We start from the raw sequence: 55961 nt of genomic DNA, 5'->3' as shown, positions 1-55961 counted from the left end.
TCTTTCGATCAGCGCAGGCATTGGATTTATCGCGCTGTCCGGTGTCGCCGTGCTTAACGGGCTGGTGATTATCACCTTCATCGAAAAGCTGCGCTCCGAAGGTCACGCGATCATAGATGCTGTCAGAGAGGGCGCATTGACGAGGCTGCGGCCCGTCCTCATGACGGCGCTTGTTGCGTCGCTCGGCTTCGTGCCGATGGCGGTTGCCACCGGCGCCGGAGCAGAAGTTCAAAGGCCGCTGGCGACCGTCGTAATCGGCGGAATTATTTCATCGACACTTCTCACGCTTCTTGTCCTGCCGGCGCTCTACGTTCTTTTCCGGCGTGAGAACGGCGAGAGGGGCGAAGGACCTCAACCCACAACCAATGGAGTTACAACATGAAATACATTGCAATCATTGTGCTGTCCCTCATCTGGTCGGTGCCGTCTTTCGCGCAACATTCCCATGGAAGCCAAAAGGGACCGAATGGCGGGCAGATGGAGGATGTCGCAGGAGTTGAAGCAGAACTGGTTACATCCGGAAGCACAATCATGATCAACGTCTTTGACGAAAGCAAAAAGCCGGTTTCCACAAAGGGCTTCACGGGCGCCGCTCTTATTGCCATGGGAGCGGGGCGCGAGACGGTCACACTTGCGCCATCGGGAGAGAACGCATTGAAGGGCGAGGCAAAGGCCCCGATTGCCGCGGGCGCGACGATCACGCTGACCATCAAGACAGCCGACGGAAAATCAGGCCAGGCGAAATTCAAGAAATAGGATGATTAAACGAGGATAGCGGTTCATGGCGATAAGGTCAGGCTTTCGTCCCATCGGCCTAGAGAATCCGGCGCATCGCACCATATGCTCCGCTCTCCCAAGCGTCTTTCGTTTGTGCTTCCCATGGACCGTGGGAATGTTTTTCCTGACAGCCGCTGGTTCATGGTCTGCAGTTCAGGCGCAATCTTCCCAAGCCAAGATTGTCGGGCTGGGCGCAACGACGTGTCAGCGTTTCAGCATTGATATTAGATCCAACCCTATCCTTCGTCGCGACTATCTGGCTTGGGCACAAGGCTTCATGAGTGGAATTCTGTCGAGCAGACCCAGCGGTGTCGATGAACAACTCGACCTCAATCCGGTCACGTTCGATCTCGTAAACCAGTTGCATTTCCTCGAAGATCACTGCGCTCAGAACTCGGCGATCAATTTTTCCGACGCCGTCGCGGCGTTATATAAAAGGCTGCGCAAAGAAGGCAAAACATGATCAGCCACACAACCAAAAGCCCGCCCATGGCCGGCACCCCACGCAGTTTGCGCCTCGGTGTCGAGGGGATGGACTGTGCCTCTTGCGCCACGAAGATCGAAAACGCCCTGCAACGGATGCCCGGTGTTGGCGACGTAACGGTCTCAGTACGTCGGGGCACGGTGACAGTTAGTCATGACGGTAAAGCGGAAAACGAAAAGATTCAAAACCAGATCTCGGATTTGGGCTATCGAATCACGCGCGTGGAAGAGCTTGCAGCCAAGCCCGCTGGTGATGAGACGGATGATGGAACGCTCCCGGCTTCTTACGACCAACTCCATTCGCACGTTGATGGGGCCGGTTCGAGCAACCAGGCTTGGTGGCGAACCCGCAAGGGGATGCTCACCATTGCGTGCGGCTTGGCCTTGGCCTCGGCTTTTCTACTGGGCAAATTCTTTCCTGCTACAGAGCGTTGGGCATTCCTTTTCGCCATGATGGTCGGGCTCGTTCCAATCGCGAAGCGCGCGCTATCTGCAGCGCGGGCTGGCACGCCATTCTCGATCGAAATGTTGATGTCAGTCGCCGCCGTGGGTGCGGTGATCATTGGAGCAACCGAAGAGGCCGCGACTGTTGTCTTCCTGTTCCTGATTGGCGAACTCTTGGAAGGCGTGGCCGCAAGTCGCGCCCGTGCCAGCATCCAGGACTTGACCAAGCTTGTTCCGAAAACGGCCCGGCTGGAAGAAAATGGGTTGGTTCGCGAGGTGCAGGCGGACAGTCTTTCGGTCGGAGCGATCATCCAATCCGACCCGGCGATCGCATCCCGGCCGACGGCGTCATCCTTTCTGGAGAAAGCGGGATCGACGAAGCGCCGGTGACCGGCGAAAGCACACCGGTCCGAAAGGGACCTGGGGAAATCGTATTTGCCGGTACCGTCAACGGTGATGGCTTGCTGCGTGTGCGCGTCACGGCCGCAGCTTCCGACAATACGATCGCGCGTGTCGTCCGATTAGTCGAGGAAGCTCAAGAATCGAAGGCTCCGACAGAGCGCTTCATTGATCGCTTTTCCCGGTACTACACCCCCGGTGTGGTGGTTGTTGCGGCCTTGATCGCCGTCGTTCCGCCACTCCTGTTCGGCGGTGTCTGGAGTAACTGGATTTATAAGGGGCTTGCCATCCTCCTGATTGGCTGCCCATGCGCGCTGGTGATTTCGACGCCGGCCGCCATTGCCGCAAGCTTATCCGCAGGGGCAAGGCGGGGGCTCTTGATGAAGGGCGGCGCCGTACTCGAGCAGATCGGCAAGATCACCGTCGCGTGCTTTGACAAGACCGGGACATTGACCGCCGGTAAGCCCCAGGTCACGGACATCATCGGCTATGGACGCACCGAAACGGACGTATTGCGGTTTGCCGCCGCGCTCGAGTTGGGTTCGAGCCACCCCCTCGCCACAGCCATTCTAGCGAAAGCAACCGAGCGGGAGCTATCGTTGCCGCCGACGTCCGACGCCAACGCGATGGGCGGAGTAGGCGTTCGTGCTATGGTGGAGGGGGTTGAGGTGTTCGTCGGATCTCCGAAGGCCGCTGGTGAACGGGCTCCGATGACACCAGAGCAAAGGACGCAGATTTCTGCGCTCAATCATGAGGGAAAGACGGTTTCCATCGTTCTGGTCGGGCATGAAGTGGCTGGCGCAATCGCGATGCGCGACGAGGTCCGACCGGACGCAAGAGCAGGCCTGAAGGCACTGACCGAGATGGGCATCAAGACGGTCATGCTGACTGGAGATAATCGCAGAACGGCAAATGCAATCGGCGAGCGTCTTGGAATCGAGGTTCAGGCGGAATTGCTGCCTGAGGACAAGCAGAGGATCGTTGCTCAGTTTCAGAAAGCGGGCTGGTCAGTTGCGAAAATTGGAGACGGCATCAACGATGCCCCCGCGCTGGCCGCCGCAGATGTTGGCATCGCCATGGGCGGAGGCACCGACGTCGCGCTCGAGACCGCCGACGCCGCTGTGCTTCACGGTCGCGTCGCAGACGTCGCGGCGATGGTCGATCTGTCAAAGCGCACTATGATCAACATCAAGCAGAACATTGCTGTCGCACTTGGTTTGAAGGTCGTATTCCTCGTGACGACGGTCGTCGGTTTGACGGGTCTGTGGCCGGCCATTCTCGCGGATACTGGCGCTACGGTTCTGGTGACCATAAACGCCTTGCGCCTGTTGGCGCCGCCCAAACTTTAATGATGTGGAAGAACTGCAAGCAGTTTTGTTTCAACGGAAGGAAAGCAGATGGGTTTCGATCAGTATCACGAGCCGCCGGAAGAGCTTTCACAGGAAACTCGTACTTTCGCGCGGATGATCACATCTCTGATCGAGGAGGCGGAAGCCATCAGTTGGTACGAACAGAGAATCTCTGTCGAAAAGGACAAGAACGCCAAGGCGATTATGGCAAACGCGCAGAAGGAGGAGTTCAAACATTTCGGAATGAACCTCGAATTTCTTCTCCGAAAAAAGCCGGACTGGCGTGCGGAGCTACAAGGGATTCTGTTCACGAAGGGCGACATCGTCAAACTAGGCGAGAAGGCGGAGAAGAAAGTCGATTAGACAAACGCGGTGTCGGTCTTGGGGTATCATGAACGAAGGAAAGTTTTTAGAGCCGGCATAATCTCTTTCGGAGATGCGGCGATCTCCTGCACAGTCCGGAGTCTCAGTTCCACTGGAGCCTTGCTGGAAATTAGGGGCCCAGCAGGAGTTCCGAAGAAATTTACTCTTGTAATTGCCGCAGACGAGTTTCGGCGAGCTTGTCGAGTTATTTGGATGACGGAAAAGAGGCTCGGCGTGGTGTTCGAACCGATCTGACTTAGGGGGCCGATTCTGCTAGACTGTAGGAGGATGCAATGCTGCATTTATTCATCGTACTCATGGTGTGTCTGACCGTAACCGGAGCAAATGCGCGCGCGGCAGGAATGGCACAGGGCAAATTCTCCCCGCTCTCAGATGAACGCCTGCAACAGCTGCCGCCAGCGATTCACAAGGCGTTCAAAGCGGCGCAGCGTCGCTGCATGGACGACTCGATAAATGTTCGAACGGGATATCTGCGATACATTAAAGGCTCGAGGGGCGAAGAGTTCGTCGCAATCCACTTCGATCAGTTTGGTTGTTCCAATCGAGATGCTCTTTGTTCGCCGAAGGGTTGTCCTCATCGTGTCTTCCTTTCCAGAGGAGGCACGTTTCGCGAAGTTTGGCGAGGAGATGTACTCGAAATCGATATGTCGATCGACTCAGGTGTGCCGTCGATCGATGTCGATTGCAGCCGAGACGGGTCGTTTTGTCGCTATCAGATGCGTTGGAATGGTAAGCGGTTTCGCTGAGGTTTCTAGATGCAAACAGGCGCCAGCAATGGCGGAACATCTACTGCGCATCGCGCCTCTCAAACCGCTTAGCCGGCAGAGTAGGCGGACTTGGCGCAATTTTTTCGGGGCAGGCGCGCATGTGAAGCGAGTAACGTCCCCATCGACCAATGCGGATCGATGGTTTTCTTTTGCGCAATGATCCGGATCAGTTCGAAGAATTCCAGATGGTTATGACGGTAGTCACGTGACATGGGATGTTGAAACGAGAAGCGGGCCGGTAGCGAATATAAAGCCGCCAGCACTCCGAAGACCCGGGCAAGCCACGGCAGCAAGCCAGGTAAAGCGATTTGTATTTGTCCGACTGAAGGACTCGAATATCTTAGGTCTTCAGGTAGAAGCGGTGGGCGCAGAAAAAGTGCGCCCCATGACCATCAAGCTCCCAGACCAAGCGATCCGGGAGCGAAAGCCTCCTTGATCAAGTAAGATCAAAGATGCATGGCCCGCAACCGCAGCGCGTTGCCGACAACACTCACGGATGACAGAGCCATGGCCGCTGCGGCGATAATCGGTGAGAGCAACAATCCGAAGGTCGGATAAAGGATCCCCGCAGCGACCGGGATTCCTGCTGCGTTGTAAATGAAAGCGAAGAATAGATTTTGCCGGATATTGCGCATTGTCGCTTGAGAGAGGCGGCGAGCGCGGACAATTCCGCCCAGATCGCCTTTCAAGAGCGTCACGCCTGCACTTTCCATAGCGACGTCCGTGCCCGTGCCCATCGCAATTCCAACTTCTGCCGCAGCGAGGGCAGGGGCATCGTTTACTCCGTCGCCGGCCATTGCGACGATGCGTCCGGCCTTCTGCAGCTTGATTACAACCGCGCTCTTTTGATCTGGAAGCACCTCTGCCTCCACGTCGACAATGCCAAGCTGCTTTGCGACCGCGTTCGCCGTGGTCCGGTTGTCGCCAGTCAGCATAATGACCTGGATGCCTTCCGCTGCAAGCGCCTTCAATGCATTCGGCGTCGATTCCTTTACCGGATCGGCAATGGCAAAAATTCCCGCCAGCTTACCATCGACAGCAATATTTATGACGGTTGCTCCCTCTCCGCGCAGCCGTTCGGCTTCTGAGTCCAATGCCTGTGTTTCGGTACCGACTGAATTCAAATAGGCGGCGTTTCCAAGAAGCACGACTTTGCCTTCCACTTTGCCGGTGACGCCTTTGCCCGTCGGCGAGTTGAAATCCTCCACGTTGCTTAAACTGAGATTCCGCTCCTTGGCAGCACGTACGATGGCGTCCGCGAGAGGATGCTCGCTCGACCGTTCGACGCTGGCCGCCAGTTGCAGAATGTCAGACTCCTCAAATCCGGCGGCAGGGACGATCGAAATGACCTTCGGCTTACCTTCAGTCAGCGTTCCTGTTTTGTCGATTACCAGCGTGTCGACCTTCTCCATGCGCTCCAGCGCTTCGGCGTTCTTGATCAATACGCCCGCCTGGGCGCCGCGGCCAACGCCGACCATGATCGACATCGGCGTGGCAAGTCCCAGCGCACAAGGACACGCGATGATAAGGACGCTGACCGCCGCGACAAGGCCGAATGCAAGGCGCGGTTCGGGTCCAAAAAGCGCCCAGGCGCCGAAGGCGACAAGTGCCACGACAATGACCGCCGGCACGAACCAGCCGGCCACTTGGTCGGCAAGGCGCTGGATCGGCGCACGCGAACGCTGTGCTTGCGCGACCATCTGCACGATTTGGGAAAGCAGGGTGTCTCGCCCGACCTTCTCAGCCTGCATCACGAAGCTGCCGGATTGATTGAGCGTGCCCGCGATCACCTTGGCCCCGGGCTCTTTGGTGACGGGCATAGACTCCCCGGTAACGAGGGATTCGTCCAACGACGAACGTCCTTCTACAATGACACCATCCACCGGCACCTTCTCTCCCGGCCGAACGCGAAGTTTGTCACCCACGTTCAGGCTGTCGAGCGGAACCTCGTGGTCCGCACCGCTCTCGTCCACCTGGCGCGCAATCTTCGGCGCTAGATCGAGCAGCGCTTTGATGGCTCCGGACGTCGCCTCGCGGGCACGCAGTTCCAGGACCTGTCCGAGCAGGACGAGCACGGTAATGACGGCGGCGGCCTCGAAGTAAACGGCAACAGCTCCGTCATGACCGCGGAACGTCGGTGGAAAGATGCCGGGTGCGAGGGTTGCAACAACACTGTAGGCGTAGGCGACGCCAACGCCCATCGCAATCAGTGTGAACATGTTCAGATTGCGGGTGACGAGCGATTGCCAGCCGCGCACGAAGAACGGCCAACCTGCCCAAAGGACCACGGGCGTCGCAAAGGCAAGCTGGATCCAGTTTGATAACGTCTGGTCGATCCAGCGATGGCTGCCGACCAGATGGCCGCCCATTTCCAAGACGATGACCGGCAAAGCCAGCCCGAGCCCCACCCAAAAGCGTCGGTTCATATCTGCCAGTTCGGGATTGGGTGCAGCATCCAAGGTGACCAATTCCGGCTCGAGCCCCATCCCACAGATCGGGCAGCTCCCGGGTCCGATCTGGCGGATCTCCGGATGCATAGGGCAGGTATAGATCGTACCTTCCGGGACGTCGGATTGCTGAGGTCGCGTCTTGTCGAGATACTGCTCCGGCGAGGCCGCGAACTTCGTCCGGCAGCCTGCCGAACAAAAATGATAGGTCTGACCGTAGTGCTCGACCCGATGCTTACTGGTGGCTGGATCGACTGTCATCCCGCAAACGGGGTCCACCACGGTGGTCGTAGCAATGCCATTACCGTGATGGTGATGGTGATCCCCATGGTCATGTTTGGTGAGATCTCGGCTTTCGCCACAGCACCCGGTCTGTGCAGGTTCTTGCAAAGCCGTAGATGCCTTAGAGGAGCAGCAGCATCCCGAACCGCTTGAGCCGCCTTCCGTATTTGCATTTTTCGACGCGGTCATCTAAGTCTCCATCATCACTTGTAACCTATACCATGTAGGGGTATATGGGCCATATGCGAAAAGACATCAAGACATCTTGTCAAAAGCGTCTCAACCGGATTGAGGGGCAAGTACGTGGCTTGTCTAAAATGGTGGACGAAGAGCGCTATTGCATCGACATTATAACGCAGATTTCCGCGGTTCGTGCCGCACTGCGTCGGGTCGAAGAGGAAGTGCTCAAGGATCACGTCTCTCATTGCGTGGAACACGCGATCGTGAGCGGCGACAAGGGCGATCAACGCAAAAAGATTGCGGAACTGATGGCAGTCATTGGACGGGTGGACAGGTGAACGGATGCGCAATGGAACCGTTTTGTATGTCAGGTACGTTCAGGCTTGGCGAAGAGAGCGTTTCCGCGTAAGGTTCAAGCCATCACTAGTGTCATTTCGACCTTAAAGTAGATCGGCCAAAATGTTGACGCGCCTAACCAGACCGAAGCGATTGAGGGCAGGGTGGTTGATCGCCCTGGTCTATATGCTTTGTGTCCTGGCGCCGGGCGTTTCCTTTGCGTTCGCCGACGGCTCGCGCGCGGCGCCTTGCCTTACCGACGAGAATCACGGTCTGGGCATTGTTCATGTGCATGAATATGGCACTTCGCAGCACGTTCATAAGGACGGTCACGTACACGAACATCTGGACGGCAAGGCCCATTTCGACAAATTGAACAGCCCTGACAGTATGACATCAGTCGCTGACGAAACGTCGGATCCTGCAACTGATCATCACAAGGCCTCGGGTGGACAATGCTGCGGGATGGTCTGCCTGAGCGCGCTGCCGACCACAGTCATCGACATTGTCAAACCTTCAATGCCGACGTCTGTCTGCGAGTCCGAGAGCTACCGGAACGTCGTCGATAACGCTCCCCCTCGGCATTACCGCCCTCCCATTTCCTGAACTGACGGAATGACGTGGTGCCGCGCCCGTTAAGGGCACGCGTACCTGTGGTTCATCGGCAGTTCAGGAAAAAATCATGCTTGCGCAATTTGGGGCGAACTTCGCCGCCGTTCATTCGGTGGCGGGAAAAATATTCAGATTCAGATTTCGGATCCTTGCGGGGTTGGCCGTTGCGATCGTCACGCTGGGAGGGTGCATGCCGATCACGGCGCCGCTCGTCGGCGCTGATCCCGCCGACCCGGGCGCGAAGGTCGCCGGTGTCGGCTACCGATCGACGGTGGCTCCCTACACAAGTCTTCGTCCGACAGCTCCGTCTTCATGGCGCGAGCAGAACGACCGCGTCGCCCCTCAGCCGAAATCCGGTCAATAGGAGCGCGCTATGAACCGAGCGATCCATATCAACGCGAACCACACTTTCGAAGTTACGTATCGGCCGAAACCGACGCACGTCGCGATCCTCCTGTCCGCCTTGCTGCTTTCCGGATGCGCATCATTCTCCCCAGATGGCGGGATGACCGTCGTTGCCAATGTGGCCGGCGAGACAATCAAGAAGGACGTGGTGTCCATTCGCAGCACAGATGACGCAGAATGGGCGAAGGGCGCCGTCCAAAGTCTTCTTCGTCGAGGCCTGACGGTGGATACGGCCGTTCAGATCGCGCTCCTCAACAATCGGGGCTTGCAGGCGGCGTACAATGAACTGGCGTTGGCCGAGGCCGACCTCGTCCAAGAAAGCCTGCCACCCAATCCGACGTTCTCGATTAGTCGCATCGCAGGTGGCGGCGCGGTCGAGATCGAGCGTCAGGTCGCCGCCGATATTCTGGCGCTGGCCACGTTGCCGTTTCGGTCGGAGATTGCGCGGCAACACTTCAAGCAGGCACAGCTGAGAGCTGCAGAAGGCACCCTACGCCTCGCAGCCGACGTCAGGCGCACATATTACCGCGCCGTCGCCGCCAACGAATTGGTTACACTTCTGACGGATGCCAAATCGACTGCGGAATCCACGGCTCAGCTCGCTTTGAAGCTCGGGCAAACCGGCTCGCTGAACAAGCTCGATCAGGCCCGTGAACAGGTCTTTTATGCAGAAGTAACGGCCGATCTCGCCACCCTTCGTCAGGACGCCACCAGTTCGCGCGAGCGCTTGATCCGCCTCCTTGGATTGTGGGACGGCGATTTAGGGTTCCGGCTACCGCAGAGATTACCGATGCTGCCACGCCGGCCGCTATCGTTGCCGGGCATCGAGGTTGATGCGGTTGAACATCGTGTCGATCTTCAGATCGCTCGCATTGAACTGGTTGCTCTCGCGAAGTCCCTCAATCTCACCGAAGCCACCCGCTTCGTCACGCTTGTCGACGTTGCGGGGATCGACAAAAAAACTCGAGATTCCGGGAGCCCGCCGCTTCGAGAGCGTGGCTTTGACGTCCAGTTCCAGATTCCGATTTTCGATGGCGGCGAGGTCCGCGTCCGGCAGGCGATCGAGACCTACAATCTGGCGTTTAATCGGTTAACCGAAAAGGCGATCAACGTCCGTTCTGAAGCGCGCGATGCGTTTCGGGTCTACCGCTCCACCTACGACATCGCAGGTCACTATCAGCGTGAGGTCTTGCCACTTCGCCAGATCATCACCCAAGAAATGCAGCTGCGGTTCAGCAGCATGCAAATCGACGTGTTCGCATTGTTGGTGGAAGCGCGGCAGCGGATCGCTGCATTGCGTGCTGCGATCGAAGCCAAGCGCGACTTCTGGCTCGCGCAGTCCGAACTGAAGACCGCAGTAAATGGCGGCGGTCGCGCCGATAGCCAACCCGAAACCAGATCGTCGCCGACCGCGCAGGCGTCCGGCGGGGGAGGGCACTGAAATGGAGAAACCAATGTTGTCCCGACGAAACTTTCTCGGCACCGCCACGGCGCTTGCAAGCGCGACAGCGATCAGCGGCCGCGTCCAGGCAGCCAGCATCCCGGAAGCACCGATCATGGAGAAGGCGACGATGCAGCCGCCGCTGCGCCCGTCGAGCGGACCCGACTACAATCCGGTCGTTACGCTGAACGGCTGGACGCTGCCCTGGCGGATGAACGGCGACTGGAAGGAGTTCCATCTCGTTGCAGAGCCCGTCGAGCGCGAATTTGCAGAAGGCATGAAGGCTTATCTCTGGGGCTACAACGGTCAGTCCCCTGGCCCAACGATTGAAGCGGTGGAAGGCGACAAGCTCCGTATCTTCGTCACCAACAAACTGCCTGAACATACGACAGTGCATTGGCATGGGGTGCTCTTGCCTAGCGGCATGGATGGCGTCGGTGGTCTCAGCCAGCCGCATATCCCACCTGGAAAAACCTTTGTTTATGAATTCGAGATGAAACACAGCGGTACGTTCATGTACCACCCGCACTCCGACGAAATGGTGCAGATGGCGATGGGCATGATGGGCATGATCGTGGTGCATCCACGCGACGCAACCTTCCGTCCCGTCGACCGCGATTTCATTTTCATCATGAGCACGTATCTCATCGACCCGGGTACGTATCTGCCGAAGGTTACTGAGATGACGGATTTTAACATGTGGACATGGAACAGCCGCGTGTTTCCCGGAATCGACCCATTGGCCGTTCGTTTGGGTGATCGCGTGCGCGTCCGCATCGGCAACCTCACCATGACAAATCACCCGATTCATCTTCATGGCCACAAATTTGCAGTGAGTTGCACCGATGGGGGATGGGTCCCTGAAAGTGCGCAGTGGCCGGAAACGACGACCGACGTTCCTGTCGGAGCGATTCGCGCGTTCGATTTTCTTGCCGACAACCCTGGCGATTGGGCGTTTCACTGTCACAAGTCGCATCACACCATGAATGCGATGGGCCACGACGTGAAGAACCTGATCGGCGTCTCAAGGAAGGACCTCGCGAAGGCGGTCGGAAAACTCGCGCCAGACGCCATGGTGATGGGATCGACAGGAATGGCGATGGGTGACATGGAAATGCCGGCACCCGACAACACATTACCAATGATGACCGGCACCGGGCAGTTTGGCCCGATCGAAATGGGCGGCATGTTTACGGTGATGAAGATCCGCGATGGCCTCGCGCGAGACGATTACAGGGATCCCGGTCCCTACAAGCATCCTGACGGCACCGTCGCGCACCAGGTCGACGTTCCAAATACTCAGGCGCCTCGCTCAACGAGCCCAAAGGAATCAAGCAAACCAAGCGACATGAAAGGCATGAAGGGAATGAAAGGAATGTAGATGAGACCTGAAATTCAAATAGATGCGAAGAAAGTCAGCAAGACAGTAGAAGGAGTTTGGAGATGAAATATCTGCACAAAACCTGCATCGCAATTATCGGCGCGGTGCTCATCTCCCCGTCCGCTTGGGCCGGGGCGGGTTCTTCGGGCCATAGCCACGACGAAACATTCTCGGCAGGTGAGCCGGGTGATCCTAAAAAGGCCGCGCGGATTATTCAGGTCACTATGGGTGAGATGGACGGCAAGATGATGTTCATGCCGAGCAAGGTTGAGGTCAAAAAGGGGGAACAGATTAAGTTCATGCTGCGCAACAACGGCGAACTCGACCATGAATTCATCCTCGCGACGACGGCCGACAATCTGAAGCATGGCGAGGCCATGAAGAAGAACCCTGACATGGAGCACGATGACCCGAACGGGAAGCGACTTGCTCCCAAGAAGACCAACGAGATCGTCTGGAAATTCACCAAGCCTGGCGAGTTCGAATATGGATGCCTGATCCCCGGCCATCGCGAAGCTGGAATGGTCGGCACGATTGTCGTCAAGTAACGCAAGTCAAAACCGACTGAAAGGATGTGAACATGAAGACCTATAGAATCATAGCCGTTGCCCTCGCGCTGTCGCTTTCTTTGTCGTCCGCGAACTTGTCCGCCCAAGGGGCGATGGCCAACGGCGAGGTCAAAAAGATCGACGAAGCCGCTGGAAAGATAACACTGAAACACGGCCCTATCAAAAGTCTGGATATGGAAGAAGAGAGCATGACGATGGTTTTTCGCGTGAAGGAACCGGCGATGCTCAAGTCCGTCAAGGTCGGTGACAAAGTGCAGTTCGAAGCCGAACGGGCGACCGCCGGAATCACGATCACAAAAATGCAAAAAGGAAAGTGACGGCTCTTCGGCGCGGCGGTTCCTAGGCGTCGCGCCGAATTGGGTGAAAGCTCCGCAAGGAAGCGACCCTTGAGCTGATCCGACGTCGCGGCGGCAGTCCGACCATCGGATACGATCGCTGGATCGACTGCTCTCAATAAGGTGGAGTTACCGATGACAGGTGTGGGTGGGAGCGGCGGCACGAGAATAGCTACGGAAAAGGCCTTCGCGAAAAGACGGTTTCCGATCAGGCGCGCGAATAGTGGTGACATTCGCCAGACCGCGAAGTTGGCCAACATGGCGGGTGGAGATACGCTTTCGTTTATCTTGCGAGGCATCGATCCTTCGGTGAGAGCAGTTCGAACCTACCGCGAGATGGTTGCTGCGCCGACCGGAGTGTATTCGTATCGAAATTGTCTGGTCGCTGTTTCGCGTGGGGTAATTGTTGGTCTGGCGAACGCATTTCCTGCCCAGCTCATCGAAAGTGAGACCGCAGACGCAGCATTGACCGCGCGTGAAGAGTTGCTCCGGCCGCGCACGGAGCTCAACGATCCCACCAGCTTCCTCCTGAACAACATAGCGGTTGTGCGCAGCCACCACAGACTAGGCGTGGGGGCCGCGCTGCTGGCCGCGGTCGTCGATGAGGCCAAGCAGCGTTCGTTTCCGTCCGTGACTTTGCATGTTTGGGCCGATAACGCCGAAGCGATTTCGTTCTATCTCGCCGCTGGGTTCACGAAGGTCCGTCACGCGGAAATCCCCTCGCATCCCGACCTGCCGCACACAGGCGGAAGCCTTCTCATGATGCTGCCGGTCGTAAGTGAAAGGGACGAATCGGTTAGGCAGCGGCTTGCGACGGAATCTCAAGACTCGGCGGATGAACGAGCATCGACTTCAGCTTGAGGACATCGTGATGATTGCTCTCCCATACGACTATTTTCTGATCGCATGGTTCGTTATCGCGGTCGCTTCCACGGCCTACGTCGCTTTCGACCAGTTCAACGGGAATCCCGAGCCGACCGTGATGAAGTGGGGGTTCATTCTGGTGACCTTGTATATGGGTCCGTTCGGCCTCCTGCTCTATGTCCTTGCAGACAAGGAGCCACGCCCCGGGGAACATGAACAATTCACCTCGCCGCTGTGGAAACAGGGAGTTGGCAGCACCATTCATTGCGTTGCTGGTGACGCCACCGGCATTATTCTCGCAGCGACCATAACCGCATTGCTCGGTCTGCCGATGTGGATCGACCTGATCGTCGAGTATGTCGCGGGCTTCTCGTTCGGTCTCTTCATTTTTCAATCTTTGTTTATGAAGAAGATGATGGGCGGTACGTATTGGGAAAACGTGCGTAAAAGCTTCATGCCAGAGTTCATAAGTATGAACGCGATGATGGCGGGTATGGCGCCAACGATGAGTCTGTTGATGATGGGTCGCGACATGCGCGCCATGGACCCTCTCGAACTGGTCTTCTGGGGCGTTATGTCGTTAGGCGTGATGGTCGGATTCGTAACTGCCTATCCCTTCAACGTCTGGATGGTGAAGAAGAAGATCAAGCACGGCCTGATGACCGAGCGCTCCGATGGGGAAGCTGCCGAGAAGGGCTCGATGTCCGGAATGAAGTCCGAGATGGATGAAATGTCGGATGCGAAAATGAGCCACATGAAGGGACACGAAGACCAACGGCAGAAGCTAACGGCTGCCAGCGGCGAAAAGCCTCACGGGGGCCATCAAATGACGAGCGACGCGACGACGCCACAGTTGGCTGCGCTCGCTGGCGTGACGACTTTCCTTCTAATTTCCGGAATGGTGCTCCCAGGTTTCAAGGTCAATCTAGGTCTGAGCGTACGCGACGTCGGCGGCGCCATTATGCCGCCGGGCATGATCATGACGTTCGACACGCCAGGCGAAGCAATGAAAGACATGTCGGCGGTCAATCCCCGGCAAGTGGTCTATAAAGCGCCTGCGGACGCCCGAGGAGATAACGTTCTTGAACCGCGTATCGAGAACGGAGTGAAGATCTTCGATATTGAGGCTTCGATCATACGCTGGAATATTCTTCCGGATGTCTCCGTCGAGGCCTATGCCTACAATCGTCAGGTGCCGGGTCCACGACTTCAATTGACCGAAGGCGATCACATCCGGATCAACTTTCACAACAATTTACCTGAATCGACCACGGTCCATTGGCACGGTCTGATCGTTCCAAACGAAATGGATGGACCTGCTAAGATCACCCAGGATCCCGTGTTGCCAGGTGGCCAATACACTTATGAATTTTCTGTCGGCCAAAGTGGGACTTACTTCTATCACAGCCATGACCACCCGGATCGCCAGCAGGGCCTAGGCCTTTACGGAGCGCTGCTGATTGCGCCGAAGGACAGTGCTGCCGATGTAAAAGCTGACCTCGAATACACCATCCAGCTCCAAGAGTGGTTGAAGCGCGAGTGGTTGACGTACCCGGCTATGCTGATGGAGGGCGGCCTTCCTAATTATTTCACCATCAATGGGAAGTCGTATCCGGAGACAGACACCGTCTCCATGAAGGTGGGGCAAACCATCAAAATTCGCTTCATCGGCACCAACAATAACTTCGTTCATCCCATGCATGTTCATGGCGGGCCTTTCCAGGTGGTGGCACGCGATGGAGAGACGCTGGCAGAAAACCAGCGGTTTCTTGCCGATACGGTGAATGTCGGACCAGGACAACGCTATGACGTCGTCTGGACCGCTCGGAGACCCGGGAAATGGCTTGTTCACTGTCATATCCCGCATCACACCACCAACAACAACGTCGAACAGAAAGGAGCGGGCGGCCTGACGTTGGTACTCAATGTTCAGTAAGGGGCACAAACGCTATTCGAAGGAGAGCCCAATGACTCACTTGAACAAAGAAATGCAAAGCTGCATCGATGAATGTCTGCGCTGCTACCAAGTATGTCTAGGAACAGCCATGAACCATTGCCTGGAGACCGGGGGAAAACACGTCGAACCCCAGCACTTCAGGCTCATGATGGCCTGCGCCGAAATCTGCCGCACGGCCGCGCATTTCATGTTGCTGAATACGCCTCACCACAAGCACGTCTGCGGCGAGTGCGCCGAAATTTGCACCGAGTGTGCGAAGGACTGCGAACGCATCGGCGGCATGGACGATTGCGTCAAGGCCTGCAAGCAGTGCGCGGAAAGCTGCCGCGCCATGGCAGGCTAGATGAGCTGACAGTCGATCAGGCGCTAGATTGATGTCTAGCGTCTGCTCCGGCTATCGTTCGACACGAAGTGCTTTTCCCCGGTCGGGTTGCACAAAAGTAAACGTCCTCGCCTTTCTGAAACCGTCGCCAAGAGTTTTCATGACAATTCGTGCTTTCCTTCCTGCCAAAGGCCGTGATCTTCGCCTCGATCTTTTCCGCGGCCTTGCGAACTGGGCGATCTTTCTCGATCATGTCCCGAACAACGCGGTCGCGTGGCTCACAACCAGAAATTATGGGTTCACCGATGCAGCGGATATCTTCGTCTTCATTTCCGGCTATACGGCCGCGTTTGTCTACGCCAAGAGCATGCTCGTCCAAGGCTTCGTTGTAGGAACCGCTCGACTGTTAAAACGCGTTTGGCAACTATATATCGCGCACGTACTGCTGTTCGTGTTCTATATCGCTGCAATCGGCTGGGTTGTGGAGGCCTACAATCATTCTCATCTTGTGGATGAATTCAACGTTGCAGGGTTGATCGACCGTCCAATGCTGACCTTAAAGCAAGGCCTGCTGCTCAAATTCAAGCCTCTAAATCTCGACGTTCTTCCGCTGTATATCGTTCTGATGGCAGCATTTCCGCTGGTATTGTGGCTGATGCTTCGGCGGCCAGACCTTGCAATCGCGAGCTCGCTCGTCCTCTATTTTACTGCACGCCAATTCGGGTGGAATCTTCCCGCCTACCCATCGGGTGTTTGGTATTTCAACCCGTTCACCTGGCAACTCCTCTTTGCGCTTGGAGCCTGGAGTTCGCTCGGGGGGGCGTCGCGGCTACAGAGGTTCATTCGGTCGCCCGCGATCATATCGATCTGTTTCGTTTATCTGGGGTTTGCACTGTTTATGACAGTTGCAGGTTATGTCGCGCCGCTTGGAAAACTAATCCCTGAGGGACTGTTTGGCGCATTCAATCCTAACGACAAGACAAACCTTGCGCCATATCGGATACTGCATTTCGTTGCCTTGGCCGTGCTGGTCGTTCGGTTTTTCCCCTTCGGATGGCCCGGGTTGAAGTCGCATTGGCTTCGCCCGCTGATCATCTGCGGTCAGCGTTCGTTGGAAGTGTTCTGCGTCGGAGTGTTTCTCTCCTTCGTCGGTCATTTCCTTCTCGAACTGGTCTCCGACTCGCTTCTCGCGCAGATCATCGTGAGTGTGTCTGGGATCGCGCTCATGACGGCCGTCGCCTACTACCGATCGTGGTCCAAGGATCTGGACAAGCAACCCGCGGCGTCCAAATCCAGTTCGGAATCGGTTTCGACATCGGTCAGTTAGAAGTTTGTTTGGAGGAAGAAATGTTTGGAGTAGTCTCGATGACCAACGAAGTACGGACCTCGCGACATGAATAACTCAGGAAAATATCCGGGCTTTTTGACTCGCAGAAGCGTTTTGGGACTAACAGCCGCGCTACTGGCTTTCCCGGACGGCGCTACCTCTGCTGCGGAATCCGTTGTCTTGGTTCATAAGGATCCAGATTGCGGTTGCTGCTCGGGTTGGGTGCGCCATCTCAAGGAAGCTGGTTTCAGCGTGACGATCAGGGAAACGGCGGATCTTCATGCAGTCCGGAAACGCCTTCGCGTACCTGCCGACCTCGCGGCGTGTCATACGGCGGAGGCGGATGGATACGTCATTGAAGGTCATGTCCCCGCCGCGGCCGTGCGACGACTATTGAAGGAACGTCCGAACGCGGTCGGATTGGCGGTTCCCGGCATGCCTTTGGGATCACCGGGGATGGAGGGCAGCCGGGTCGATCCCTATAACGTCGTTCTCTTCGACGCCACCAGCCGGCGAACGTACATGCGGTTCATCGGCGGCGATATCGCTGGTTGAGACTGATCTTTTAACCATGTCGCAGGTAACTGTGATCTGATCGTTTTCTGCTTATGGCGGATTTGTGATGTGATCTGCCTTCCCAAGTCCATGATCCTATGGGATGTTGGGCTATGAATTTTTGTCGATTCATCAGCCGTTTGCTCGCGATCTTTGCGATTGCCGGGCTTGTTGCTTCGCCGCTGGTCACGCCCGCGGTCGCGAAGCCGCTGTCGGCTGCCGAGATGAGCGATATGTCGGCAATGTCCGCCGACATGCCTTGCTGTCCGGAGACACAAAAGAGCAACGGCTGCCAGGATTGTCCGCTTCGTGCGATGTGCGCGTTGGGCGTTGCACAGGCGCAACCTCCTCTGGCAACCGGAATCCCGGCGCGTCTGCCAGTACACCGGCCGCTCACGGCTTTCGACGATCGGATCGCCGATGGCCTCGACGGTTCTCCGCCGGATCACCCCCCTCGAAACCTGGTCTGACCGGCGCTTAAGCGCCGATTGCTGCCGCGCCGACGCAAGTTCGCGCGAATGACGCATGCCGCCTTGCGGCAGACCCAGGACAATCGAGGACTACGAACATGAAGACGTTTAACTTCGCGCAGGCCTTCCAGGCTGCGCTGATCGCTGCCGCAATCGGTGGTACAAGCACGGCCGCTCTGGCGGACATCAAGGACTACAAATTCGAGCTGGTCGATCAGACCATCCAGGCCGGGCCCGACAAGGTCATCACCGTCCGACTGATGAACACGAAGACCGGCAAGCCGGTGCCTGACGCCGTCATCTTCGCGACCCGTCTCGACATGGCTCCGGACGGCATGCAGGAGATGGCAACCAAGATCGCGCCGATGCCGGGCGCGGAGCCGGGCAGTTACAAGTTCAAGGCGACGTTCGGGATGGCGGGCCGCTGGCAGCTTTCGCTCGGCGCCAAGGTTCAGGGCGAGACCGGCACCGTCGAGAACAAGCTCGTCATCACGGCGCAGAAATGACCCGCGCCGTTCTCACAAGCGCTGCCGCCGCGTTGATCGCGGCGGCAGGCATTGGATACGTCGCCGGCACGCAGCGGCCGCCGGCGCGCGCCTTCGCCATGGTTACTCCCGCAAGGGCGGAAGGAAATTCCGCCCCGATCTATTTTCAGGATCCGGACGGCAAGCCTGCATATTCGCTGACGCCGAGGAAGACCGGGGATGGCCGCGACTATCGTGCTGTTCCGGCGGGCGCCGACGTCAATTTTAACGAGGCAGCTCCGGACACATTGCCACCAGCCACAACATCCGCCGGCGGGACTACGGAGCGTAGAATCAAATACTACCGCAATCCCATGGGGCTGCCGGACACGTCGCCAACACCGAAAAAAGATTCGATGGGGATGGATTATATCCCGGTCTATGAGGGCGAGGACAGCGACGACGGATCGGTGAAGCTTTCGCCAGGGAAGATCCAACGTACCGGCGTCAGCTCCGAACCCGCCACATCGCGCGTCATTCGAACCCTCATTCGTGCGCCAGGCACGATCCAACTCGACGAGCGCCGGATCTCCGTCATTTCGATGCGAGCGGAAAGCTGGGTGCAGAAAGTCGCGAACGTCACCACCGGCAGCAAAGTTAGCAAAGGTCAGCCGCTGATGGAAATTTACAGTCCGTCCGTGGCATCGGCGGCCGCCGAATACATAGCCACCATCACGTCGAAAGGGACGAGCGGCGTCGCCGTGTATGGTCGCGGCTCTCGTCAGCGGCTGATGAACCTTGACGTTCCCGACACGGCAATTGCCGCCATGGAGAAGAGCGGTACCGTTCCGATCACCATCGACTGGTCGGCTCCGCGCGACGGCATTGTGCTCGAACGCAATGCCATCGAAGGCATGCGCGCGCAGCCCGGCGATGTGTTGTTCCGGGTCGCCGACACGTCTGTCGTGTGGGCCATGGTCGATGTTGCCGAGCGCGATCTCGGCGCAATCGCCATCGGGCAACCGGTGACGGTGGGGGCACGCAGTTTTCCTGGTCGCGAGTTCACCGGGAAGATCTCGGTGGTCTACCCGCAGGTGAACAGGGAAACACGAACCGCCCGGGTGCGGATCGAATTGGCCAATCCGGATGGCGCTCTGCTTCCCGATATGTATGTCGATGCGAATATCGATATTGGCAGCTCGCAGCCTGTGCTTACCGTACCTGAAAGCGCCGTTCTGGATACCGGCAATCGTCAGGCGGTATTCGTCGAGAAAGGACAGGGGCGCTTCGAGCCGCGCGAGGTGAAACTCGGCCATCGCGGCGACGGCTATGTCGAAATCCGACAGGGCCTCACGGAGGGCGATCCCGTCGTCGTCTCGGCCAACTTCCTGATCGATGCGGAAAGCAATCTGAAGGCCGCCCTTAAAGGGTTTTCGAACGCGGGAGGCCAGCAATGATCGCCCGCGTCATCAGTTGGTCGGCACGCAACCTGCTGTTGGTCCTGTTCGGCACCGGCTTTGCCGCAGCCGCGGGCATCTACGCACTGGTCCATCTGCCGCTCGATGCGATTCCGGATCTCTCCGATACCCAGGTGATCGTCTACACCGAATATCCCGGCCAGGCGCCGCAAGTGATCGAAGACCAGGTCACGTATCCGCTGACGACCGCGATGCTGACCGTGCCCCGATCCAAAGTCGTGCGCGGCTTCTCGTTCTTCGGGGTTTCGTTCGTTTACGTCATCTTCGAGGATGGCACTGACATTTACTGGGCTCGCTCGCGGGTGCTCGAATTCCTCAACGGCGCGGCCTCGCGGTTGCCCGCCGGCGTAAGCCCGACGATCGGTCCCGACGCTACAGGCGTGGGCTGGGTCTACCAGTACGCAGTGGTATCGAAAGCGCTGAACCTCGCCGACACGCGGACCATCCAGGACTGGAATCTGAAATTCGCGCTGGCCAAGGCCGAAGGCGTCGCCGAAGTGGCGAGCGTCGGCGGCTTCGTCAAGCAGTACAACGTCATCCTTGATCCGCAGCGCATGCGCGATCTCGGCATCTCCATGCAGAAGATGCGCGATGCGATTCGCGCCAGCAACGCCGATGTCGGCGGCCGCACCGTCGAGCTCTCCGAGTTCGAATACGTCATCCGCGGCAAAGGTTATCTTAAAGGCATCAACGACCTCGGCAACATCGTGCTGAAGACCAGCAACGGCACGCCGGTTCTGCTGCGCGATGTTGCCCGCGTCGAGCTTGGTCCGGACGAGCGCCGAGGCATCACAGAGCTCAACGGCGAGGGAGAGGTTGCCAGCGGCATCGTGCTGCAGCGGTTCGGCGTTAATGCGCTTGATGTGATCGAGAATGTGAAGAAGCGCTTCAAGGAGATCGCCAGCAGCCTGCCGAAATCCGTCGAGATCGTCCCGGTTTATGACCGCTCCAACCTGATCAACGCGGCCATCGCTACGCTCAAGCACACGTTGCTCGAGGAAAGTGTGGTCGTCGCCTTGGTCTGCATCGTCTTCTTGCTGCATGTCCGCAGCGCGCTCGTCGCCATCCTGATGCTGCCGGTCGGCGTGCTGATGGCGTTCGGTGCGATGAAGCTGCTCGGGCTGGGGTCCAATATCATGAGTCTGGGCGGCATCGCGATTGCGATCGGCGCCATGGTCGATGCAGCGATCGTTATGATCGAGAATGCACACAAGCATCTGGAGCGGGCTGAACCCGAACGGTCAAGGGTCGACATACTGATAAAGGCAGCGTCCGAGGTCGGGCCGGCGCTGTTCTTTAGCCTGCTGATCATCACCGTGTCGTTCATGCCGATCTTCACGCTGGAATCGCAGGAAGGCCGGCTGTTCAGCCCCTTGGCGTTCACGAAGACCTTTTCAATGGCGGCGGCAGCGTTGCTGTCGGTAACGCTGGTGCCGGCGCTGATGATCATCTTCGTGCGCGGCAGAATCGTGCCCGAGCACAAGAACCCGATCAATCGCTTCCTGATCTGGATTTATCGGCCGGTGATCAAGGCCGTGATGCGTGCCAAGGCACTGGTGATCCTTATCGCGCTGGCAATTGTTGTGGTGACAGTGTGGCCGGCGCGTCAGCTCGGCACCGAGTTCATGCCCAACCTCAACGAAGGCACGCTGCTCTACATGCCCACCACGCTACCGGGAATTTCGGTGACCAAAGCGGGTGAACTGCTGCAGATGCAGGATAGGATCATCCGGTCGTTCCCGGAAGTGGCGTCAGTCTACGGCAAGGCCGGCAGGGCTTTGACGGCGACCGATCCGGCACCGTCCGAAATGTTCGAGACCATCGTCAACCTGAAGCCGAAGGAAGAGTGGCGGCCCGGCATCACGGTCGACAGTCTGATCGCAGAGATGGACAAGGCGTTGCAATTCCCCGGCGTCTCGAATGCCTGGACCATGCCGATCAAGGCGCGCATCGACATGCTATCGACCGGAATTCGCACGCCGGTTGGGGTCAAAGTGATCGGCACAGATCTGGTCGAGATCGACAAACTGGCCAAGCAGATCGAGCAGGTTCTAAAGGCTGTGCCGGGAACATCGTCGGCGTATGCCGAGCGGGGTATCGGCGGCTACTATCTCGACGTGACACCGGACCGGGCGGCCTTGGCGCGCTACGGCATCATGGTCCAGGACGTTCAGGATGTGATTGCGACCGCACTCGGCGGCCAGACGGTGACCACGACAGTGGAGGGCCGGCAGCGCTTCAGCGTCAACATGCGTTACCCCCGGGACCTGCGCGAGAATCCGCAGGCCATCGCCAACGACGTCCTGGTTCCGATGCCGGCGGGAGGTGCAGTGCCGCTTGGGGAGGTCGCCAAGATCGAACCGGCGCGAGGGCCGACATCGATCCGCACCGAGAATGGACAGTTGGCGACTTACATCTACGTCGACATCCGTGACCGCGATCTCGGCAGTTATGTTGCCGACGCGCGGCAGGCGGTGCAGGCCAGTATTCAATTTCCGGCGGGATACTATGTGGTCTGGAGCGGTCAGTACGAATATCTCGAACGCGCAACGGCGCGCCTGAAGATCGTCGTCCCGGTGACGCTGCTGATCATCTTTCTGCTGCTGTACCTCAACTTCCGTTCCATCGCCGAGACCGTGATCGTGATGCTGTCGCTGCCGTTCGCCTTGGTCGGCGGCATCTGGCTGATGTGGGCGCTAGGCTTCAACCTGTCCGTTGCAGTCGCGGTCGGTTTCATCGCGTTGGCGGGTGTTGCGGCTGAGACTGGCGTCGTTATGCTGATCTACCTCAACCAAGCCCTTGCCGAGATCAAGGCGCAGCGTGACGCCGAAAAGCGAACACTGACCCGTCACGACCTCTACGACGCCATCATGGAAGGCGCGGTGGAGCGGGTGCGGCCGAAGATGATGACGGTCGTGGCCATCATGGCGGGACTGCTGCCGATCATGTGGAGCACTGGTACCGGGTCCGAGATCATGCAGCGCATCGCGGTGCCGATGATCGGCGGCATGATTTCGTCGACACTGCTGACGCTGATCGTGATTCCCGCGATCTATGGATTGATCAAAGGCTTCCGTTTGCCGCCCAATGATCACGAAAACGATCATTCGCCATCGCGGGCCATCAAGCCGGCCAAGGAAGACTCGCGACTTGTTTCGGAACCCGCCGAGTGAGGTGAACCATGATGAATGGTATGGCGCCTGGAATGATATGGGGCATGGGGCTTTTGTGGCTGCTGATCATCGTTGTTTTGATCCTATCGGCAGCAGCACTCGTCAAATATCTGTTTTACGGAGACAAGGGAGGTCGGCGATGAACAGATTGATCATGATCGCATTGGTGACAGGCGCGTTCCTGCCCTCTGCACAGGCACAGCTAGGCGACGCATCCCGTGGCCAACGGAGTTTCCAGGCCTGTGCGCCATGCCACTCGCTGGAACCGGACCGAAACATGACGGGACCAAGTCTCGCCGATCTATGGAACCGAAAGGCCGGCATGCTGCCGAGCTTCAGTCGGTATTCACAGGCGTTGAAGTCGTCGGGAATTACTTGGGACGACGCCACGCTCAACGAGTGGCTTCGGGATCCGCAACACCTCATTCCTGGCAACACGATGCCGTTCTCCGGCGTGAAGGACGCGGGACGGCGCGGTGATCTTCTGGCGTTTCTCAAGGATGCGACCCAGCCCGGTCACGCTCCGCCATCGATTGCGCAACGCGGCAATCAAATGGGCGGAATGATGATGGGCATGATGGGTGGTGGTGCGGTCCCAAATCTCAAAAAACTCGAGTCTGACCAACGGGTGACGGCGATCACGCACTGCCGAGACACCTACCGGGTGATCACCGCGGATGGAAAAACGCGCGATTTCTGGGAGCGAAATCTGAGATTCAAGACCGACGTGAGTGACGATGGGCCACAGAAGGGCGCTCCGGCGATCGTGGCGGCCGGAATGATGGGAGACAGGGCTGACGTGATCTTTGCCGCACCAGAAGAGATTAGCGGGGCCATCTCACCGCAATGTTGATGAGCTCCAAGCCCATCAATCGACAACGGCGCGGCAGCGGGCCAACTATTTTTCCATTGATAGCGCCGTCAACTGTAACCAAACCGGCTGGATCAGCGAACTCATAGAGATAATGCAAGTATGACGACCAACGAAATCGAACTCAAGGCACTGATGCTTGCAAGCCTGGATGGCGACGCGGCCTCACACCGCGCGCTGCTTGAGCGATTGAGCCGCCGTCTGCGCGCATATTACAAAGGCAAATTTGCGGGCATTGGAAGAGGCGCGGCAGAGGCTGAAGATCTGGTTCAGGAAGCGGTATTGGCGATTCACATCAAGCGACATACCTATGACCCCACGGAGCCGCTTACACCGTGGGTGCATGCGATCGCGCGCTACAAGTTGATCGATTTCCTGCGTCGAACTCGCGCGTCGTTCGCTGATGTGCCTATCGATGAGGCCGATCTGATCATGGCACATGACGACAATGTCAGCGCCGAGAGCACACACGACGTCAGACGGCTCATGGAGCGGTTGCCGAAAAACATGCGATGCGCCATCGAGGCTGTAAAACTGGACGGACAGAGCATAGCTGAAGCGGCAGACCGATGCGGTATCTCGGAATCGGCCGTAAAAGTGAACATTCATCGTGGGCTCAAAACACTGGCTGCCTTGATTGCCCGGGAAACCAGAACATGAAGACGGATGACTTGGTTGCCATACTAAGTGCGAACGCAGAGCCGGTAGACCGCAGATTGGTCGTTCGGACGGTTTGCATTGCGCTTGCGGCTGGAACAGTGGCGGCACTCGGCATCATGCTCGTCGGACTAGGTGTCCGCACAGACCTGATGACGGCCCGCGCCTTGATTTTTCTCCTCCTGAAACTCGCGTTCCCGGTGGGGATTGTCGGCGTCGCGTCGATCTATCTCACAAGGCTGGCGCGCCCCGGAGGGGAGCGAAGAACCTCGTCGATTTTGGTTGCAATGCCGTTCCTCGCGATTGTGTTACTTGCCGCAATCAGCCTTGCTTTTGCGCCGAGTTCCTACTGGGACAAAATGATCATCGGCGATCAGTGGCTTGAATGCCTTCTCTCGATTCCGATCATCGCAATCGTGCCTTTCGCAATTACCATCTGGGCGGTGCGAAGGGCTGCCCCAACGGATCTCGCCCGCACAGGCGCCTTCGCCGGCCTCATTGCTGGCGGCGTGAGTGCGATGGCTTATGCGCTTCATTGCATGGACGATTCATTGCCATTTGTTGCGGTCTGGTACGGTGGCACGATCGCCCTTTGTACCTTCGCAGGCGCAATATTGGGGCCGCGCTTGCTGCGGTGGTAACGGGCCTTGGTGGTCGTTTTCACGTCACCGTGAGTGTGTAACCGGCCGACGATTTGCTCCGAACTCATTTGTAGAAGCGCATGTGACACGCTTCACAATGACAAGGAGCCAGACAATGTTAACGAAACACTTTCTCACGATTTCGCTCTTGCTGCCACTTGTGGCGATATCAGCAACGGCCCACGCGGGATCGACAATTACCGACAAGAGCTATTGGCCAAATGAGGCCACGCCGAGCGCCTACAACGCTGGTCGCTCGCAAAGCGACTTGGCTTCAGCGTTTGCATTCGACCGAAGGAAGCCACGTTCCCAGATAGCGCCGAAGGTCAGTTCCCAAGTGGCGGCGACGGTCCAGAGTGGCGGATACGTTTGGCGCTATCAAGGAGGTCCGAAATCTCCGATGATACGCACAAGAGGGAAATGATGCGCGCTATCCAAAATACGCAGCTCATCATTGATGAGCCTCCAGTGAGTGGTCTGAAGCCAGAACCGGTTGCGGATCCGGACCAATCGTTGCAACCGATTCACAGCGACGATTCTGCATTTTCACCAAACGGCAGAGCAATCGGATGACCTTGATTGATCACAACGCAACCACCCGTGGGTCAGGCAATCGACCGCGCGATACTGTGACCAGCTATTTCACTCAGTATCGCTTGGCGCTGTATCTCTTCTCGGGCGCGGGAGTTGCTGCGGGTGTTGCGTTGAACTGGAACTGGCTGGCAGCAGCGGGGTTCCTTCCTGTCCTGGCGTTTCTCCCCTGCATGTTGATGATGTTCATGTGCATGAAACACGGGGCGCAATCGCCAAATGATCCAGGTACGGAGTCAACCAAGATCCTACCATCTCGATCAGGTAAGCCGCTTGAACCGCAACAATAGATGCGCGACCGAACCGATTGACTGGCGCGCGCAGACGCACGTCGGTTCATTCGTAAATTGGAACAGAGAGGAGAATCTTCCATGAAAACAGTTGCAACATTAGCAGTCGTTTTGTTCGCCGTTGGAACAGGCTTGGCTCTTGGTCCCGTTGCTCGCGCTCAAGATACGCCGACGCCATCGACTCCGCAGGCCAGCGATCACGGCATGATGAGCGGTGATATGAAATCAATGATGGGTATGATGGGCCAGATGAACCAGATGATGGAGAACTGCAATCGAATGATGCAGAGCAAGAACGATCGGCGTGACGAGAAGAATCCGACGCAGAAAGGTCGACCTGGTTAGATAAAAGCCACAGAGTTTCGGGGGGAGGGGGGCACTCGAAATTTGCTCGTCGGAATGTAGGTCGTAGCCCAGAGGTGACTCCCAACATTGGCGGTTATTCATTGTTCCAATTGCCGACCAAGAGCATCAAAGCCGGCATATTCATCGTGGTGAAGTGCCTTTTACGGTGCGAGCGCTGGGTCGACGCATTTGTTTTGCGACGGGATTCATCTCGAACAGCGCATCGATGATCGGACACTGCGGAACCTGATCCCGCGTGCACTGTGCAGCCATGTCCGACATCACTCGTTCGAGGCGTTGCAAATCAGCGATCTTCTGACGAATATCCGTGAGATGCTCGACTGTGAGCGCATGTACCTCCTCGCAAGTGTAGGTGTGCCCATCGACAAGACGCAGCCAACCCCGCAACTCGTCGAGACCAAATCCAAGTTCCCGACCGCGACGTACGAAATGCAACCGCCTCACATCGTCAGAGCCGTAGAGGCGATAACCACTCGCGCTGCGGGCGGGCGACGGCATAATACCGATCTTCTCATAATAGCGGATGGTCTCGATATTCACTCCGCTGCGCTCTCACAGCGCCCCGATCGTAAGATCTTCGGTAGTTTTCATTATTGGCCTCACACACCCGTGAGAAGTTCCCGCTTGACCCTGTAGTCGCTACAGGCGCTAGGGTCACCATAGACCAATCGCGGGAGCGGGCTCAATGACGATGCGAGACGAGGCGACTGTGCTGCCAAGCAAGGCGACGCCGACGCAGAAGTGCTTTGACAGCGTAGCGCTGCTGTCGGTTGGCGGCATCTTGGCGGCACTTGGCGCCGCGACCTGTTGCGTGGTGCCCTTCGCTTTGTTCCTCGCCGGCGTCAGCGGTGCATGGATCGGCAATTTGACCGCGCTCAAGGCCTATCAGCCATTGTTTATCGGGCTCGCGGTCGCATGCCTCGGCGCCGGTTACTATGCCGTCTACCGCAAACCGAAGACGGCCGATTGCGTCGAAGGCTCCTATTGCGCCAGCCCGTCATCTCGTCGGACCGCCGAGGTCGGACTGTGGGTCGCAACGCTCCTGATCATCATCGTCGTATGCTTCCCCTTCATTGCTCGCCTTTTCCTCGACACCTAAAAAGGAGACTTGCCATGAAAATTCTGCCTCTCGTCGCCCTGACCGTTGCCCTGTTCTCCTACGGTGCAGCTTCAGCCACCGAGCGAACCGTGACGCTCAATGTCGCCAACGTTACCTGTGAACTCTGCGGCCCGATCGTGAAACGCTCTCTCACCCGCATATCCGGCGTGCTCGATGTTCAGATATCGGAGGCAGATGGGGCTGCGATTGCAAAGGTTCGGTTTGAGGATAGCCGGACGGACGTCCCGACGGTGATTTCGGCGACCACCAACGCTGGCTATCCCTCGCGCATCGTGCAGTAGGGCCGCGTCGGTATGACCGTCGCAAAACTCATCATCATCGGGGCAGGGTGTACTCCGGTTGTCTGCTGTGCGGCCCTGACTCCTGCAACGTGGATGCGAACACACGAAAGTTGAAACCATGAACGACTGCTGTACCCCGAGCACGAATGGCGGCAGCAGCCGCTACGACCTTGTTGTCGTCGGCGCCGGCTCCGCCGGCTTCTCGGCCGCGATCACTGCCGCCGAGCAGGGCGCGCGCGTTGCGCTCGTCGGGCACGGCACGATTGGCGGCACCTGCGTCAACATTGGCTGCGTGCCGTCGAAAACGTTGATCCGAGCTACAGAGGCGGTGCACCACGCTAACGCCGCCCCGGCTCGGTTCGACGGCATCGAAAGCAGCGCGCGCGTGGTCGATTGGGCCGCACAGATCGCCCAGAAGGACGCGCTGGTCGCCAGCCTTCGTCAGGCGAAGTACGTCGATCTTTTGCCCGAATACAACAACATAGCCTACCGTGAAGGTCGGGCGCGCCTCGTCGAGGGAGGCGTCGACATGGACGATCAGCGCCTCGTCTCGGACCGCATCATCATTGCGACGGGCGCGCGGCCTGCGCTACCCACCATCCCAGGCATCGCAGAGGTTGCGCCTCTCGACAGCACGACGGCGTTGTCGCTGAAGGAGCTACCGCGCTCGATGATCGTGCTCGGCGGCGGCTACATTGGAGCTGAGCTTGCTCAGACCTTTGCACGCGCGGGCGTGGCGGTGACGCTCGTCTTCCGGAGTCGCCTCCTGCCGGAGGCCGAGCCGGAGATCGGGCAGGCGCTCGCGGGCTATCTGGCCGACGAGGGGATCACGATTGTGGGTGGCTTGGCCTACGATTTCGTCCACAAAACCGAGGATGGCGGCGTCGCACTCACGATCACTCGCAACGGCGGTCCAGAGACATTGACCGCCGAGCGGATTCTAGTGGCGACAGGACGCACCCCGAATACCGAAACGCTCGGGCTTCCGGAGGTGGGCGTCGCGCAGACATCGTCTGGCGCGATCGTCATCGACGACCGCATGCGCACTTCGAAGGCCGGCATCTATGCCGCCGGCGACGTGACGGGCAGGGACCAGTTCGTCTACATGGCGGCTTATGGCGCAAAGCTTGCGGCCAAGAACGCGCTGAATGGCAACAGTCTGCGCTATGACAACACCACCATGCCCGCCATTGTCTTCACGGACCCTCAGGTGGCGAGTGTCGGTCTGACGGAATCGCAAGCCCATGCCGCCGGGTATGCCGTGCGGACTTCTCTACTCGCGCTCGACAACGTGCCGCGTGCGCTCGCAGCGCGCGACACACGGGGGCTTATCAAGCTCATCGCGGATGGGGTAACGCGCAAACTGCTCGGAGCGCATATTCTTGCGCCAGAGGGTGCCGATAGCATCCAGACTGCGGCCTTGGCCATCCGCTGCGGTCTCACGATTGATGATCTGTCGGAGACGATCTTCCCCTATCTCACGACCGTCGAGGGCCTGAAGCTCGCGGCACAGACGTTCGACAGAGACGTGAAGAAACTGTCCTGCTGCGCCGGGTAACGGGGCGGGCTAAGGAACTGGCTATGGAATCAGAAGCGTCACTAGCGTCCGAACCCGCAGTGGAGATCAGACCGGGCGTCTTCCGTTCGGACTGATCTGCGGTGGCGGGCGCAGCGGCACGCCAGGCGTCCTTGGGCGCATACCGAAAACCTCATCCGGCGATGCTTGCGTAAGCGTCCATTCCTGACACGTGGGATCAGGTTGCGGGATTTGACGGGGTCCAATTCCAGGGCAGCAGGTCGTCAAGTCGGTTCATAGGATGACCGTTGGACATGCGAATAAGCACGTCTTTGAGGTGGGCGAAGGGCTCGACGTCGTTAAGCTTTGCCGTGGTGATAAGGGAGCGGACGGTCGCCCAGCGCGCAGCCCCGCGATCGAATCCGGCGAACAGGTGTTTTTTTGCGGCCGAGTGTGATGGGGCGGATGGCGCGTTCCACGGTGTTGGTGTCGAGTTCGATGCGCCCGTCATCGAGGAACCGGCTGAGGTCGCTCCAGCGGGTCAGTGCGTAGCGGATCGCATCGGCAAGCCCGCCGCGCGGCGGGATGTGGGTCAGCTGCGTCTCGAGCCAGGCCTTCATCGCAGCAACCAGCGGCAACGAGCGAACTTGTCGTACGTCCCGCCGTGCGTCGGCGGTCTTGCCTCGGATCGTTGCCTCGATCGCATAGAGCTCGGCGATGCAGCGTCTCTACATCGGCCGGCAGGGCGGTGAGATCGATGTTCATGAAGATAGAGTGTAGCCGACTCGTGTCCGCTTCCGCCGCTCCGAATGCACCATTCAATCCGTCTCAGATCATCCGGCCAGGGCCGGTCGCCAGCGCTGCACGATCGGCGCTCCCGACCACGAGGAGGGATAAGCCCCCGGACTAACGAGAGGACTAAGCGGCGGACTAAAGGGAGGACTTAAGTTGCGCCGCCGGTAAAGCAGCTTGCGTTCCGGAGGCTGCGGCTCAGCCTCAAAAATCGCGCGTCAGTTCTCGAAGGCCTTGCGCGGAATACCCTCCGCCTCGCAATACTGCCGTTGGTTCAAGTCACTACGCTTCCACGCCTCATGGTGTGCCCGCCAGAAAGTCTCGCCCTGACGTCTCCACACTCCGTTCTCGCTCGCCATCTCGCTCTCCTCACCTACAAATCGAGAGCGAGAACAGATCGCGTCCGCCAGAGCCTATTCAAGCGTGTAAGAATTCAGCGCTTACCTATTTTCGTTTCCGCAATCCCTGATCGGCCCTGAAAATTCGCTGTTCCGGGCCTGTTCGATCCCTGTTCTTTGCGTAGGGAATTCCGCGAGAAAACCCTGCCAAATGGGCGTATCTCACACTTGCTTCGCAGAAAATTGCCCCGAATCCATAGAATACCCTGTTCTTTTCCCTGTTAGCAGGGAATCCCGCCAGAGACTGGTGCGATCAGCACTGCGTCGCCAGCCAGCCAGTTCAGTCTCTCGGATGGAAACTGGCTCTTCCTAAGAGCGCTTTGTTTTTCAAAGGGTTAGCGGGCGTCAGACCGGTCTCTGCGACAGATTTTGCCGTATCGGTCCCCCATTGGGGGCTTTTTGACCCATAAATCTCTGGCGTCGATTTTTGATATCCAAATTTCGGTGCCTTCGATCGCTGAGACTGGTTCGTTTTCGACTGAGACCGGGTTCGAAGTGGCTATCTTGAGATGGAAGGCGGATTTTAAAGTGCTGAGCGGTCAATAAGCGGGGTGATTGCCTCACCCAACCGGCTGAAAGGGACTCTGGTTCAGAGCACCTGTTCGCTGGCGGTACTATCGAAATTGCACGTCAACAGATTTGCTGAACCTGCGATTTTTACATCAACGTTTTGAACTTACCTTTGGCAGGTGATGTTGTTGGCGCCAGGAATGCACGGACGATTTTGCCAATTCGGTCACCGTGAGATTGGCAGGTGCCGTTCCTTCGATGATGGATTGCACGATGGATGGCGCGACAAACGCGAGCGGCGCAAGCAGACGGATGTGACGTTCAACCTTTTTCTCTTTTGTGGCGATGTCTGCGAATGATTTCACACGTCCCGACGTCATGTCGTGGACCCATTGCCGCGCCTTCGCAATCGCGTTCAGCAGCGCGTCACGCGTATCCGGGGACAATGTGGATCCGGTCGTATCCGGCGCGTGAACGATCCCTTTGACTGCAGGGAAAACTTTGGCGGTCCAAGGGATCGAGATTGTATTTACGCTTGCTGATGAATGTTCCTTTGTTTTCCGAGTTCCTGGAATGGTGTTCGTTGATGTGGGTTCGGTCTCAAGAAGTTTGATCTCAAGGGCTTCCCGTTTCACGGTGATTTTGTCGATCTGCGCAATGATCGCTTCCTGATCCGAGGGAGCGTCCGGATCGCGGCTGGATAAATTCTGCCGAACCGCCTGCAGGACGAGGTCTTCTATCTCGGTCGCGGGAACGCGATTGACGGAGCCTGCCTCGCGCTTACGTCCCTGAATCAGCGCATGCGAGACGTAATAGCGGTATCGCACGCCGCGTTTGTTTGAATGGCTCGGCGTCATGCGATTGCCGATGTCGTCAAAAATACGCCCCATCAGGAGCGCGGGTGAACCTTTGAGGCGCATGGCACGATCGACGGCGTTCTTCGTCAGCTTCTCCTGAACTTTGTCGAAAAGTGCACGGTCGAGAATGGCTGCGTGCTCTCCGGCGTGGATCTCGCCGCGGTAGTCGATCTCGCCGACGTAAAATCGATTGCGCAGCAAATGGGCGAGGGCGCCGACGCCGAATGGACCTCCGCCCCGGGTTTTTTCGCCGGACAGAAGCCTGATTTTTGTCCGGATTCCCTTGTGTTCGAGAGCTTCAGCTAAAGAAGCGATTGAATCGGCCTCAAGATACAATGCAAAAATCAGACGTACGATCTTCGCCTCGGCCGGAACGACGACAAGCTTCTTGTCCTCGGTGGCATAGCCGAGCGGGACTGGCCCTCCGACCCACAAGCCCTTCCGCTTGGATGCCGCGATCTTGTCGCGAACCCGTTCGCCAATGACCTCTCGTTCGAACTGGGCAAACGACAGCAGCACGTTAAGGGTCAGGCGGCCCATGCTGCTTGTGGTGTTGAACGACTGGGTGATCGAGACAAAGGAGACGCCCTGCAGATCGAACAGTTCGACCAGCTTGGCGAAGTCAGTAAGCGAGCGGGTCAGCCGATCGACCTTATAGACTAGGATGATGTCGATCTTGCCGTCCCGTACGTCGTCGAGCAATCGTTGCAGCGACGGCCGGTTGAGAGATGCGCCTGAGAGCCCGCCATCGTCAAAATGATCGGGAATGAGCCGCCAGCCCTCATGGGCCTGGCTCTTGATATAGGCCTCGCAGGCTTCCCGCTGCGCATCGAGCGAATTGAATTCAAGGTCGAGGTTATGCTCGGTGGATTTACGGGTATAGATCGCACAGCGCTGCCGTTTTGGCGATTGAAGCGTCATCGTGCGCTCCTTTTGCCGCGACGAGGGCGACTAAGCGCGGCCGCCTCTGTGTTGTCTGATTTTTCGATGCTCAACCTCAGGCCAAAGAATTTTGGGCCGTTCCAACTGGTGCCCGTGATTAGACGCGCGATGATCGAGAGACTGGCATAGGTTTCCTCCCCCCAGACGAATCCGTCCGATGCCACGACCACCGAATGCCGCTCGCCTTGATATTCTCGAACCAGAACGGTCCCCGGCTTGAGACGCCGCCGCATTGTTTCGATTTCCGGCTTGCCTTCTCCAATGTTGTCCAAAAGTCGCTGCGACGCCCGGCTTAAGCCGCCGAGCGCCTTCTCTTGCACATGGTAGCAGATCATACGCCCCAACATGTCCTTGGCGAATGCAGGGGGCGGCGGCGATTTGAATGTCTGTCGCCACAGCACCCGAAGCTGATCGACCGGCAGAGATCGGATCTGTTCGATCTCTGCCTCAAACGCCGCTTCGCCCCTCCTGGATATGTCGCTCATCCCTTTTGTGATGGCCTGCCGTCGGCGATCCGGTACGATCGTTCGCTGCCGGATTTGTCTGACACCAGATTCAAACCCAGTCGTTTGCGGATGACCCCGGCGAAGAAGCCGCGTACCGAGTGTTGCTGCCAGTCGGTCGCCTTCATGATGGCGGCAATGGTGGTGCCTTTTGGCTGGCGTAGCATCGTGAGCACAGTGGCTTGCTTTGAGGAATCGCGTGCGGATTTCACCACTGCGGGGTGGAGAGTAGGCCCTTTGTCCGGCTTCGCCAGAAGAGTGATTTCAACGGAGCGTGCGGAGGATTGTCCAGCGGCGCCTCGAACGCGGGAGCGTGCTACCTTGTCTAAACGAGTTGTTTTTACCACTTTCGATGGTTGTCGTGCCTCGGCGGCAGGTTTGCGCGCTGCACTTGCTTTGCCGGCAGCGACTTTGGTGCGGATGTTCATGGGATCTCCTGTGGGTCAACGGCAACATCGTGTGCTGCCACTGACCCGGCCCGCCGATCGCAATGCGAGGGCGGGGAGGTCCCAGTTAGGGATGGATGGTAATTATGTGGTCTCAGCAAACAGGTTGCGTTTGATCGTCAGCGCCGCCTTGAACAGGTCCCGTGCCTCATGCACCAGGCCTTCAAAGTCCATCAGGATCTGTACCGCGCGATCCACGCTGCCATCGCGCGCAGCTCTCTGCGGCTTTCGCGATACTTAGAGTTTCTTCCAGTTTACCGCGGATTTCCGTTACGAGTGCGGTGACCACATTATTTGCAGCGGCATCGGTCATCAGGGTGCTCCTTGTTGAGTGCCACCACACACGCTCCGTTCGCCGCCGAAGTCGAGCGGATTGTGAGCAATCTTGTGGCTCTTATCGAACGGTTCGGATCATAAAATGCTCGGAGTTATCCGCCCGCTTTTTGACGCGGCATATAGATCGATGTTATCGATATATGATGCGAAGTAACTCCTTGAGGAACCTGTAATGGGCGCGAAATCCAGTCAGTTGATGGTCGTCGTCTCGACCATAGAGACAGTGGATTCGATCCTTACGCAGGGGGGAATCGGAAGTTGGGTCTTGAGCCCGGACAAGGCCAACAAATGCAAGTATGTCGTTTGCTGCAGGAAGGAGGATTGGCGGAATAGGAAAGAGGGCATTCCTGCGCGAAGTGCATTCTTGGTCGGTGTCATATCGGAGCTGATAAGCTCGCCCGGAAGCGAGAATTCGCGCGGTCAAAGTCGGTTTTTTATAGGAATTTCTTCATATGCGCTCGTCGATGTAAAGGGCGTCTGGAAGGAGGGGCGTAACCCCGTAACCTACGCCACGCCAGCCGAACTGGGAATCGACGTCAGAGCGCTGCGGTTTAAGCCGTTGACGGGAAAAAATGACGAATTGCCAGGAAAGCGGCCAATAACGGTGTCCCAAGCGATTGCGCAGGCAAAGAAATTGCTCGCTGAAAACCTCAATGTCAGCGTCGATGATATCGAAATCACCATTCGGGGCTGATCTACAAGTATATAACAATGTATTGGCTTGCGAAGTCGATACTTACCACATACATCATCTTTGCCGATTTTCCGGCTTGATGAGGTATTCGAATGTCCAAAACTTTTGAGGTTATGTTTCTGCCCCTCGCGGCGGTCAAACTTCCCCTTTATCCCCTTCATGTTGAAAGCCATCAGGACCGTTTGCAGCAGGCCAGTGCGGTCGCTGCTGACGGCTTCAATGCGCGGCCGGTGCTGATCGATGAAAACGCTATCGTCGTGGATGGTGCGGACACGTACTGCGCGCTGTACTACAACAGCATCGACAAAGTTAAGGTTCTGTTGGTCGGTGGCGCGTCTGAAAAGGAGCTTCGTACGCTGCGTCGCGCTCTTCGCGCGCTTCCTAACCTGAATATTTATACGGACAAACTGGTCGCTGACTTCGAGTGCTTGCTCGATGCTGGCTATCCAATTCATTCATATATCGCGGGCTTGATTGAACTTCTTGAATCTTTTCTGCCCAATGCCGAGAACCATGCCGAGGAAATCCTGGCTGATGCGACGGCTTCCCCTGAAGCATGGGAATCCTGACGGTGAAAAACGCCCTTGAGATTGTTTATCTCTCAGCGGCGGCTATCAAGCCGTCGCCCCATGCCGCGCGCCAGCACAGCAGCGCGCAGCGTCGCAAGCTGAAGGCCATTCTGCGGCAGTTCGGTCAAGTCGTGCCGCTTCCGTTGGACGCCGCGACCGGCACGCTGATTGATGGCCATGCCGTGTTCGATGCTCTGGTCGAACTCGGTCACGACGAGATCGCCGTGGTGCAGTTGGAAAACCGCTCTGAGCCGGAGGTGCGTGCCCTCCGGCTTGCCCTGAATCGCGTCGCCCAGGACGCTGTCTGGGATAACGCCAAGCTGCGCGGCGAATTCGAGTACTTGATCAGCGTCGGCTTCGATCTTGACCTCAGCGGCTTTGAGACGGTCGAGATCGACATGGTGTTGTCGATCGACGTGCCGACCGCCAATACCGTCGAAGAGGAAATGCTCGACGAGATCGAGCCGATGGCCGGGCCGGCTGTCGCGCGGCTCGGCGACGTGTTCCAGCTCGGCGGCCACCAGATCGGCTGCGGCGACGCGCGCGATGCGGCCTTTATTCGCGCTCTCGTGACCGGCAAGACGGTCGCGTGTGTGTTCGGCGATCCGCCCTACAATGTGCCGATTGACGGCTTCGTGTCGGGGCTGGGCAAGACGCGCCATCGCGAGTTCGCTATGGGCACCGGCGAAATGTCGCGTGACCAGTTTGTAGCGTTCCTGAGCGCGACGGTGGTTGCGATCAAGCCGGTGCTTGCCGACGGCGCGATCCTTTATCTCTGCATGGATTGGCGCCACGGCAGTGAGCTGTGCGAGGCCGCAGCGCAAAACGGCCTCGAACAAAAAAATCTCTGTGTCTGGGTCAAATCCAACGCGGGCATGGGGTCGTTCTACCGCAGCCAGCACGAACTGATCTTCGTGTTCAAGCACGGTGAGGGACCGCATCAGAACAACTTCGGTCTTGGCGCCGGCGGCCGTACCCGCTCGAACGTCTGGCAGTATCGAGGCGTCAACGCGTTCGGCAAGGATCGCATGGATCTTCTTGGCATCCATCCGACTGTGAAGCCGGTCGCGATGATCGCGGATGCGCTGCGCGACGTCACCCGCCGCGGGGATGTCGTCCTCGACGCCTTCCTAGGCTCGGGATCGACCTTGATCGCAGCCGAAGAAACCGGCCGCGTCTGCATCGGCGTCGAGCTTGATCCGGTCTATGTCGATGCCGCCATCCGGCGCTGGCAAAAGCGAACCGGCAAGAACGCGGTCCATGCTGTCACGGGTGAGACTTTTGACGCGATCGCTGAACGCGTCGTGTCGCCGGAGACGACGGACGTGGCCGTCGCCGAGCTGCCTGCCGGCGCGGCCGTCACCGGCGCCTTGGTCGCCGCAGACCTGCCCAACGCCGCCACCAACGTGGCAGAGGCTAGCGTGACGGAGGCCGGCAATGTCTGAGCAGGAGGATGACAAGGTCGGCTACCGCAAACCGCCGGCCAAGACCCGGTTCCAGCCGGGGCAGTCCGGCAACCCCAACGGCCGCCCGAAGGGCAGCGTCAATCTGAAGACAGATTTGCGCAGCGAACTTTCGGAGCGCATCCGGATTCGGGAGGGCGAGCGCAGCCTCAAGGTCTCCAAGCAGCGCGCGATGCTGAAGGCGCTGGTCGCCAAGGCGCTGAAGGGCGATGCCCGCGCCGCCAATGTCGTCCTGACGCTGGTCGGCAAGCTGTTCGAGCCGGAAGCGGTGGCAGAGCAGGTGCCCGCGCTGACATCCGACGACGAGGCAATTCTCGAACGCTTCCTCGCCCGGCGGATCACCGAACAGGAACCAAAGGTCTAATTCATCTCGGCCGGTCGCCTGTCGGCACCGGCCGGGTTTGTTGGCAGAGTCTCATCAGTATGTCCTCCGACCTTCCGCTTTACCGTGCCGTTCTGAAGAACGATCTCCTGGCGTTTCTGGAGGGCGCCTTTCCTGTCGTCGACAATCGCTGGGGGCTCGAAGTAGCGCCTTATCTAGAATACTTGGTCAGCGAACTGACCGGCATTGCCGAGGGGCGGGAGACCCGCCTCATTATCAACCTGCCGCCGCGTCACCTGAAATCCGTCCTGACCTCGATCGTGTTTGTCGCGTGGCTTCTGGGGCGCGACCCGAAGCTGCGTATCGCCGTGATCTCCCATAGCCAGGCGCTGGCGTCCGACCTTGCGTCCAAAACATTGCAACTTATCAGTTCGGATTTTTACCGGAGGGTCTTTCCCGGTCTGCATCTGCGCGACAACGGCCGCAAGACCATGGACTTCGTGACGACCGACGGCGGCGGCCGCTACGCCGCCTCGTTCGAGACCGGCATTACCGGCCGCGGCTTTGACGTCATCATCATCGATGATCCGATCTCGGCGCACCATGTCAAATCAGAAAAAGAACGGGCGAACGTCAACGAAAACTTCGATACCATGATCGCATCGCGTCTCGACGATCAGATCAGGGGCGCCATGATCGTGGTTGGCCAACGCATGCACGAAGACGATCTGTCCGGCAATCTGCTGCAGAAGGGCGGCTGGAAGCACGTCTGTCTGCCCCTGGTGGCCGAGGAAGCGGCCTCCTACACCTTTGGAAAATCATGCTGGCATCGAACGGTTGGTGAGCCGCTGCTGGCAAGCCAGTGGCCGGAACCGATCATCCGGCGGAAGCGGGAAGAGGTCGGCGCGCCGATATTTGCGGCGCAGTATCAGCAGAACCCGTCCGCGGCGTTCGGCGAACTGATCCGTCCGGACCAGATTTTGCACTTCAGCGATCTGCCGCCGGATGCGCGACGGATCACCCTGAGCTGGGATACGGCCGTCAAAACCGGATCTGACAACAGCTACACGGTGTGCCTCGTGATCGCGCGCGATGCGCGTCGCCATTATGTCGTCGACGTGCTGCGCGCACGCGTTGATCCGGTTCAAATGCGGGACGCGGCGCTCGGTTTGATCACGGCCTATAAGCCGTCAAAAATCCTGATCGAAGACGCAAGTTCGGGAACGGGCCTTGCAAGTATGCTGGCCGAGCGCGGTCATCAAACAGAGCTGCGCCCCACCGGGGGGCGGGGCAAGGAAGAGCGGCTCGAAAGCCAGCTTCATATGTTTGCGCAACATCTGGTCCTGATCAAACGGAACCAACCCTGGACGGTCGAGCTCGAAAGCGAGCTGATGCGGTTCCCATTTGGCAAGCATAACGATCAGGTGGACGCCCTGACGCAGTATCTGGCTTGGATCGCCGAGAGTCCGATGACCAATCCGGTAGTCATGGGCGCAGGCGGAAAGGAGGCGCGGATCGAGCGGGCGCTTTCTCGGCGGCCCTGGCCTGTAGCAAAGGGCGATAATCCGTTGCGCCCGCGCGGCGGCCCGGTGCGCCGATGGTAGCAAGTGCTGGAGCGGCTTTGCCAGAAATTGGACCCGTTGATCGCGTGGGCTAGGCGACCATGAGGATCATTCGGCCAAAACAATCATCCAACACGGTCGTAGGTTGTGAGCCCTCCTGATTGTGGTCAGAACGGCAACATCGGTGCTTCAAGATAGATTTGGGATTTTTGGGCGTCGACCCAGGACATGTTGAAGTACACCGGCTTCCGCCCAAGGTTCGTAAAGACGTCGGCGACGCAAACGCGGTGACGGACTTCGTTGTTATCGTCGAGCAGATCCTTCCCAACGACTCCTATTTCGCCGATCTTGAGCAACTTCAGGCCGAGCGCAGCTTGAGGCGCATTCTTGAAGGCATCCTGCAGCATGTCGCGGGTGGTGTTGCTGTTGCATTCGGGAATGCTGGCTGGGCCACCATATCCGCCTGTTGCAAGGCGTAGCGTGGCGATGACACCTCCGAACAGGGCCGCGAAAGCAATACCGGTCATAAGGTTCGATTTTGAAAACGACATTGTCATGGGTGGCTCTTTCTCTATTGGAGTTTCGAAACGATCAGGTGATGGGCATGGGGCATCGTTCGCCGCCGCCGTTGAAAGACGTGCGTAGAGGCTTTGTCGGGCTAGCGGTTATTTCTTGAGGGCGATGTACGCCGAGGGCAGAGGAGCGGCATTGAGGAATGCTGTTAGCCGCTGCGTCTGTTCGTGATGATCAAGGAACGTGATCTCGAAAGCAGTGATGAAATCGCTGTCAAACATCGGATCGTAACGATCGATCACAGCGGCACGTCGCGCATCCAGCCGGTCGATCGAAAATGCGGTCGGTGTCGTCGATAGGGGCTGTTCGGAGGCAGAGCCAGTCTCGTCAGCGATGGTCGGATTTGGCGTTGTGAATTTCGAAGTCAGGCCGATCGTCCTGACCGTGATGGTACGGATGGGCGCATCCGTGCCATTGCACAGATAGACCGGCATGGTCTTCAGGCTGCGGAAGTCAGGAAAATACAGGGTGAGCTCCAGCGGCGCTTTCTCCGGCGCAAGGCTGACATAGCCGCGCTCGCGTGATGGCTTCGGCGCGAACGCCACCGGAATACTCGAAATCCGCGGAGAAAACTCTGCACCGCTGCCGATAGCTTCTGTACGCGCGATCAGCAGCGTGGCGCCGGACTGTTTGCAGTCCTCCATGGCTTGCCGCAATTGCGGGCGCGCGAAGCCGTCAGTTTCAGGCTCGATGTATTCGGTCTGGACAGCCGCCTGATGGGCTTCGATCCAGGTTTGGACGGCCTCACGTTGTTCTTGCAGTGCAATATCAGAGTGCGCGGGCTCGTTCGGTCGGACGCGGTAATAGGCAATAACCTTCATGCAGAATCCCAGATTAAAGGCACGGACAGCCCGTGCCCCCTAGATTCAAATGAGGCCCCGAGGAATTGCGGGGTTTTGAAAAGAAAGGTCGAGTGTCTCCCGAATGCCGCAGTTCAAGGCGCGGGCACTGCGACATCAGAAGAATTCATGCGCCGACCGGGTGCTTCCGATCGCTTTGATTTTAAGAGCTGGCTGGTGCTCCCGCAGGCGTTTGGCGTCCCGTTCCCAGCGCCCATCGCGCTGATCGCCATCGAAACCGAACACAATCAGCCGGGGATCAGGATCAATCTCGGCCTTGACTTGGCCTGAGGCGATGGCGGCGATCAGGGGATCAGGTTCGAGTGGCGGTCTGCTTGAGGGAAGGGCAGTGCGGGCCGCAGTTTGCATGGTGTGGAGACGGACCAGCGCCTGACAGACAGCGACGTAGCGCTGTCGCAGTGTTGCATCATGCTGTCTGAGCGTTGCCTGGTAACGCACGATCTGAGCCAAAACGGCAGGCTCACCTTTGGCCCTCAAGGCCGGATTGCTGAAATGCTTGGCCTCGTGAAAAACGATGAACGGCTTGCCACCGCGGTTCTCTACGGTGACGACATCCAGCCGGTCCTGAGACCGATCAATCGGCGGGGCGCCCGCTGAATGGGCATCAGTGTCTGCCAGACTTTCGTCTATGGAAGAGTTTGCCCGCAGCAGCGACAGTTCGACGTCGATCACTTTTGAACTGCCGACGATCAGCGGATGCAATCCGCTCTTTTCAGCTCCAGCAAGATCGGTGGCCGAGCGGATCATGTCGGAGAGTGTCGATGGGCCAGCGTATTGCGACCAACCGATATCGGCTGGTTGAAAGTGTCCATCGTGATGAAGCTGAGCCAGCACCTGCTGCTGACGGATCAGGTATTTAGTATGGGTCCAGGGAATAAGTCGGCCGTCTCCGCCATCGTCGATTCGGAAGATCGAGGCACCCCGGTGATAGACATTGAGCGAGTTTGCGCGCACCGCAATGAACACGTCGTCCCGTAGCAAAACGTCGCGCCACCACGATGGCTTCTGAGCGAGATTGTCGAGCGCATCGAGGAACGCCTTACTCACACCGTAGCTTGAGGGCGTCTGCTGAATGGTCATGTTGCGACATCCCACCATTCGCCGTCGTTCTTGAGACTGACGGCCTGGAAATGTGCCGGAAACTGCTCCGGCTCATAAGTATGGATCGGCACCAGCACTTTTGGCTGGATCGCCTCGGCCAATCGCTTCAGATCGGGAATGCTGGCGTGGCCAGAGGTATGGGCGTGATCGAGCGGGATGCCGCGCGCGTGAAGCTCGGCGAGGAGGGCGAGGCCGCGCTCCTGTTTGAGATAGCCGTCCCATTGCGACCAGATGGCACGGGCGCCAGACAGGCAATCGGTATGATCAAGATCGCGCAGCATAGCCGGTCGAAAGAGCATCGCCGCCTGAGGCGCCAGGTCCTCAAGTCGCTCCACGAAAACGCGGTTTGCTTTGTGAGGATGGAGCAGGTCGAAGCGGCCACTGCGCTTGATCTGAATGCGCTGATACTGCGGGACGTACACCGCAATATGTGGCCAGCCCGATTGAGGGATATTGGCATTCTCTATCGCGCGAAGAATCTCCGCGGCATAAAGATCAACGATCAGCGTTCTGCCGGTGCGCTTACAGGCCCGATATAGGCTGACCATGCGATCGATGTTTTGTGCCGAGGCTGCGACCAGCGCCAGGCCGTCCGTTGACTGAAACACATCGACCAGGCGCTGCTCGACGTCGGCCTCGGTTGGGAAGACGTGATCGGGGCTCAGGCGACCGAAGCTCGATCCTTCCATCAGCATCACGTCAATGGATCGTGGAGGACGGGCAACAAGCCGTTCGAACAATACGGCTTTGCGGCCATGCGCCCGGATATCGCCAGAATAGAACAGGCGCCTGCCACCGGCTTCCACCTCCAAGGCATAAGCATCATAGGCGGAGTGATCGACCAGATGTGGCGTGACCCGGAACGGACCAAACTGCATCGTCTTGCCAGATGAGAACTCGATTGGCCTCGCAGGCACATATGGTCTGGGCACGAACGGGGCTGCGGCCTTCAGAATGCGGTAAGTTGCAGCGCCTAGTGCAACGGGCAGATCAGGTCCGGCGAGATGGGCCAGCCCCCAGTGGTCGATGTGACCATGGGACAGAACGAGAGCCAGCAAATCCCCGCCGCCTGCGAGTCCGTCTACTGTCGGATGAACGCTGACCTCCTCCGCATCTCCGTCCAGAGGCAATCCCAGATCCAGCAGAATCCGGCCACCATCGGCAGCCAGTTCAATACAAGTCCCGCCGATTTCTTTCGTCCCACGATGAATGCGAATGCGCACAACTGCCCCAAATCATTAATAGGGACATTATAGTGCGTGTTTTAATGGTCAGCCAAGTCGTTTGTTTCGCTTATGAAAGCGACAGCGCTCGTGGCCTGGAATGTCCGGAAATTGCGGGTTAGACGCGCCCTATCGCAGGAAGCGCTGGCGGTAGATGCTGGCGTGGATAGGTCTTACGTCGGACGAATCGAGCGTGGAGTCGAGAATCCCACCGTCGAGACTTTAGAGCGGCTGGCAGTGGCCTTGGATATCCCCGTCACGGAGCTTTTGGCCGTACCTAAAGCAAACGAGAGGCCTCCAGCTACGCTTCGGAAGGGTCGCAAGAAGCGTTAGCCGTGCAACGACGAGCCTTGATTGCCGTTTAATATTTTACACGTGCGCTCAGCGCGCGCTATCGGGCCTATCAGCCTTGCGGGAAAATTTCTCAGTAAGGTCGTGCAGGATCTTTTCTTTGGCGTCTACATTCTCAGTTCGCGTAATGAGCGGTTATGGAATGATGCGGGAAACAACATTGCAATAGCTCGGTTCGATGCATTGCGGGTCAATGCTCTTTTAAAAGCGGACATTCGCTCTCAGACAGCGGGCGGAATGCGTTCTCGCCAGGAATTGTTGCGACGACTTTCATAAGATCCCATTCGCCCTTTGATTCCTCGGGGGGCTTGGTTCCAAGAAGATACATGTCCCGGATCACTCGGCCGTCTTTGCGCAATTTTCCGTTCTTGGTCATAAAATCGTTGATGGGCATGTCCTTCATTTTTGCCATGACCACTTTAGCTTCCTTGGTGCCAGCGGCCTGAACTGCTTTTAAATAGTGCATCGCGGCGCTGTAAGTTCCGGCTTGGACCTGCGTCGGGGGCTGGCCGTATTCTTGCCAGAACCGCCTGGAAAAGGCGCGGGTTTCGTCATTCTGATCCCAGTAAAATGCTTCGACGAACTGAAGTCCTTGTGTCGCCTTCAACCCAAGCGCATGAATCTCCGTCACCTGCATAAGCAGGCCGACCATGCGTTGTTCTTTTCCTATGCCAAATTCGGCACCTTGCTTGAGCGCGTTAATCGTATCGGCGCCCGCATTTGCGACGCCGATGATTTGCGCCTTCGAGCTCTGTGCTTGCAACAAGAACGAACTGAAGTCCGACGAGCCGATCGGATGCCGGACACCGCCGATTACCGTTCCGCCAAGCGCCTTCACAAAGTAGGCGGCGTTGGCTTCCAGCGCATGTCCGAAGGCATAGTCGGCCGTGATGAAGTACCAGCTTTTGCCGCCTTGCCGCACAACGGCGCTCGCTGCGCCTTTTGCAAGTGCATATGTGTCGTAAACCCAATGAGCTGAATTTGGCGAGCAGGCTTTTCCTGTGAGGTCCGCTGTCGCCGGCGTTGTCGCCAGAGTCATCGTGTTCTTCTCAAGCGCCAGCTTCTGAACGGCGAGGGCGGCTCCTGAACTCCCCATGCCGAGAATGACCTCGACATGGTCGACATCGAACCATTTCCGCGCAGTGGCCATGCCGATATCGGGCTTGTTTTGAAGATCGGCCGAAACCAGTTCGATCGGCTTTCCAAACAAGGTCCCGCCGAAATCCCTGATCGCCATTTTGACTGCGAGCACGTTGCCCTGTCCGGAATTTTCGGCATAAGGGCCGCTCATATCGTCAAGGACGGCGAGCTTGACCGGTTCGCCGTGGACCTGAGCGATTGCATCGCCACTGAGAAAATACAGCAGCATGACGAATGATTGCATCCCAACGCAGGCCACTAATTTTCTCAGCATGGTGTTCCTCCTTTTGTTACGCGGCCTTTCCGGCCATTATCACGCCTTGTGTGAGAAGTGCGTCCACTGCTTCCTGCTCGATCCCGGCCTCTCTCAAGACTTCCACAGTGTGCTCGCCAAGTTGCGGAGCATGACGCGTGGAGACTGGCTGCGAGGCAGACCATTCGGTTGGGATTGCAATGTCCTTGATCGGCCCTTCCGACGGGTGATTTACCGTTCGGATATAGCCAATCGCGTTAAGATGCTCGTCGGTCAAGATGTCATCGAGCGAATGCATTTTCGCGACTGGGATATCGGCCTTCGTGAACAGCGCGATCCATTCCGCGGTCGTTCTGGTTGCGAGCACGCCGGCCAAATAGCCATAAACCTCGTCGATATGCTTCAGTCGCTCGTTTTGGGATGAGAACCGGATATCGGTTTCGAAAATCTGCGGCTGACCGATCACATCGAAGAAACTGCGCCAGTGTTTGTCGGAATAAACGAGCGTACAGACGTAGCCGTCGGCGGTTCTGTGCGGACGGCGGTTGTGCGCGAGGCTTCGTTGATAGCCGAGGTCTCCAACAGCCGGTTCGAAAGCGGACCCCGCGAGGTGTTCGCCGAGAACGATCGACAGCAGGCCTTCATACATCGGCACATCGACGCGCTGCCCAATGCCCGTCACATCCCGATGATGCAGGGCGGCGAGCGTCGCGAAGGCGACCTGCAATCCGACGATCCTGTCGGCCAGGATGATCGGGGCGTATCGAGGCTCTTGCGCTCCTGCTTTCATTGAAAGCCAGGGCAGGCCTGACATGCCTTGAATGAGATCGTCGTAGGCCGGCCGCGCCGCATATGGTCTGCGCTGGCTGAACCCGAACGCGCCGACATAGATGATTTTCGGATTGACCTTGTAAATGTCTTCGTACGAAAGGCCGAGCCGGGCCATCGCTTTGGGGCGGATATTGTAAAGGATGATGTCCGCATCCTTCGCAAGTTTCAAAAAAATCTCGCGACCGGCTGCCTTTTTCAGATCAATGACGACTGAACGCTTGCTCCGATTGGTCGAAAGATAAAGATGGCCCATCCCCGGATTCTTCATGGGACCCGACAGACGCATCACATCGCCGTCCGGCGATTCGATTTTCACCACGTCGGCGCCGTGGTCGCCGAGCAATTGACAGGCGTAAGGGCCCATCACAACGCTCGTGAGGTCGAGTATGCGAATATGGTCCAGCGGCCGGCTTTTCATCCGTCTCTACTCGTTGGTGCGCGTCTGACGGACTCTAGGCTGCATGCTGCTTCAGCATCTCTCGCGCTATGACTAATTGCTGTATCTGGCTCGTGCCTTCGTAGATCCGCAGCAGGCGGGCATCGCGGAATAATCGTTCAATCGGATACTCCTTGATGTAGCCGTAGCCCCCATGAATTTGCAGGACGCGGTCCGCGATCCGGCCCAGCGCTTCCGTCGTGAAGTACTTGCAGCACGCTGTTTCCTTCGTCACAGGCCGCCCGTCGTCGCGCATCCGCGCGACGCGCTCGACCATTGCCCGCGAAGCCAATGCCTCGGCCGCACAGTCAGCCAGCATCCCTTGGATCAACTGAAACTGTGAGATTGGCTTGCCGAACTGCACGCGATCGGACGCGTATCGCAAACCTTCGTCGATCAGCCGCTCGCTCAATCCCGTGGCGACGGCAGACATATGGAGCCGCGCATGGTCCAATGACCGCATTGCGGTCTTGAAGCCCACGCCCTCTTGACCGCCGAGCAGTGCGTGCGCCGGCACCCGGCAGTTTTCAAAAATAACGTCCGCGGTGTGGGAGCCGCGAAACCCCATCTTTTTGTTGCGCGGTCCAATGGTGATGCCGGGTGTTTCCCTTTCGACGAGAAAAGCGGATATGCCGGATGTCTTTTGTTGTTTCGAATCGGTTCGGGCAAATACGGTGAAGATGTTGGCATGTGGCGAATTGGTCGTGAACCGCTTAGTGCCGTTGATGACGTAGTGATCGCCATCACGCGTTGCCTTGGTCGTCAAAGCCCCAGCGTCGGACCCAGCTCCGGGTTCGGTCAGGCAGAAAGACGCGATGCAATCTCCAGTCGCGATGCGTGGCAAATATTTTTGTCGCTGCTCTTCGGTGCCATCAATAATTATGCCCAGCGTGCCGACGCCGTTGCTGGTCCCGAAATAGGATCGGAACACCGGAGAGGCGTAACCGATTTCGCAAACGACGCTTACTTCTTCGAGCATCGATAGACCGAGGCCGCCGTATTGCTCCGGAATCGTCATACCGAAATAGCCAAACTCCTTTAGCTTCGAGACGATGTGATCCGGAATTTCGTCGTGCTCCTCGACCCATTCCTCGGATGGAATGAGATCGTCGCGGACAAAGCGCCTGGTTTGATCCACCATCGATTGTAGTGTGTCGACATCAACCATGAAGGTCTTCTCGCGATTTTGGTTTAACGTTGGCCGCTGCAACGTAGTGCTGGTGCAGCACCTTGAGATGCTGCTCCATTTCCTTGATGGCCTGCGCGGAGTTGCGGGCCCGCAGGTGCTTCAGGAACCTGCGACGTGACTTGATGACGTCGATGCCCATGACGGAGCCCACCTCCGCTATGAAGTCTCTCAGGATGTTCATGAGGGATTTCATCATCATGATGAGAACGGGATTACCCGTCAGTTCTGCCAGCAGGATATGAAATTGAACGTTTAACTGCGTTTTCGCCGCTAAATTACCGGCCAGCGTTTCGCGTTCCGCCTCGTCAACATTGTCTTCGAGGGTTTGCAGGTCTGCTTTCTCAGCGATTTCGCAGGCGACCTTTATCACCGCCGATTCAATGGCCAGCCGAGCATCGGTGAGTTGAGCGAGCGAGATTCCCCCGACCTCGACCATCCCGCGCATGATCTTGGTGAAGGGCTGGGAATCTTTGGCAACAAACGCTCCGCCCGCTGCACCTTTCTTCAACTTGAGTTGCCCGACAGATTCGAGTGAACGAAGGGCTTCTCGCACAACATGCCGGCTTACCCCGAATGCAGAAGCCAGCTCCCGCTCGTTAGGAAGCTTTTCACCTGAAGCCAGTGCACCAGATTGGATCTGCTCCCCGATCTGATGGGAGATTTTCTCAAATAGTCGGGTGCTTTTGACGGTCAAAAAATCCATTTCTGTCCAATACATGAATGATTGGACCAAAGCAACCGGTTGTAGGAATGTACGGACTTGCGAGACATCCTTTAACCTAAGCCTCAACGGCAGGAAGGATGATCAGGATGTACAAATTCAGGCGCGATGTGGACCACAAGCTGCGGGTGCTCCAACACGCTGACAAGATTGGTGATGTCGGCAAGGCGTGTCGGTAGTTTGGCGTCGGCAGAGCCAGCTTCTATCGCTGGCGGACGGCTTATCGGCAGCACGGCCTGACAGGCCTCGAGAACCGCAAAACAGCGCCGAAGAATCCCGCCAATCGCACGTCTCCGGAGATCGTCGAGAAGGTCCTGCACCTTCGTAAGACCTATCGTCTCGGGCCCATACGCATCGTCTGGTATCTGGCGCGTTATCACGCCATCACCATCTCCGATGCCGGCGTGTATCACATCCTCAGGCGCAACGGCCTCAGCCGGCTGCCCGGCGGCACGCGTGTTCGCAAGATCCACACTCAGAGATACCAGAAACAGGTGCCGGGTCATCAGATCCAGGTCGACGTCAAGTTCTTGAAATTCGAAGGAAAAGACGGGAAGCCCGTCAAGCGCTACCAGTACACGGCGATCGACGATGCCACGCGCATTCGCGCCCTGAAAATCTCCGACCGGCACAATCAGTCGAACGCGATCGACTTCATCAATACCATCATCGACAGATTTCCGTTCCGCATCCGCGAGGTGCGAACGGACAACGGCCATGAATTCCAGGCCCAGTTCCGCTGGCATGTTGAGGACCTGGGCATTCGCCACGCATATATCAAACCTGCGTCGCCTCAGCTCAACGGCAAGGTCGAGCGATCACATCGAACGGATGAGCAGGAGTTCTATCAGCTCCTCACCTACACAGATGATATCGACCTTCGCGCAAGGCTGTCAGAGTGGGAGCAGTTCTACAACCTCTCCAGACCACACGGTGCATTCAACGGAAAGGCGCCTTACGAAGTGCTTCGTGAGCGACTATAATTGGCGAGCCGATGTCTCATAAGTGCGCTTACATTACAGCCTGTTTCATCTGCTTTGTGATTTGCTCGGCAACGAATTTTTTCCTTAGACCCGTTGGCCAGCGAAACCGTTCCCGCTCCCGACCATGATCCCTTAAACTGCTTGAAAGGTCCTGCTTGCGCAGATGCCGTTGCTGCAAGCATTGTTAGTGCTGCAACCCTCATTGAGATGATCGTGGTTTTCATCGAAAAATCCTGTGTCGGCCTAAGCGTAAGATTTCTGGACCCATTCAGTTCCCGGGTGCGACGCAATAATCTCTCGTGCCAGAATTTTTCCCGCACCCTTGCCAAACCGTTGTGTCACCATATAGTAAGCACGCTTACTATATGGGAGCGGCCTGATGGAAGCAAATTCCCCGACCCTTGGATTTTTACTGCATGACGTAGCTCGGCTTTTGCGCCGAAGGTTCGAGCAGAATGCGCGTGGGGCTGGGCTGACCAGATCACAATGGCAGGTGCTTGCCTATCTTTCCCAGAACGAAGGGATCAACCAGACCGGGCTTGCCGACCTGCTGGAGATCGAAGCGGTTACCTTGGGACGAATTGTCGACAAGCTCGAAACGCAGGGACTGGTTGAACGGCTGCCGCATCCCGCCGACCGCAGGTCGTGGATCCTTCATCTAACGCCCGCCGCGCGTCCGGCGCTGGCACAGGTTCGCCGACTCGGCGACATTACGCGCGGTGAGGCGTTGGTTGGCGTGTCAGAAGCGGACACCTGGTCTTTGTTAAACACACTGCAATTGCTGAAGTCCAATCTGGCGCAAGCATGCGAGGTGCCGGTCTGCACTCAAAAGAGAGCAAGCCATGGGTAATCCGAGCGACAATCCTGGCAAACGGGACCCTGAGAGCGACAACAAAAGCTTAGTCGAGGACGACAAGGTGCGTCGTATTAATCATCTGGTAGAGACCTCTGATGCGGCTAGTGGTCAACGCACCGAACTGAAAGCACCGAGCGAAAACCGGACGCCGCCGCCGGAGTCCGACGAAGGGCCTAAATCGCCAAGGAAATCGCTGAAGCGGCCTTTGATGTTCGCTCTTCTGCCAGTGGCGCTGGTGGTTGCCACCTACTTTTATGTCACCGGCGGCGCCGTGATGTCGACGGACAACGCCTATGTTCAGGCCGACATGGTCGGATTGTCGACCGACGTGTCCGGAATCGTGCGAGAGGTGCTGGTGAAGGATAACCAGACCGTTGCGAAAGACGACGTGCTGTTCAAACTGGATGATTTGCCCTTCCGTCTTGCGCTGCAGAAGGCCGAGGCGCAGGTTGGCAACACGCGTAACGACCTTATCGCGCTCCAGACCAGTTACCGCAACATGCAGAGTCAGGTCGAGCAGGCCAAGAAGGACGTTGATTTCAACGAAGTCAACTTCAAGCGCCAGCAGCAGCTAATCGCCAACAATTTCACCCCGCAGGCCTCGTTCGACGCCGCCCGCAATACACTGCAGGGCGCGCAACAAAAGCTTGCCTCGCTGACGCAACAGCTGGCCGGCATCGCGGCCAATCTCAACGGGGACCCCGATGCCCCGGTCGAGGATCATCCGCGCTACAAGGATTCGCTTGCCTCGCGCGACGAAGCGGCGCGGCAGCTTGCGCACACGACTGTGCGCGCGCCGTTTGCCGGCATCGTGACCAACGTGCCGTCGCTGCAACCCGGCCAGTACATGGCAGCCGCCACCACGGCCTTCAACATCGTCTCGTCCGATCACGTCTGGGTTCAGTCGAGTCCGAAGGAAACCGAACTGACCTATGTCAGGCCGGGTCAGCATGCGGTGATCGAAGTGGACACCTATCCGGGTTTCCAGTGGAACGGCACGGTAGACAGTATCAGTCCGGCATCGGCATCGAGCTTCTCGCTGCTGCCTGCGGAAAACACCAGCGGCAATTGGGTCAAGGTGGTGCAGCGCATTCCGATGCGTGTGCGCGTCGAGAACGCGCCTGGCAAACCGCCGCTGCGCGTGGGTATGAGCGTGGCACTGAGCATCGACACCGGTCATCCGCGCGGCTTCCCGCATTTTCTCAGCGCGATGTTTGGCGGTTCGGGAGCCTGATATGCCGACCGGCAACGCAGCCACGCAGCACACGGCCAACCGGGCGGCGATTACGGCCTGCATCATCCTGTCCGTGATCATGCAGGCGCTTGATACAACGATCGCCAACGTGGCGCTGCCCTACATGCAGGGCAGCGTATCGGCCAGTGCAGATCAGATCAATTGGGTGCTGACATCCTACATCGTGGCCGCGGCGATTATGACGCCGCCTTCGGGATTCTTCGCCAACAGGTTTGGCCGCAAACGTGTGTTGATGGTTGCAATCACCGGCTTCGTTGTGGCGTCCGTGCTCTGCGGAATCGCGCAATCGCTGTTTCAGATTGTCGCATTCCGTCTGTTGCAGGGAATGTTCGGCGCGGCGCTGGTGCCTATTGCGCAATCGATCCTGCTCGACATTTACACTCCGGAGGAGCGCGGCTCCGCGATGGCGCTATTCGGCGTATCGGTCATGGTCGGGCCGGTGCTCGGGCCGGTAATCGGCGGATGGCTGACCGATCATATGTCATGGCGATGGGTGTTCTACATTAACGTCCCCATCGGGGCGCTCGCATTCCTTGGCATCTCGCTTTACATGAAGGAAACGAAGATCGCTGCCGAGACAAAATTGGATTGGCTCGGTTTCGGCAGCTTGAGCGTCGCCATTGCGGCTATGCAGGTGTGTCTCGACCGGGGTTCGCAGCTTGATTGGTTTTCGTCATTCGAGATTTTAATCGAAGCGGTTGTCGCAGCGTCGGCGTTCTACATCTTCCTCGTTCACACATTCACGGCAAAGCGATCATTCGTAAATCCGCGATTGTTTCTCGACCGCAATTTCGCGGTGGGAATGTTTTTTATTTTCATCGTCGGCGTGACCTACCTGGCGTCGATGGCGTTGATGACACCCTATCTCCAGACGCTGATGGGCTATCCCGTCGTCACCGCTGGGCTCGTTATGGGCCCACGAGGATTGGGCACCATGGTCTGCATGTTCATGGTTGGCCGCCTGATCGGCAAAGTCGATACACGGTTTTTGCTCATGACCGGCCTGCTGCTGACCGCGTGGGCGATGTATGACATGACCGGTTGGACCCCCGACGTTTCGCAGTGGACCATCGCGGTGACCGGTTTTGTCCAGGGGGCCGGGCTGGGATTTTTGTTCGTCCCGCTCACCACCGTGACATTCGCGACGCTCGCGCCCGAGAGCCGTGCGGACGCCACGGGTCTGTACAATCTTTCGCGCAACGTGGGATCGAGCGTCGGAATCTCTGTTGTTTCCTATTTGTTGGTCAGGAACAATCAGATCAACCACGCAACCATCGGGAGTCATGTGACTGCGGTTAATCGTGCGTTCAACGATGGCGCGGTGATGAAGGTTCTAAGCCCCTGGACGGCGAGCGGTCGTGCGGCTTTGGATCTTGTGATCCAGAAGCAAGCCGCGATCATTAGCTACATGAACGATTTCAAACTCATGATGATCCTGAGCCTCGCAGCCATTCCGCTGTTGCTGTTGCTGCGGGGTGCTTCGCCGGCAACAGGCAGTGATCATGCAGTAGTAATGGAGTGAGCCTCCGAAATGGCAAATCGCCATCGCGGACGCTTACTTTAAACTTCGCGCGATATGAATCCAGAAAGGCCATCGGTCCGGCGAATTCGTTCTCTCGTTCACAAGAGAAGACTGATGAAGATTGCGACCAACGCGGCAATCATGCCAAGCATCGAAATAAGCACGACCTGCACGGCATAGCGCCCGACGCGTGGACGAACTGTTTCACTCACCGGTCTCGTCCCATAGCAACGAAATGCTCGAACCCTGGACGAAGAAACGGCCGGTCTGCGGATGGGACTGCAATCCGCTGACCGGCCGCGTCACGACGCTGTCCTTACGGGCGTTTCCAGATCAGCTGTCGTGCAGCACTCCGGCAGGCCGCGCGATTTTTGTTTCTTGGAATCGCTTCGGACCTGACCGGAATGCCGATCTCGTGAATGGCGTTTGGTGGTTGTGAAAAAACAGCCCAAGCTCGGGACTTGTTGGCTGGCAGCGTCCTCGGAGAAGGTCCTGGGGCAATGAATCATGACTAGCCTCATAAGAAACTATACTGTATCGTTTATAAATCGGCGTTCGGATCTGCAAGGAAAATTGTGACGAACACGCAAAGAGATGCTGATTTGCCCCATTCTGTTGCGTTGCAGCGGAAGAAATCGGGAGGGCGACCAACCCGCGAGGAAGCAGTGCACCGAGATGCCCGGCTGCTCGACATCGCCACGACATTATTCATGGAGCGGGGTTTTGACGGCACGTCGATCGATGCCGTCGCGGAATCGGCGGGCGTAAGCAAGCCCACCGTTTACAATCGATACAAGGACAAGCGCGATCTGTTCGCCGCCGTGCTGCGCAGCAGGATCAGGCTTTGGCTGGCTCCCATATCCGCTGCCGCCGAAAGCCAAATGAAGGCGACCGGCGTTGAGAGCGTTGAGGAGACCCTGCATCAGCTTAGCCTTGACATGCTGGCGCATTCGATGACGCCCGACGTCGCAATGTTACAGCGGGTTGTGGCGGCGCAGGCGATGCGATTCCCCGAATTGGCCACGTTGGCGCATGAAGAAGGATGGCTGCGCGCCGTCCGGGGCGTTGCAACGCTGCTGCGTCATTTTGGGAGACTTGGCCAGATAAAGGCCGATGACCCGGCAGTCGAGGCGGACCTTTTTCTCAATCTTGTACTCGGTCACGCCAAGAGACTCGCGCTTTTCGGTATCGCTGTCGTTCCTGCGGAGGAAGAGGTGCGCAGACGTAAGGCGGTCGAACTTTTTCTCAATGGCACAAGAACACGCTGACCTATTTTTCCGCCTGAATTACCGATGAAAGTGCATGACATGTCTTACGCAACCGATCAAGGCCATGCCAGGATACAGACAGAACAGCGCGGCGGAACGAACGCAACATGTGATCCGCACCAGAAAAATGCTGGCGGGATGACCAACCAAGCCCTTGCTGAATTGTCGGAGGGTCAGTCGCTGGCGGCAGGTGACCGGGTCAGAATGAGCTCGCGCGGGAGAGCGCGACATCCTAAATACGGCGATCGCGAAGGTTTCATTGTCAGCAAAGGATCCCCAAGTAGCTGGCGCGTCAAATTCGACGAACGTAAATCAATCCAGAGCATCCATCGCGACTATCTTGAGAAAGTGGATAGCGCAGATCATTCGTGGCAAGCGGATTGTGGATTTGGAGATCTCGATAAAGCGAGACCGCAATCGTACGGAACGCCCGGTTGATCTTTATTCAGCGCCCAGGGCGTCAGAAGTATGCAGCGTATGTCCTCTCGTTGGCTTTTCTTACAGGATGTAGCTCTCTTCCCCGAACGCCCTATACGGAGGTCGATGCTACAACGTCGCAGGTCTTGAATCTGGCTGACGTGCGCAGATACGCCGATGAGCCTGCGGCGAGCTTCATCGATAACACGTCTCAGCCATATCGCAGGGATCCGTTGACCTATCTCGCGCTATCGGGTGGAGGAGCGGACGGTGCATATGGTGCTGGCGTTCTCAACGGGTGGACCGCATCGGGAACGCGTCCGACGTTTTCAATCGTGTCGGGTGTGAGTACGGGTGCCCTGATCGCACCGTTCGCTTTTCTAGGTCCGCAATACGACGAGACCTTGCGCGATATCTATACTAGCGGCGTCGCCGCAAGCCTGATCGATACGCCAAATGTGCTCAACGCACTTTTTGGTGCGGGCCTTTCAGGCAATAGCCGACTGCGCGAACTGGTCGCGCAGTATGTCAATCAGGAAATGCTTGTCTCGGTCGCTGCGGAATACGCCAAGGGCAGGAAATTATTCATTGTCACGACCAACCTCGACACCCAGCGCACCGTGATCTGGGATATGGGCCGTATTGCTAAAGTAGGATCGCCTAAAGCGCTGAGTTTGTTCAGGGACGTTGTTACGGCGTCGGCAAGCATCCCGGTAGTGTTTCCGCCGATGCTGATCGATGCGCAAGCGAACGGGAAACAATTCCAGGAGATGCACGTGGACGGCGGCGTGACGGCGCCCGTTCTAACGGTGCCGGAGGCATTTTTGCTTCAGAAGGCAAGCCCAGGGGGCGACCTCCGGCTGGCGATATATGTCATCATAAACGACAAGGTGGAGCGTGACTTTCAGTTGGTCGACAACAAGACGGCCGACATAGCCGCGCGAGCTTCGGCGTCCGTGACGAAGACGCAGGTTCGCTCGATCTTGCAGGAAACTTATGATTTTACCCGCCGCAACCGTTTCGGTTTCAACCTGACTTACGTCGATAAGGACATACCGAAGTCGAGCTCGTTGGGGTTCCAGACCGAGTATATGCGCGGACTTTATCAGTACGGATTTGAGAAAGCTCAAACGCCTGGATTTTGGGTCAATGCGCCTCCGACCGACGGCCGCTTGCCACCCGCCCGCCTTCGTGCCTCTGCAAAAATGTAAAGTTTCGCGTGGCCGCACAGCTCGCAGAACATGCCGTTGGCGACGGCGCCTCCCTCCGGCGCACCTTTGCGCAAGAGAATCAAATCAAGCAGGGTAGATTTTCCTAGCGGGAAGTCGGTTAGGGTTTCGGGGGATGATTCATTGGAGTGATTGCACGCCGAGCCTAGCGGATTTAGCTTGCGGTTTCCACGAACGTTATGCCAATGCGCTTTTCTTTGCGCCATACGACATGAGCGTGACGGCGGAGAGGCTCGCCTTGGATGTGCAGCTCAAACGTTTCTGGAATGCCGATGGGGCTAATGACCTCCAGCGCCGCGCCGGAATCTGAGATATTGCGCACCACGCAACTAATACTTCCGCTGCCTTTGAACACGATGGTCCCCGGCTTCAGGACGCGTTGCCGCCGCACACGTCGTTTGTCAGTCGCGGCTAAACTGGTTGGCAGATCTGTCGGGCTCTTCATCGTTTATACTTTGATGCAGATGTTATATCGTATTCCAAGGCAATCCACCAGTGTTCGAAGCTGTTACATGGCGGATCCAAACACAGAGCTGGCTAGGTATACAGTGATACGACAGAGAATCACGAATCAAATTTGCAAGGAATCCCCTTTCGAATGGTCGATTTCCGGCAAATTCGATTTCCACAGATCGTCAATTCAAGATTCAAAATCAACGGCTTGGGAATTCTTCACGGACGACAAAGTAATCAGCACTAACCTGGCGGGGATGTCCCGGTCAATGTTGAAATTGGAGGGCAGGCGTTGCTCACCTTGAGCCTGTAGGCTCGGGGTGTCGAATCCGCAAAGGAGAGCAACGCCATGAAGAAATCTACCACATCTCC

At 57.7% G+C, this 55961-nt stretch carries 60 protein-coding genes and 3 pseudogenes (1 of these 63 running past the window's edge); 44 read left to right on the top strand and 19 right to left on the bottom strand.

What is annotated here, in order from left to right; translation table 11 throughout:
• The 7 genes and pseudogenes from ACP7AL_RS12640 to ACP7AL_RS12610 form a co-directional block, all read left to right on the top strand.
• A protein-coding gene (locus tag ACP7AL_RS12640; protein ID WP_024575745.1) for an efflux RND transporter permease subunit crosses the window boundary here: on the top strand, window positions 1-382 show its final stretch. Its footprint begins 2834 nt before the window's first position; the window shows 382 of its 3216 coding nt (coding positions 2835-3216); the start codon falls outside the window, past its left edge; the stop codon is at window positions 380-382.
• Entirely contained in the window at window positions 379-756 is a 378-nt protein-coding gene (locus tag ACP7AL_RS12635) for a hypothetical protein (RefSeq protein ID WP_002714838.1), read from the top strand. Before ACP7AL_RS12640 ends, ACP7AL_RS12635 begins: the two co-directional genes overlap by 4 nt.
• Before the next feature lie 136 nt (window positions 757-892).
• Window positions 893-1240, top strand: a complete 348-nt coding sequence (locus ACP7AL_RS12630; RefSeq protein ID WP_034461932.1) for a hypothetical protein — start codon at window positions 893-895, stop codon at window positions 1238-1240.
• Window positions 1241-1266: 26 nt separating this feature from the next.
• Window positions 1267-3452 (top strand): annotated as a pseudogene (locus ACP7AL_RS12625) (heavy metal translocating P-type ATPase).
• A gap of 48 nt (window positions 3453-3500) precedes the next feature.
• Window positions 3501-3815 carry a hypothetical protein gene (locus ACP7AL_RS12620; RefSeq protein ID WP_002714842.1) on the top strand — a complete coding sequence of 105 codons (315 nt, stop codon included), beginning with the start codon at window positions 3501-3503 and terminating at the stop codon, window positions 3813-3815.
• A 9-nt stretch (window positions 3816-3824) separates the two neighbouring features.
• On the top strand, window positions 3825-4070 hold the full coding sequence (locus ACP7AL_RS12615) for a PilZ domain-containing protein (protein ID WP_425991774.1): 246 nt from the start codon (window positions 3825-3827) through the stop codon (window positions 4068-4070).
• Window positions 4071-4108: 38 nt separating this feature from the next.
• Complete coding sequence (locus tag ACP7AL_RS12610) at window positions 4109-4582, top strand: hypothetical protein (protein WP_157170044.1); 474 nt, start codon at window positions 4109-4111, stop codon at window positions 4580-4582.
• Between the two features lie 68 nt (window positions 4583-4650).
• Here ACP7AL_RS12610 and ACP7AL_RS12605 read toward each other — a convergent pair whose 3' ends face one another.
• Window positions 4651-4896, bottom strand: coding sequence for a hypothetical protein (locus ACP7AL_RS12605; RefSeq protein ID WP_152528602.1), 246 nt, complete (start codon window positions 4894-4896; stop codon window positions 4651-4653).
• A gap of 153 nt (window positions 4897-5049) precedes the next feature.
• Window positions 5050-7521 carry a heavy metal translocating P-type ATPase gene (locus ACP7AL_RS12600; protein ID WP_425991771.1) on the bottom strand — a complete coding sequence of 824 codons (2472 nt, stop codon included), beginning with the start codon at window positions 7519-7521 and terminating at the stop codon, window positions 5050-5052.
• A gap of 53 nt (window positions 7522-7574) precedes the next feature.
• On the opposite strand from ACP7AL_RS12600, the gene ACP7AL_RS12595 reads away from it, so the two are divergent.
• The 21 genes from ACP7AL_RS12595 to ACP7AL_RS12495 all read left to right on the top strand — a co-directional run bounded on the left by ACP7AL_RS12595 (window position 7575) and on the right by ACP7AL_RS12495 (window position 26596).
• The gene (locus tag ACP7AL_RS12595; RefSeq protein ID WP_425991769.1) at window positions 7575-7850 is read left to right on the top strand and encodes a metal-sensitive transcriptional regulator; all 276 of its coding nucleotides are present in this window, start codon (window positions 7575-7577) and stop codon (window positions 7848-7850) included.
• Window positions 7851-8016: 166 nt separating this feature from the next.
• The gene (locus tag ACP7AL_RS12590) at window positions 8017-8454 is read left to right on the top strand and encodes a hypothetical protein (protein ID WP_425991767.1); all 438 of its coding nucleotides are present in this window, start codon (window positions 8017-8019) and stop codon (window positions 8452-8454) included.
• A 76-nt stretch (window positions 8455-8530) separates the two neighbouring features.
• Entirely contained in the window at window positions 8531-8824 is a 294-nt protein-coding gene (locus ACP7AL_RS12585; protein WP_002714847.1) for a hypothetical protein, read from the top strand.
• Window positions 8825-8833: 9 nt separating this feature from the next.
• Window positions 8834-10306, top strand: coding sequence for a TolC family protein (locus ACP7AL_RS12580; protein WP_425991765.1), 1473 nt, complete (start codon window positions 8834-8836; stop codon window positions 10304-10306).
• Between the two features lie 13 nt (window positions 10307-10319).
• Window positions 10320-11687, top strand: coding sequence for a multicopper oxidase family protein (locus ACP7AL_RS12575; protein ID WP_425992933.1), 1368 nt, complete (start codon window positions 10320-10322; stop codon window positions 11685-11687).
• Window positions 11688-11749: 62 nt separating this feature from the next.
• Complete coding sequence (locus ACP7AL_RS12570) at window positions 11750-12235, top strand: cupredoxin domain-containing protein (protein ID WP_425991763.1); 486 nt, start codon at window positions 11750-11752, stop codon at window positions 12233-12235.
• A gap of 32 nt (window positions 12236-12267) precedes the next feature.
• A complete protein-coding gene (locus ACP7AL_RS12565) occupies window positions 12268-12573 on the top strand; it encodes a copper-binding protein (RefSeq protein ID WP_425991761.1) in 306 nt (101 codons plus the stop codon).
• A gap of 153 nt (window positions 12574-12726) precedes the next feature.
• Entirely contained in the window at window positions 12727-13452 is a 726-nt protein-coding gene (locus ACP7AL_RS12560) for a GNAT family N-acetyltransferase (RefSeq protein WP_425991759.1), read from the top strand.
• A gap of 10 nt (window positions 13453-13462) precedes the next feature.
• Window positions 13463-15391: a DUF4396 domain-containing protein gene (locus tag ACP7AL_RS12555; protein ID WP_425992931.1), complete on the top strand. Its 1929-nt coding sequence runs from the start codon at window positions 13463-13465 to the stop codon at window positions 15389-15391.
• Window positions 15392-15422: 31 nt separating this feature from the next.
• Window positions 15423-15755 (top strand): four-helix bundle copper-binding protein, encoded by a 333-nt coding sequence (locus ACP7AL_RS12550; RefSeq protein ID WP_425991757.1) that lies wholly within the window; start codon window positions 15423-15425, stop codon window positions 15753-15755.
• Between the two features lie 139 nt (window positions 15756-15894).
• Window positions 15895-17061: an OpgC domain-containing protein gene (locus ACP7AL_RS12545; protein WP_425991755.1), complete on the top strand. Its 1167-nt coding sequence runs from the start codon at window positions 15895-15897 to the stop codon at window positions 17059-17061.
• Between the two features lie 66 nt (window positions 17062-17127).
• Window positions 17128-17616, top strand: coding sequence for a DUF411 domain-containing protein (locus ACP7AL_RS12540; protein WP_029659695.1), 489 nt, complete (start codon window positions 17128-17130; stop codon window positions 17614-17616).
• A gap of 113 nt (window positions 17617-17729) precedes the next feature.
• Window positions 17730-18086 (top strand): hypothetical protein, encoded by a 357-nt coding sequence (locus tag ACP7AL_RS12535; RefSeq protein ID WP_024575757.1) that lies wholly within the window; start codon window positions 17730-17732, stop codon window positions 18084-18086.
• 98 nt (window positions 18087-18184) lie between these two features.
• Window positions 18185-18592, top strand: a complete 408-nt coding sequence (locus ACP7AL_RS12530; RefSeq protein WP_002714858.1) for a FixH family protein — start codon at window positions 18185-18187, stop codon at window positions 18590-18592.
• Complete coding sequence (locus tag ACP7AL_RS12525; protein ID WP_425991752.1) at window positions 18589-20007, top strand: efflux RND transporter periplasmic adaptor subunit; 1419 nt, start codon at window positions 18589-18591, stop codon at window positions 20005-20007. The genes ACP7AL_RS12530 and ACP7AL_RS12525 overlap by 4 nt, the downstream gene beginning before the upstream one ends.
• Window positions 20004-23201 carry an efflux RND transporter permease subunit gene (locus ACP7AL_RS12520; RefSeq protein WP_425991750.1) on the top strand — a complete coding sequence of 1066 codons (3198 nt, stop codon included), beginning with the start codon at window positions 20004-20006 and terminating at the stop codon, window positions 23199-23201. Before ACP7AL_RS12525 ends, ACP7AL_RS12520 begins: the two co-directional genes overlap by 4 nt.
• A 154-nt stretch (window positions 23202-23355) precedes the next feature.
• The gene (locus tag ACP7AL_RS12515) at window positions 23356-24054 is read left to right on the top strand and encodes a c-type cytochrome (protein ID WP_425991748.1); all 699 of its coding nucleotides are present in this window, start codon (window positions 23356-23358) and stop codon (window positions 24052-24054) included.
• Between the two features lie 120 nt (window positions 24055-24174).
• Window positions 24175-24732, top strand: a complete 558-nt coding sequence (locus ACP7AL_RS12510) for a sigma-70 family RNA polymerase sigma factor (RefSeq protein WP_024575761.1) — start codon at window positions 24175-24177, stop codon at window positions 24730-24732.
• Entirely contained in the window at window positions 24729-25370 is a 642-nt protein-coding gene (locus ACP7AL_RS12505; RefSeq protein ID WP_425991746.1) for a DUF1109 domain-containing protein, read from the top strand. The genes ACP7AL_RS12510 and ACP7AL_RS12505 overlap by 4 nt, the downstream gene beginning before the upstream one ends.
• A gap of 569 nt (window positions 25371-25939) precedes the next feature.
• A complete protein-coding gene (locus tag ACP7AL_RS12500; protein WP_425991744.1) occupies window positions 25940-26251 on the top strand; it encodes a hypothetical protein in 312 nt (103 codons plus the stop codon).
• Between the two features lie 81 nt (window positions 26252-26332).
• A complete protein-coding gene (locus ACP7AL_RS12495; RefSeq protein WP_425991742.1) occupies window positions 26333-26596 on the top strand; it encodes a hypothetical protein in 264 nt (87 codons plus the stop codon).
• A 141-nt stretch (window positions 26597-26737) separates the two neighbouring features.
• Here ACP7AL_RS12495 and ACP7AL_RS12490 read toward each other — a convergent pair whose 3' ends face one another.
• Window positions 26738-27157 (bottom strand): MerR family transcriptional regulator, encoded by a 420-nt coding sequence (locus tag ACP7AL_RS12490; protein ID WP_425991740.1) that lies wholly within the window; start codon window positions 27155-27157, stop codon window positions 26738-26740.
• Between the two features lie 145 nt (window positions 27158-27302).
• On the opposite strand from ACP7AL_RS12490, the gene ACP7AL_RS12485 reads away from it, so the two are divergent.
• The 3 genes from ACP7AL_RS12485 (at window position 27303) to merA (ending at window position 29576) form a co-directional block, all read left to right on the top strand.
• On the top strand, window positions 27303-27716 hold the full coding sequence (locus tag ACP7AL_RS12485; RefSeq protein ID WP_425991738.1) for a mercuric transporter MerT family protein: 414 nt from the start codon (window positions 27303-27305) through the stop codon (window positions 27714-27716).
• A gap of 14 nt (window positions 27717-27730) precedes the next feature.
• Window positions 27731-28018 (top strand): cation transporter, encoded by a 288-nt coding sequence (locus ACP7AL_RS12480; RefSeq protein ID WP_425991736.1) that lies wholly within the window; start codon window positions 27731-27733, stop codon window positions 28016-28018.
• 118 nt (window positions 28019-28136) lie between these two features.
• Complete coding sequence (merA, locus tag ACP7AL_RS12475) at window positions 28137-29576, top strand: mercury(II) reductase (protein WP_425991734.1); 1440 nt, start codon at window positions 28137-28139, stop codon at window positions 29574-29576.
• Window positions 29577-29772: 196 nt separating this feature from the next.
• On the opposite strand, the pseudogene ACP7AL_RS12470 reads toward merA, so the two are convergent.
• The 6 genes and pseudogenes from ACP7AL_RS12470 to ACP7AL_RS12445 form a co-directional block, all read right to left on the bottom strand.
• Window positions 29773-30259, bottom strand: a pseudogene (locus ACP7AL_RS12470) (IS66 family transposase); the annotation flags it as partial.
• Between the two features lie 285 nt (window positions 30260-30544).
• Entirely contained in the window at window positions 30545-30685 is a 141-nt protein-coding gene (tnpA, locus tag ACP7AL_RS12465; protein WP_425991732.1) for an IS66 family insertion sequence element accessory protein TnpA, read from the bottom strand.
• 701 nt (window positions 30686-31386) lie between these two features.
• Window positions 31387-33012: a recombinase family protein gene (locus ACP7AL_RS12460; RefSeq protein ID WP_425991730.1), complete on the bottom strand. Its 1626-nt coding sequence runs from the start codon at window positions 33010-33012 to the stop codon at window positions 31387-31389.
• Window positions 33009-33518, bottom strand: a complete 510-nt coding sequence (locus ACP7AL_RS12455) for a DUF2924 domain-containing protein (protein WP_425991728.1) — start codon at window positions 33516-33518, stop codon at window positions 33009-33011. Before ACP7AL_RS12455 ends, ACP7AL_RS12460 begins: the two co-directional genes overlap by 4 nt.
• Window positions 33515-33964: a DUF3489 domain-containing protein gene (locus ACP7AL_RS12450; protein WP_425991726.1), complete on the bottom strand. Its 450-nt coding sequence runs from the start codon at window positions 33962-33964 to the stop codon at window positions 33515-33517. Before ACP7AL_RS12450 ends, ACP7AL_RS12455 begins: the two co-directional genes overlap by 4 nt.
• 181 nt (window positions 33965-34145) lie before the next feature.
• Window positions 34146-34295 carry a hypothetical protein gene (locus ACP7AL_RS12445; protein WP_425991724.1) on the bottom strand — a complete coding sequence of 50 codons (150 nt, stop codon included), beginning with the start codon at window positions 34293-34295 and terminating at the stop codon, window positions 34146-34148.
• 195 nt (window positions 34296-34490) lie between these two features.
• Between ACP7AL_RS12445 and ACP7AL_RS12440 the strand changes: the two genes are divergently transcribed.
• The 5 genes from ACP7AL_RS12440 (at window position 34491) to terL (ending at window position 38970) form a co-directional block, all read left to right on the top strand.
• Window positions 34491-35012, top strand: coding sequence for a hypothetical protein (locus ACP7AL_RS12440; protein WP_425991722.1), 522 nt, complete (start codon window positions 34491-34493; stop codon window positions 35010-35012).
• 92 nt (window positions 35013-35104) lie between these two features.
• Window positions 35105-35581 (top strand): hypothetical protein, encoded by a 477-nt coding sequence (locus ACP7AL_RS12435; protein WP_425991720.1) that lies wholly within the window; start codon window positions 35105-35107, stop codon window positions 35579-35581.
• 2 nt (window positions 35582-35583) lie between these two features.
• Entirely contained in the window at window positions 35584-37026 is a 1443-nt protein-coding gene (locus ACP7AL_RS12430; protein WP_425991718.1) for a DNA modification methylase, read from the top strand.
• The gene (locus ACP7AL_RS12425) at window positions 37019-37408 is read left to right on the top strand and encodes a DUF5681 domain-containing protein (RefSeq protein WP_425991716.1); all 390 of its coding nucleotides are present in this window, start codon (window positions 37019-37021) and stop codon (window positions 37406-37408) included. Before ACP7AL_RS12430 ends, ACP7AL_RS12425 begins: the two co-directional genes overlap by 8 nt.
• A 59-nt stretch (window positions 37409-37467) precedes the next feature.
• Window positions 37468-38970: a phage terminase large subunit gene (terL, locus tag ACP7AL_RS12420; RefSeq protein ID WP_425991714.1), complete on the top strand. Its 1503-nt coding sequence runs from the start codon at window positions 37468-37470 to the stop codon at window positions 38968-38970.
• Between the two features lie 125 nt (window positions 38971-39095).
• Here terL and ACP7AL_RS12415 read toward each other — a convergent pair whose 3' ends face one another.
• From ACP7AL_RS12415 to ACP7AL_RS12400, 4 genes are all read right to left on the bottom strand, one after another.
• Entirely contained in the window at window positions 39096-39485 is a 390-nt protein-coding gene (locus ACP7AL_RS12415; RefSeq protein WP_425991712.1) for a hypothetical protein, read from the bottom strand.
• A gap of 108 nt (window positions 39486-39593) precedes the next feature.
• Window positions 39594-40322, bottom strand: coding sequence for a recombinase family protein (locus tag ACP7AL_RS12410; protein WP_425991710.1), 729 nt, complete (start codon window positions 40320-40322; stop codon window positions 39594-39596).
• 135 nt (window positions 40323-40457) lie between these two features.
• On the bottom strand, window positions 40458-41441 hold the full coding sequence (locus ACP7AL_RS12405) for a hypothetical protein (protein ID WP_425991708.1): 984 nt from the start codon (window positions 41439-41441) through the stop codon (window positions 40458-40460).
• Window positions 41438-42685, bottom strand: coding sequence for an MBL fold metallo-hydrolase (locus ACP7AL_RS12400; protein WP_425991706.1), 1248 nt, complete (start codon window positions 42683-42685; stop codon window positions 41438-41440). Before ACP7AL_RS12400 ends, ACP7AL_RS12405 begins: the two co-directional genes overlap by 4 nt.
• 72 nt (window positions 42686-42757) lie before the next feature.
• Between ACP7AL_RS12400 and ACP7AL_RS12395 the strand changes: the two genes are divergently transcribed.
• On the top strand, window positions 42758-43018 hold the full coding sequence (locus tag ACP7AL_RS12395; protein ID WP_425991704.1) for a helix-turn-helix domain-containing protein: 261 nt from the start codon (window positions 42758-42760) through the stop codon (window positions 43016-43018).
• Between the two features lie 208 nt (window positions 43019-43226).
• Here ACP7AL_RS12395 and ACP7AL_RS12390 read toward each other — a convergent pair whose 3' ends face one another.
• Genes ACP7AL_RS12390 through ACP7AL_RS12375 form a run of 4 tightly spaced genes read right to left on the bottom strand, consistent with a single transcriptional unit; the run spans window position 43227 to window position 47588 of the window.
• Window positions 43227-44450, bottom strand: coding sequence for an ABC transporter substrate-binding protein (locus ACP7AL_RS12390; RefSeq protein WP_425991702.1), 1224 nt, complete (start codon window positions 44448-44450; stop codon window positions 43227-43229).
• A 16-nt stretch (window positions 44451-44466) separates the two neighbouring features.
• Window positions 44467-45678: a CaiB/BaiF CoA transferase family protein gene (locus tag ACP7AL_RS12385; protein ID WP_425991700.1), complete on the bottom strand. Its 1212-nt coding sequence runs from the start codon at window positions 45676-45678 to the stop codon at window positions 44467-44469.
• Window positions 45679-45712: 34 nt separating this feature from the next.
• On the bottom strand, window positions 45713-46864 hold the full coding sequence (locus ACP7AL_RS12380; RefSeq protein ID WP_425991698.1) for an acyl-CoA dehydrogenase family protein: 1152 nt from the start codon (window positions 46862-46864) through the stop codon (window positions 45713-45715).
• A complete protein-coding gene (locus tag ACP7AL_RS12375) occupies window positions 46857-47588 on the bottom strand; it encodes a FadR/GntR family transcriptional regulator (RefSeq protein WP_425991696.1) in 732 nt (243 codons plus the stop codon). Before ACP7AL_RS12375 ends, ACP7AL_RS12380 begins: the two co-directional genes overlap by 8 nt.
• 107 nt (window positions 47589-47695) lie before the next feature.
• Between ACP7AL_RS12375 and ACP7AL_RS12370 the strand changes: the two are divergent.
• The 7 genes and pseudogenes from ACP7AL_RS12370 to ACP7AL_RS12340 all read left to right on the top strand — a co-directional run bounded on the left by ACP7AL_RS12370 (window position 47696) and on the right by ACP7AL_RS12340 (window position 55118).
• A pseudogene (locus ACP7AL_RS12370) lies at window positions 47696-48589 on the top strand (IS481 family transposase).
• A 379-nt stretch (window positions 48590-48968) separates the two neighbouring features.
• Window positions 48969-49439 (top strand): MarR family winged helix-turn-helix transcriptional regulator, encoded by a 471-nt coding sequence (locus ACP7AL_RS12365; RefSeq protein ID WP_425991694.1) that lies wholly within the window; start codon window positions 48969-48971, stop codon window positions 49437-49439.
• Complete coding sequence (locus ACP7AL_RS12360) at window positions 49432-50679, top strand: HlyD family secretion protein (protein WP_425991692.1); 1248 nt, start codon at window positions 49432-49434, stop codon at window positions 50677-50679. Before ACP7AL_RS12365 ends, ACP7AL_RS12360 begins: the two co-directional genes overlap by 8 nt.
• A gap of 1 nt (window position 50680) precedes the next feature.
• Entirely contained in the window at window positions 50681-52222 is a 1542-nt protein-coding gene (locus tag ACP7AL_RS12355; protein ID WP_425991690.1) for a DHA2 family efflux MFS transporter permease subunit, read from the top strand.
• Window positions 52223-52797: 575 nt separating this feature from the next.
• On the top strand, window positions 52798-53490 hold the full coding sequence (locus ACP7AL_RS12350; protein ID WP_425991688.1) for a TetR/AcrR family transcriptional regulator: 693 nt from the start codon (window positions 52798-52800) through the stop codon (window positions 53488-53490).
• Between the two features lie 24 nt (window positions 53491-53514).
• The gene (locus tag ACP7AL_RS12345) at window positions 53515-53928 is read left to right on the top strand and encodes a hypothetical protein (RefSeq protein WP_425991686.1); all 414 of its coding nucleotides are present in this window, start codon (window positions 53515-53517) and stop codon (window positions 53926-53928) included.
• A gap of 5 nt (window positions 53929-53933) precedes the next feature.
• On the top strand, window positions 53934-55118 hold the full coding sequence (locus tag ACP7AL_RS12340; protein WP_425992929.1) for a patatin-like phospholipase family protein: 1185 nt from the start codon (window positions 53934-53936) through the stop codon (window positions 55116-55118).
• 172 nt (window positions 55119-55290) lie between these two features.
• Here ACP7AL_RS12340 and ACP7AL_RS12335 read toward each other — a convergent pair whose 3' ends face one another.
• Window positions 55291-55581 carry a PilZ domain-containing protein gene (locus tag ACP7AL_RS12335; RefSeq protein ID WP_425991684.1) on the bottom strand — a complete coding sequence of 97 codons (291 nt, stop codon included), beginning with the start codon at window positions 55579-55581 and terminating at the stop codon, window positions 55291-55293.
• Between the two features lie 195 nt (window positions 55582-55776).
• Window positions 55777-55961: hypothetical protein (locus tag ACP7AL_RS12330; protein WP_425991682.1), on the bottom strand; the 185-nt coding region annotated here is incomplete at its 5' end.

Origin of the sequence: Afipia sp. DC4300-2b1, assembly GCF_049895725.1 — a bacterium.
In the GTDB taxonomy this organism is placed as follows: domain Bacteria; phylum Pseudomonadota; class Alphaproteobacteria; order Rhizobiales; family Xanthobacteraceae; genus Afipia; species Afipia broomeae.
This window is presented reverse-complemented; position numbering and strand designations above follow the sequence as displayed.

Coding starts and splice junctions, on each gene's coding strand:
- ACP7AL_RS12635 (WP_002714838.1), top strand. CDS start 379: ATGAAATACATTGCAATCATTGTGCTGTCCCTCATCTGGTCGGTGCCG.
- ACP7AL_RS12630 (WP_034461932.1), top strand. CDS start 893: ATGTTTTTCCTGACAGCCGCTGGTTCATGGTCTGCAGTTCAGGCGCAA.
- ACP7AL_RS12620 (WP_002714842.1), top strand. CDS start 3,501: ATGGGTTTCGATCAGTATCACGAGCCGCCGGAAGAGCTTTCACAGGAA.
- ACP7AL_RS12610 (WP_157170044.1), top strand. CDS start 4,109: ATGCTGCATTTATTCATCGTACTCATGGTGTGTCTGACCGTAACCGGA.
- ACP7AL_RS12600 (WP_425991771.1), bottom strand. CDS start 7,521: ATGACCGCGTCGAAAAATGCAAATACGGAAGGCGGCTCAAGCGGTTCG.
- ACP7AL_RS12595 (WP_425991769.1), top strand. CDS start 7,575: ATGCGAAAAGACATCAAGACATCTTGTCAAAAGCGTCTCAACCGGATT.
- ACP7AL_RS12585 (WP_002714847.1), top strand. CDS start 8,531: ATGCTTGCGCAATTTGGGGCGAACTTCGCCGCCGTTCATTCGGTGGCG.
- ACP7AL_RS12580 (WP_425991765.1), top strand. CDS start 8,834: ATGAACCGAGCGATCCATATCAACGCGAACCACACTTTCGAAGTTACG.
- ACP7AL_RS12575 (WP_425992933.1), top strand. CDS start 10,320: ATGTTGTCCCGACGAAACTTTCTCGGCACCGCCACGGCGCTTGCAAGC.
- ACP7AL_RS12570 (WP_425991763.1), top strand. CDS start 11,750: ATGAAATATCTGCACAAAACCTGCATCGCAATTATCGGCGCGGTGCTC.
- ACP7AL_RS12565 (WP_425991761.1), top strand. CDS start 12,268: ATGAAGACCTATAGAATCATAGCCGTTGCCCTCGCGCTGTCGCTTTCT.
- ACP7AL_RS12560 (WP_425991759.1), top strand. CDS start 12,727: ATGACAGGTGTGGGTGGGAGCGGCGGCACGAGAATAGCTACGGAAAAG.
- ACP7AL_RS12555 (WP_425992931.1), top strand. CDS start 13,463: ATGATTGCTCTCCCATACGACTATTTTCTGATCGCATGGTTCGTTATC.
- ACP7AL_RS12550 (WP_425991757.1), top strand. CDS start 15,423: ATGACTCACTTGAACAAAGAAATGCAAAGCTGCATCGATGAATGTCTG.
- ACP7AL_RS12545 (WP_425991755.1), top strand. CDS start 15,895: ATGACAATTCGTGCTTTCCTTCCTGCCAAAGGCCGTGATCTTCGCCTC.
- ACP7AL_RS12540 (WP_029659695.1), top strand. CDS start 17,128: ATGAATAACTCAGGAAAATATCCGGGCTTTTTGACTCGCAGAAGCGTT.
- ACP7AL_RS12535 (WP_024575757.1), top strand. CDS start 17,730: ATGAATTTTTGTCGATTCATCAGCCGTTTGCTCGCGATCTTTGCGATT.
- ACP7AL_RS12530 (WP_002714858.1), top strand. CDS start 18,185: ATGAAGACGTTTAACTTCGCGCAGGCCTTCCAGGCTGCGCTGATCGCT.
- ACP7AL_RS12525 (WP_425991752.1), top strand. CDS start 18,589: ATGACCCGCGCCGTTCTCACAAGCGCTGCCGCCGCGTTGATCGCGGCG.
- ACP7AL_RS12520 (WP_425991750.1), top strand. CDS start 20,004: ATGATCGCCCGCGTCATCAGTTGGTCGGCACGCAACCTGCTGTTGGTC.
- ACP7AL_RS12515 (WP_425991748.1), top strand. CDS start 23,356: ATGATCGCATTGGTGACAGGCGCGTTCCTGCCCTCTGCACAGGCACAG.
- ACP7AL_RS12510 (WP_024575761.1), top strand. CDS start 24,175: ATGACGACCAACGAAATCGAACTCAAGGCACTGATGCTTGCAAGCCTG.
- ACP7AL_RS12505 (WP_425991746.1), top strand. CDS start 24,729: ATGAAGACGGATGACTTGGTTGCCATACTAAGTGCGAACGCAGAGCCG.
- ACP7AL_RS12500 (WP_425991744.1), top strand. CDS start 25,940: ATGACCTTGATTGATCACAACGCAACCACCCGTGGGTCAGGCAATCGA.
- ACP7AL_RS12495 (WP_425991742.1), top strand. CDS start 26,333: ATGAAAACAGTTGCAACATTAGCAGTCGTTTTGTTCGCCGTTGGAACA.
- ACP7AL_RS12485 (WP_425991738.1), top strand. CDS start 27,303: ATGACGATGCGAGACGAGGCGACTGTGCTGCCAAGCAAGGCGACGCCG.
- ACP7AL_RS12480 (WP_425991736.1), top strand. CDS start 27,731: ATGAAAATTCTGCCTCTCGTCGCCCTGACCGTTGCCCTGTTCTCCTAC.
- merA (WP_425991734.1), top strand. CDS start 28,137: ATGAACGACTGCTGTACCCCGAGCACGAATGGCGGCAGCAGCCGCTAC.
- tnpA (WP_425991732.1), bottom strand. CDS start 30,685: ATGGCGAGCGAGAACGGAGTGTGGAGACGTCAGGGCGAGACTTTCTGG.
- ACP7AL_RS12460 (WP_425991730.1), bottom strand. CDS start 33,012: ATGACGCTTCAATCGCCAAAACGGCAGCGCTGTGCGATCTATACCCGT.
- ACP7AL_RS12455 (WP_425991728.1), bottom strand. CDS start 33,518: ATGAGCGACATATCCAGGAGGGGCGAAGCGGCGTTTGAGGCAGAGATC.
- ACP7AL_RS12450 (WP_425991726.1), bottom strand. CDS start 33,964: ATGAACATCCGCACCAAAGTCGCTGCCGGCAAAGCAAGTGCAGCGCGC.
- ACP7AL_RS12445 (WP_425991724.1), bottom strand. CDS start 34,295: ATGACCGATGCCGCTGCAAATAATGTGGTCACCGCACTCGTAACGGAA.
- ACP7AL_RS12440 (WP_425991722.1), top strand. CDS start 34,491: ATGGGCGCGAAATCCAGTCAGTTGATGGTCGTCGTCTCGACCATAGAG.
- ACP7AL_RS12435 (WP_425991720.1), top strand. CDS start 35,105: ATGTCCAAAACTTTTGAGGTTATGTTTCTGCCCCTCGCGGCGGTCAAA.
- ACP7AL_RS12425 (WP_425991716.1), top strand. CDS start 37,019: ATGTCTGAGCAGGAGGATGACAAGGTCGGCTACCGCAAACCGCCGGCC.
- terL (WP_425991714.1), top strand. CDS start 37,468: ATGTCCTCCGACCTTCCGCTTTACCGTGCCGTTCTGAAGAACGATCTC.
- ACP7AL_RS12415 (WP_425991712.1), bottom strand. CDS start 39,485: ATGACAATGTCGTTTTCAAAATCGAACCTTATGACCGGTATTGCTTTC.
- ACP7AL_RS12410 (WP_425991710.1), bottom strand. CDS start 40,322: ATGAAGGTTATTGCCTATTACCGCGTCCGACCGAACGAGCCCGCGCAC.
- ACP7AL_RS12405 (WP_425991708.1), bottom strand. CDS start 41,441: ATGACCATTCAGCAGACGCCCTCAAGCTACGGTGTGAGTAAGGCGTTC.
- ACP7AL_RS12395 (WP_425991704.1), top strand. CDS start 42,758: ATGAAAGCGACAGCGCTCGTGGCCTGGAATGTCCGGAAATTGCGGGTT.
- ACP7AL_RS12390 (WP_425991702.1), bottom strand. CDS start 44,450: ATGCTGAGAAAATTAGTGGCCTGCGTTGGGATGCAATCATTCGTCATG.
- ACP7AL_RS12385 (WP_425991700.1), bottom strand. CDS start 45,678: ATGAAAAGCCGGCCGCTGGACCATATTCGCATACTCGACCTCACGAGC.
- ACP7AL_RS12380 (WP_425991698.1), bottom strand. CDS start 46,864: ATGGTTGATGTCGACACACTACAATCGATGGTGGATCAAACCAGGCGC.
- ACP7AL_RS12375 (WP_425991696.1), bottom strand. CDS start 47,588: ATGGATTTTTTGACCGTCAAAAGCACCCGACTATTTGAGAAAATCTCC.
- ACP7AL_RS12365 (WP_425991694.1), top strand. CDS start 48,969: ATGGAAGCAAATTCCCCGACCCTTGGATTTTTACTGCATGACGTAGCT.
- ACP7AL_RS12360 (WP_425991692.1), top strand. CDS start 49,432: ATGGGTAATCCGAGCGACAATCCTGGCAAACGGGACCCTGAGAGCGAC.
- ACP7AL_RS12355 (WP_425991690.1), top strand. CDS start 50,681: ATGCCGACCGGCAACGCAGCCACGCAGCACACGGCCAACCGGGCGGCG.
- ACP7AL_RS12345 (WP_425991686.1), top strand. CDS start 53,515: ATGAAAGTGCATGACATGTCTTACGCAACCGATCAAGGCCATGCCAGG.
- ACP7AL_RS12335 (WP_425991684.1), bottom strand. CDS start 55,581: ATGAAGAGCCCGACAGATCTGCCAACCAGTTTAGCCGCGACTGACAAA.